Consider the following 57671-nt stretch of genomic DNA (forward strand, 5'->3'; position numbering starts at 1 on the left):
ATGATCGTTGACCTACTCCGCAATGATCTCTCTCGTGTCTGCAAACCAGGTTCCATTCACGTTCCACATCTCTGTGAAGTCGAAACGTACGAAACCGTACAACATCTTGTCTCAGAAGTGCGAGGACAACTCAAACCGGGTAAAACAGTCTGGGACTTACTGGCAGCTTCATTTCCCGGCGGTTCTATCACAGGCGCGCCAAAAGTACGATCAATGGAAATCATTGCGGAATTGGAACCGACTGTCCGTGGCCCTTATTGTGGCAGTCTGTTCTATGCCGGTTTGAATGGAGAATTCGACAGTAATATTCTGATTCGCACTTTTACTGTCAGAAATGGATGGATTCAATTTCCTGTGGGAGGGGGAATCATAGCACAAAGTCATCCAAGGCTGGAATATGAAGAAACCCTGCATAAAGCCGCAGGGATGATAGCCGCACTACAAAAATAACGTTAATTTTCAGAAGCAATTTCATGATCCTGATCATTGATAACTATGACAGCTTTGTCTTCAATCTGGCCCGCTATTTTGAAGAGTTAGGGCAACAGACCTTAGTCATCAGAAATGATCAAATGACTCTAGCACAGGCCGAACAAATCTCACCTGACGCACTTGTACTTTCTCCCGGCCCCTGTACTCCGAATGAGGCTGGTGTAAGCCAGGAACTAATAACACACTTTACTCATCGAGTCCCAATTTTGGGAGTCTGCCTGGGACATCAGACGATCGCTGCCAGCTTTGGTGGGAAAATCATCAAAGCACCGGAACCTGTTCATGGCCGGACTTCTTTAATCTATCATCAAAAATCCCGTTTATTGTCCAACCTGCCTAATCCATTCAAGGCAACGCGTTACCATTCCTTGATTATTGATGAAGCATCACTATCTTCTGATCTTGAGATCACAGCCAGGACGGAAGAGGGAATTCCGATGGCAATTGAGCACCAAACAGCCCCACTGTTTGGTGTTCAATTTCACCCCGAGTCAATTTTGACAGAAAGTGGCCGTTCATTACTGGAAAGCTTTCTCTCATTTCTTCCATCACTCCCCGAACAATCCAAAAACGCTCATTGCTAATTTCACAATACCGGTTAGTCAAACTGGCTCGAGTTTGCTTGCTAGTAAATAAACACCTCCGTTATGACCCTGCGTTTTTTTCATTTCCTTTTAATCCCATTCAATTCGTGTGTAATACTTCACAATAACCTCCCCAGGTCCAACCGATAATCAAGAAGATGCCAGAACAATAAAAAATCTGATATCCACTTTACTGAACGACATTCCGTTCGTATATCCAGAACGATTTGTGGAGGTACTTTCATGCAATCAACCAAATGGAATTCAAAGAAATGCTATTTATCGATAATAACAATCACGGTCACTTTGATTGCTATATCGATCAATCAATCTTTGGCCGGTGAGTGGTTGCATGATTTTAAAATAGCTCAAAAGATGTCAAAACAAAAAGACCTTCCTATTTTACTGCATTTCCACGCTTCCTGGTGCGGACCTTGCCGTCAGATGGATCAGAGTGTGTTAAACACTCAGGTTCTCACCAGTCAGTTTGGTAAACGTTTTATTGCCGTCAAAATTGACAGTGATCAAAACCAGCATCTGGTTGAGCGTTTTAACGTTCGTTCACTTCCCAGTGATATCCTTTTAACCCCCACTGGCACGATCATTACTCGTACAGAAGGCATGCAGGCCAAAAACACTTATTTAAGCTTCTTAGGTCGTGGCGCCTCTCGTTATGAAAATGATCGGCGAGTATATCTGGCTCAAAAAAGTAAGCAAGAACTCATGCAAAAACTAGAACAACAAGAAACAACCGAGTCTTTTGAAACAGAAGAAAATACTTATGTTGCCACTGAGCCTCCAAAGTTAGGTCTAGATGGATACAGTCCGGTCACTCTGACACGCGACCGAAAATGGGAAAAGGGCAAAGAAGAATTCAACTGGCCTTACCAGGGAATCACTTATCATCTGGCAAGTCAGACTGAGTTAGAAATTTTTAAAATTGATCCAGGACGTTATGCCCCACAGTTACTGGGCTGCGATCCTGTGATTCTCAACAAACAAGATCGTGCCATACCTGGAAACTTGAAATATGGTGCTTATTACGATCAAAACTTATATTTATTTGTTGATGTAGAATCACGCAATGAATTCAAAAAGAATCCTGATCGCTATAGCCGTACGATGCATGTCCTGAAAATCGAACAGCTTGAAACGGCAGTTCTACGCTAAGTCAACTTAATATTTATTTTGTATTCGCTGGCTTCTTTGCGGATTCTGATTTTTGAGTCTCCAAGGGCACCGTCTTAGTGGGATCTTTCCTGGAGGGTTTTTGGATTGCCTGTAACCGGGTACGATAACGCTCATACAATCGTGTTTGCTTACTTTCTGGCTGTAGTATTTTTCCACCAACACAAACTGCTTTGATATGCGAAGTATGCTGCAAAGGTGATCCGTCTGTAATGATCATATTTGCCAACTTGCCCTCCGTCAGAGAACCAATCTGATTGTCTACCCCCAATATTTCTGCGGCAGATAAAGTTACTGCTCGCAATGCGGCTTCTTCGGGTAAACCATAGGCGACTGCCATAGCGGCTTCAAATGGAGTGTTCCGTGAATTCCAGGCGCTATTGGAACGAATCGAGAATGTAACGCCCGCATCATAGAGATGTCCCGGATTGGCATAAGGTGCATCAAAAGGATCATGGCCTTCTGCAGGACGCTTCATAACCGGCCCTACAATCACCGACACGTTTCTGGATTTTAATTCATCTGATAGCTTCCAGGCATCAGTCCCCCCCGTAATGATGATGTCTAATTTTTCCTCTTCTGCAAAGAGCAGGGCACCAGCAATTTCCTTCTGTGAATTGGCTTCAATAAAAACAGGCCTCTTTTTATCAAGATAGGGAATCAATGCCTCGAAACGAGGATCGGTCACTGGAACTTTTGAGCCATTCTTTTCAGCCTGTCTTTTAATTCTTTGATAAAGCCGTGCCTGGCTGATGAAGTCTTTCAATTCCTGTTGACGCTCTTTTTTTGTACTCCAAATGATCTGTAAGCCCGCTTCAAGATTCATAACCATCTCCGGTGCCGTCCAACCTGCTGTCTGAACGATTGAAGCTTGCCCTGAAATCAAACCACTCTGAGGGCATACTAGAACTGTTGTAATCCCACCAGCGCGTGCCACTGGAAACAGTTCAGAATCGGGATTGATCGCTACGCCAGTTCGCAAATCTGGTTGTAGATCACCACTTTCTGCATAGTCTCGTGTTTCTCGAACTTTATCAATTTCCGTGAGCCCTAATGTAGAACCAGAGTCAATCAATCCCGGATAGACGTGTAGCCCCTTCGCGTTGATCACCTTCATCTTTTTCGGAAGCGGTTTCGCAGCGCCGACATAGTCGATTTTTTCCCCTCGAACGATGATAGTCCCATCGAAAATATCTGCTCCATCAATCGGGTGGAGTGTTGCCCCCTTAATTGCAAACTCTTTAACATCGTCTGACGGCAATGATAGCGGCTCCCCCTTACGCCAGGCAATTTCAACTTGAGGAGTAGCAGACCGTCGCTCTGCTAACTCGGACATCGCCGTGGGTTGTTTTTTCCGATCGAAATAAACCTCCCCCTCAATAATCGTCATTTCACAACGAGAAAATGCATTTAATGGATGACCACTAAAAATAGCAAAGTCAGCATCTTTCCCTATTTCAATCGATCCCATTCTCTGATCCAAACCCAGCTCTCGAGCGGGGTTAATCGTAATGGTTCGAAGAGCGTCATTAAAAGTCATGTTCCCGTAGCGTACTGTTTTAGCGGCTTCGAGATAAAGATGCCTGATCAGTTCCCAATCATCACTTTTAACAACCGTATTCACGCCAGCTTCATTGAGTAGTGCTGCATTATGAGGCACGGCATCAAACGCTTCAATTTTGTAAGCCCACCAATCCGAGAATGTACTACAACTGGCTCCATGTGTAAGAATTTCCGGAGCAATCTTATAACCTTCCAGCACATGTTGTAGCGACCAGACTCGGATACCAAGATTAGAAGCAACTCGGAGCAGCATCAGGATCTCATCTGCCCGATAGCAGTGTGAATGAATAAATTTTTCATGATTGACGATATCAGCCAATGCTTCCAATCGTAGATCTCGGCGGGGAGGCAACCGTTTTTGTTTGATCTCGGATTTTTGAGCCTTCTCAAATTCCTGCCACTGGCGTCGATAATCCACAGCTTCCAGAAACGCTCGCTGCAATGTAGCTTCGACTCCCATTCTGGTATTAGGAAACCGCGACGTTCGGAATTTGACATTCTCACCCAGCGCAAATTTCACCCCTTGAGGTGCATCGTGCAGAATATGTTCTTGAGCCGGTTTCCCATGTTTTAATTTGACAACGCCATCCTGGCCTCCAATAACATTAGCCGAGCCATGGAAGAGTCGAGCCGTGGTCACACCACCTGCTAGCGCTCGATATTCTGATGGATCGGTCGTATTAACCACATCCTTAATACGTACCTCAGGTACAATTGACTGCGATGATTCATTGATCCCATCAGTGATCATAATATGGCTATGAGTATCGATAATTCCAGGCATGACATATAAACCTGTAATATCTATCACTGTCGTGTTAGCAGGGAATTTCAATTGTTTCCCGATATTCGAAATCTTACCATCTTTTACCAGAATCGATGTATTTTTCAGAATCTTGCCGGTGACTTTAATCACAATACCATTCTTCAATACAAGATTCCCATCCGTTTTCAGAACACGTCTGACTCGATCGGATTCTAATTCTGTTTTGAATTGATGGTAATTATTTTGTTTTGTCTCTGTTTCCTTCAGGTCTGGTTTTTTGGCGACAATTGCATCAGAAAATAAATCGTCTAATAATTCATTGCCTGCACCTTCAATAGATAATTGAATAGGATTTTTAGAAGTGGATTCAGATTTCGTTTTTTTACGGACAGCAGACCAACTGGTCTCTGTACCAAAGGCCGATTTTAATTTACCTGAAATACGTTCTGGCTTAGTCTCTTTTCCAAGCGCTCCGTTAAACTGAAGCTCAATTGCGTGTTCTCCGGCTCCAATCGCTACAGTAAATTGAAACTGACTTTTCTCAATCTTACCTGAGGTCACTTTGCCATCACCTTTTTCACTAGTAAAAGTGCCTCGCAAGTGCTCTTTTTCTTGAGAAATTTGTAGCTGTCCGATCACTTTTCCCTGTGCAGACTGAATTTCCACCCCCCAGACTCCCGCCAAATCGATATTCGCAGGCCGTTCTTTTTCAGGCGAGATCGTTCCTGGTGATTTTTCCTTGTCGACCTTAGATTTGTCTGAAAAATCCAGTTTGACCCCATCAACGAACAGATAGCGAACTTTCGTATCATCCTTCTCCCAAGGGCCCGACATAATTACCAGATGAGCCAGTTTCCCTTTTTCAATTGTCCCGAGCCTTTGGTTTATCTCCAGGATATTTGCAGCCCCCAGAGTCAAAAACCGGAGCGCCTTTTCTGCAGACAATCCTTCTTTCACTGCTATCCTTAATTGAGGTATCAAATCTGATTCACGATTCTTTAATGATTCGGAAGAAACGGAAACAGGCAAACCACTTTCAGCCAGCATCGTCAGACCATGAATCCGTTCTTTCCAAAGTCGGAGCTTCTCTTTTTGGACACGTAATGGTTCTGATATCTCTGTAGTGAGTTTTTTCGTTTCCGTCTTATCTTCAACCTTAGGTTTTTCTGGATAATTCAACTGGAAGATAATGCCTTGGGATTCTGTTTTTAATCGATCCAGACAAAGATGTGCTTCCGCTCCACCCCAGATAACCGGTTTGATTTTGAATTCACCACAAAAATCGAGCGTTCGTAAAATTTCATCGCGCGAATTTGCTGCAAATACAGGAACTTCCTTCGTATGTAGAACTTCTAGTAAAGCCACATACGTGGGATCTGTTGGAGGCCGTTTAATGAAAGCAGATTGATCCTGATACAAGTCCCAATGATGTTCGTAATGCTGAGTATCCAGGAATGTTTGTCTTAAATGAGCAACAGCCCCCATCAAGGTCTTTGGATAAACATTACCTTTAGGAGCGTATAATCTGAAAGAACTCATCGTGGATTTGATTAACGTAGATTCTCTCACGGGGTGCTCACTTGTTGAAACCAGAGTCCCGTGTCCACTGGCGATTTTCCCCTGAGGTAAGATATGAACTGAAGTGAAGCCCGCTTTCTGATAGTTCGTGAAACTGTTTTTTTTGTCTGTGACTGCCTGATTCACTTGAAAATCCGGGCTGAGATAATTGCGATTATCGGGGCGTGTCGCCGCCAGCGCATGCCGTCCGAAGTCTACTTTTCGTTCACTTGGCTTTGGAGGCTTAACTTCTTTGTTGATGAGGCTACTCGAGGCAGCATCGATGAATCCAGCATAAATATGCATCCCCTGGCAATCAATCACTTCTGCATCTGAGGGAATCTTAAGATCAGAACCGACCTTTTCGATCAAACCATTTCTAATCAGAATGGTCGTATTTTCCAATTCAGCTCCAGGTTTAGTGACTACTTTTGCATTTGTCAGTGCAAAGGCAGTTAACTCAAAACCGACATTTAGTTTGGCTTGCCCACTAACTTGAACAGGAACTGCAAGTGTGATAATCAAACATAATAGACCGAGAAAGCGGAAACAGTACATGCTAGTTCCATGTATTAAATAATGAGAATCGAGTTATAACCGAGAATCAATCAAAGGTTTGAGTATTTACTTTAGCAACCCTCTCAGGCAATGAGAACAGGTAAATGCATCAGAATGCTCTATCAGGAATTTGAAACCAATCATTATAAGCTTGTGATCAATACCGAACTATTTCGCCTGATCTTTAAATAGCGATTTTTCACGGCTTTGCTCGTATGACTTCGTATCCCAAACAGGACCTTCTTTTTGGACTTCCTTATATTTCTGATTCAATTTCTTTTTCAGGTGATTCAGCCGTTCCCGCTCCTGCCAGGCTAGATTGTGCTGCTCACTGATATCCTCTTTCAAGTTATAAAGCTCAAACTTAGTCAACTTCGCGTTTTTAATGTACTCTTGAGAAATGGAATTGACATTATTTCCCAAACGACGGATTCCTTCGGGGCCACTCCAATGTGCGACCACTTTCCAATCCCCTTCGCGCATCGCAACGCGAGGTGTGCTATTGGCTCGATAATAATTCCAAAACAGAGGTGTTGATCTTTGCAGGTCATTATTCCCTGCAAACAATGGTAGCAAACTCGTTCCATCTAACTCACGATTTTTCGGAAGTGAGATGTTAACCATTTCGCAGAACGTCGGTAGCATGTCCACACTTGAAACGGGAACGTTACTCTCTTGACCTGCCTCTATGCGCCCTGGCCACCGAATGATGCCAGGCACTCGGATTCCACCTTCATAAATGTGCAATTTCATCCCTCGGAGTACACCGGGAGTTCCCCATGATCGTCTTGAACCTTTACCATAACGGTTCAATGTCTCCGGCCCATTATCAGAAGTAAAAAAGACCAATGTGTTTTCGGTTAATTTCAACTCGTCCAAGGTTTTCATTAACTTTCCTACGGCCGCATCCATATTAGCAACATTCGCAAAATATTGTGCCTGATCTTCATATAAGGTTGTGTCGAGATACTGTTTGACAAGATCGGGTGGAGATGCCACTCGCTCGTGAGGTTCATGAAAGCAGACATGAAGAAAAAACGGTTTGTCAACGGCTCTCCATTCTTTCAACCAACGAATGCCCTCATCTGCCACTATCTGACAGGAAAAACCTTTTATCTCGCCGAGAGGCTTGCCATTGCGTACAAAGTTATTCGGATTTTGATGTGTGGGCAGGGCGTTATTCTGTGTGCTAAACCAGTGCTGAAATCCATGATCTCCAGGTTGCGGTTGCTTTTTAGAATTAAACAAACCATTACAGTGCCATTTTCCTACATGTGCTGTGTCATAATCTGCTTTCTGTAACAATTGAGCAATAGTAACTTCGTCTTGCTTCAAATGCATCGGATGACCTTCGGGAATCCAATCATAGACTCCTAATCGGTTAGGAGTTCTGCCAGTGAGTAGCCCGGCACGTGAAGGAGAACAAACAGGTGCACTCGCGTAGCAGTCAGTCAATCGCATTCCCTGTGAAGCCAAACGATCTATGTGAGGTGTTTTAATTTGAGGATGCCCATAACAGGCGAGGTCACCATAACCCAGATCGTCACACAAAATCACAAGAATATTCGGTTTTGAATCCGATTGTTTCTCAGCGGACCATAATCCTTGTTGTGGAAAAAGGAATAGCGTGATTAACAAAAAAGCATATCTAAAATTCATCATTAGATCTCATAGATTAGGGATAAGCAGGAAATGGAATATTCACTCTTTAAACCATGATGCATGATCATCTGACTTCTCGCAATTCCTATCCAGATGATTGTTAGCACGGATTCAATTAATTAACAAAGAAAAAGAAACTACAATATTCGACAAAATTCCAGCTAATAAGGAAGATTGACCGAGTTCCCATCAGGACTAGAATATTAAAAGATTACTCCGATTCCGCGTGAAGTAATACCTAATCTAAACAGTATTCGGATACACAAGGACTTCAGAATCATGCCACGATATATCCGTAGCACTCACGGCTCAAGGAATTCATCGTTGAAAATGCGCCTGGTGATTGCAGCAGGAATCGCACTGTTTGCTTTCATTTCCTATATGATGAAGAGCGACATCAATGAAATTACAGGGGAAAATCAAATCGTCGCACTCACAGAACAGCAAGAAATTGCACTGGGCCTGCAGGCGCTACCCACGATTATGAGTCGACACCATGGAGAACATCCAGACCAAATGGCACAAGCGAACGTCGATCGAGTTGGGAATCGTCTGCTTCAAAACTTAAATCAATCGCTACAAAAAGCAGGACGTCAGAATCCTTATCAGTTTGACTTCCACCTTCTGAATGATGACCAGGTTATTAATGCATTCGCTTTGCCAGGAGGTCAAATTTTTATCACAGCCGCTCTTTACCAACAGCTTGAATCGGAAGGGCAATTGGCAGGTGTACTCGGCCACGAAATCGGACACGTCCTGTCTAGACATGGAGCCCAACAAATGGCAAAACAGGAATTAACTCAGGGACTGGCAGGTGCCGCTGGTGTGGCTGGAGGTGATATTAACAGCGCCCGAATGGCTCAAATGGTTGGATCTTTAGTTAATATGAAATATGGAAGAAGTGATGAACTGGAATCCGACCGCTGGGGAGTCAAATTACTGGTAATGTCGGGCTACGATCCTTACGCAATGATTGGTGTAATGGATATTCTAAAGCGTTCAGCAGGAGCAGGTAGACAACCAGAAATATTCAGTACCCATCCTGATCCAGGGAATCGTATCGAACGCATCAAAGATTATATCCAACGTACTTTTCCCTCTGGCCTTCCTAATGATTTGGAGCCATAATTTGAAACTCATTTTTAACCTTTTATTTAGCTTATTGACTCAGTTATTGCTAAATTCCGTAGTAATTCAAATATTCTTTGATAATAGAGTAAAACACACGGCCTGAACAAAATATCTGATCGAATCATTTTAGTGAATTGACATCTTATAAATATAAGCTATTATAAAAGTACAACGTGCTTGAGCTATTATTAGTATTGACGCTATGAGATTGTTTTGATAAATATTACAAAATAAAGGATCTCTAGTGAGCCGTTTTTTCAAATGAGGATCTCACCCGCTTTTGAGATCATTTTCATTAACCAGTATTTAATATCACTGGTAACCAAATTGGCTTTTAAAGTAAGTTGAGTCGTTTCCAGCGGGGCATTTTTTCTCAACAGCATCACTCCTGAGAGCATTTAGGAGTCTGACATTCTTGAAATGATTTTCTCTTCTGTAAATACGCTAAGGGATATTCCAAAAGTTAAACAAATTGCGACCGATTGAGGTTGCATACTGCAATTTAACTTCACATTCGTAATAGTATATTGCTGGCTTGAAGTTTTGTGCGAATAAATAGTAAATATAGTGAATGTTATCTGTTCCCATTTATTAATTTCAGTTGGACCAGAGCTGATGATTAAATCATCAGGAAAGCCAAACCACTTATTAAATGAAAACATTTAAAAGTTCCTTATTTGCAACCATTTATTGGTTGACGGGACTTGATTGAAACGATTGAATTTCAAAGTATCTGTTTTTGACAACAATATTTTTTGCCTGAAAGGATATCGGCAAGACGATCACCTAATCAGCGGCATTCGTCAACACGCTTTTTAAAGCTCACTGTTCTCAATGCCGGGGCTAAATCTCTATGAAATTTCATAAGCGATTGTCCTAATTACAGGAATAAACAGGCCACGATGGTCGAGTCCAAATATCGGGCAACTTATTCCTCTGCGTGAATCTTTCTTCATGAGATCAAGACGAGGCCAATTTCGTTGTAAGGCCTTTGTCAGGTTTCCGCTGAGTTAAGAGACGGCTAATTCCGAAGTATGCCTAAAGCATTCAAGCATCATTGCAGATTCCATACTGACAATGACTTGAGTTTGGTTTTTTCATTGGTTGCTTCGTAATACTTTCATGCCGTAGTTGTGTCACTAATTACTTCGTTACTATTTTAGAATGATTTGGTTTTCTGTATGGCTGCTAAAAGTTCTGAAACTTCAGACAAACCCAAACGTCGAAGAACAACAAAGACACAAAAAAAAGAAGAGCACTCGGGAGAAGACACTCATCACCAAAATGAAACCGATGATCTGCAAGATGAATACCATCGTAAAGCAGAAGATAATTTCGAAATTGTCGAAAGCTATCGATCATCCAAGAGCGAAACAGAATCAGAAAATATGTCAGACACACCTGCTGAATCGATAGGCGACAATAACTCCGAAAAATCAGAGACTGACCAATCTGAAAAGACAGGTGGCAATCGAAGGAGAAGGCGAAGAAGAAGAAAATCAGATGGATCTGGCCAAGGCAACGGTCCCCAGGGTCAAGGTCGTCAAGGTGGACATAACAATCGAGGTCGCAACAATAGAGGGGGCCGATCACGTTCCGGCAATGGTGGAAGAAATCAATCCCGACGTCCTCGTTCTACCTCTTCTGCAGCCAATGAAAACATCTCAGGAACGATCGAAGGGGTTCTTGAACTGCACCCTAAAGCTTACGGTTTTATTCGAGACCCGAAGGCAAACTACAAAGCACAAGACTCAGATGCATTTGTTTCCAGCTCTCTTATTGAAAAACACAATCTGCGTGAAGGCATCTTGATTCGAGGAGAAGTTGGTCCAGGCACCAGAGGGCAAGGGCCACGTCTCAAAAGCATTGAATCAATTGATGGTCGAACCGTTGAACAGTATATGGAAATTAAGCCCTTCGATGAGTTGACCCCTATCAACCCCTTCGAGCAAATTAAACTTGAAACTGGTGCCATGCCAATTACGATGCGCGTCATGGACCTGCTTACGCCAATCGGAAAAGGGCAAAGGGCACTCGTTGTTGCTCCACCGCGAACCGGAAAAACGATGTTGTTACAAGACATCGCAGAGGCGGTCAGTAAAAACCATCCTGAAATCCGCTTGATGGTCTTATTGATCGACGAACGACCAGAAGAAGTCACAGAGATGGAACGCTCTATTAGAGGCGAGGTCATCTCATCTTCAATGGACCGAGACGTCGAAAGTCATGTTCGTACAAGCCAGCTTATTTTTGAGCGTGGTAAACGCCTGGCTGAAGCTGGAGAAGATGCATTCATCCTTCTGGATAGTATTACTCGAACAGCGCGGGCGTTCAATAAATGGGTCGGAAATACAGGCCGTACCATGAGCGGTGGTCTGGATGTCAAAGCGATGGACATTCCTAAAAAGATGTTCGGAACAGCACGACGATTTGATGAAGGTGGCTCTCTAACTGTTTTAGGAACAGCACTGATTGACACCGGTAGTCGCATGGATGAAGTAATTTTCCAGGAATTTAAAGGGACTGGCAATATGGAGATGGTTCTCAGTCGGGATCTCTCCGACCGTCGCATATTCCCTGCTATCGACATTACACTTTCGGGTACACGGCGTGAAGAAAAAATCCTCGATCCAGAGGTTATGGATGGTGTCACAATGCTTCGCCGAAGTTTAATTTCATTAAATCCTGTCGAAGCGATGGAACAGCTCAGTAGCACGCTCAAAAAATTCCCCACGAACAAAGAGTTTCTCGAAAAAATCCGAGCGATCCTGTAAAGAATTTCAATTACTTGGCCACTCTGGAAACCGTTTGAAAAGATAGACACAAGCGTCCTCTTTCTGATGTCTTCCATTTCTACTACCAAAGAGAAATTGAACGACATTCAATTTTTATTACGGTTACATAAGCCCTCACCCCCTTAATCAAAAACGAATTCTGCACTACTCGATTAAATTCAAGTATTTCACTCCGCTTCTGGCAAGCTCTGTTTTAGAAGTTGTGAAAACAATTCAGTTTTTTACTCGCAATTCGGTATCGAATAAATTCTGATAACGTTACCGTAGTAGATCACGCTCTATAAAAATTAGTTTTACCCTCTTTTCCAACTTTAGATTGCAGGAAGATGGAATTGAACTACCGAAATTTTTTTGGTGATCTTCATAACCACAACCAAGTAGGTTATGCACTGGGCTCTCTGGATCGCTCTTTTGAAATTGCTCGAAATCATTTGGATTTTTATGCATTCACGCCTCATTCTTACTGGCCTGATGTTGAAGAGTATGATGGAAAAATCACGCATAAGTGGAGAAACGGATTTCACATTGCTCGTTCTCGCTGGCCTGAAGTTGTCGAATTAGCAAAACAATTTGATCGCCCTGGAGAGTTCGTCACAATCCTGGGTTATGAGCGGCATGGAACTGAAGAAGGGGACTATCATATTCTCTATCCAGACATGGATGGTGACTATGAACTGATTGAAGATTTGGTGGAACTGCAAGCCTTCGCCAGACAAAGAGGCTGTCTACTGATTCCACATCATCCAGCCAATCGTCTTGGTCATAGAGGATTTGATGCCAGAAAATTGGCACCAGACGTTTCACCAGTTCTGGAAATCCATTCTGAATGGGGATGTGCTGAGCATGATCGTGCCCCTTTCCCATATAAACGACATACAGAGGGAGGTCGTTGGACAAAACACACATTGCAATATTATCTAAACCAGGGTTATCGATTAGGAGTGATTGCTAGCACTGACGATCACTTGGGACACCCAGGTGGTTACCGCGAAGGTCTTGCCGCAGTCAAAGCTACTGAATTGACCCGACCTGCAATCTTTGATGCAATACGTAACCGGCGCACCTATGCTGTCTCTGGAGATCGGATTGAACTCGACTTTTTTCTAAACGATCAAATAATGGGACAAGAGCTACCGTTTACAGATCAACGTCAACTCAAAGTCCATGTTCGTGGCTGGGACGTCATCGATCGAGTCGAAGTTCTCAAAAATGGACGTGTGATTCATCGTAATTTTCCAGTAGACAATGAACCAGACAACCACTCCTGGGAAAAGCCTGTTGTCTTGAGATTTGAATATGGCTGGGGGCCTTGGCCTGCTTTAGGCTGGGGAGGCACAGCTGATTGGAATTTCACGGTAAATGTTGACGGGGGAAGTATTGAACAAATTCAACCCTGTTTTACAACTGGCCCACTCGATGAATTTCGACGCGATCAAATCCTGGAACAATCGGCTCACAAGTTGAAAATTCAATCATTTACGGCGCTTAAGCAACAAGTGGATGACTGGTCTCAAAAAGCAGTTGTGATGCGCATCAAGGGAGATGCAAGCACAAAAGTCTCGATCTCCTGTATCGAACCGGGTGAATGCCAATTGTCACAGACTTTCGCCGATCTTGCTGTTAGCAATGAGATGTTATTTACTCGCCCGTTTCCCTGGGAATCAGCGATGCTGCATCGAATTGTATTTCATGATCAATGGGAAACTGAGTTTGAACTGGAAGATACTGGAGAGGGCAAACAGGACGATTGGTACTATGTCCGTGTAATTCAGTCAAATGGGGAAATGGCCTGGTCCAGCCCCATTTGGGTCAATAAAAAATGAATTTCGGATAATCTAAATGACAATGCCTCGCTTATCTCACCATTGTCACAATTTAAACGATCTGAATTGTATGAAGCGGTAATCAGAGAATTGATTCTTACATACAATTTGTTCTAAAATGTGCCTAAGAGTCTCAAATATATCTTTCAGTCTAAATGAAAGTATCCCACAGCAATGGTTGAACAAACCAGCCAGACGATCACTCAAAAAACTCCTTTATTGGCTGAGTTGAAAAAGGGAAGTTCTGATTTTTCCTCTCTGGTTCAACAGTTAACAGAAACTGTTGGTAAAGAGGGGGTCTTGTACGATGCACAAGAATTACTTGTCTATGAGTGCGATGGATATATCGTCGACAAAAATGCGCCTGACATCGTTGTTTTCCCCACTTCAACTGAACAGGTTTCGAAAATAGTCAAGCTATGCAATCAATACAATGTTCCATTCCTAGCAAGAGGTGCTGGAACCAGCCTTTCCGGAGGCTGCCTCCCAATTGGCGGAGGAGTCATGATTGTTTTGACTCGTATGAAGCAAATTCTGGAAATCAACCTGAGAGACCGTTACGCCATTGTTGAACCTGGAATGGTCAATTTGCATCTGACAAATGCACTTAAAGGAACGGGATATCACTATGCTCCAGATCCTTCCAGCCAGGGTGCCTGTACGATAGGCGGGAACATTGCCACCAATTCAGGCGGACCTCACACTTTAAAATATGGTGTCACGACAAATCATGTTCTTGGTCTGGAGGCAGTTTTACCAGATGGTTCTATCATTGAACTCGGTGGACCTACAGCAGAAGTTCCCGGTTATGATCTACATGGCCTCTACGTTGGGAATGAGGGTACATTTGGAATTTGTACCAAAGCGATCGTAAGGCTCACTCGTGATCCCGAATCGCACCGCACCATGTTGGCGGTGTTTCAAACAATTGCAGACGCGACACGTGCGATCTCCGAAATGATTGCAGCAGGCATTATCCCTTCTGCCTTGGAAATGATGGACCAGGGAATTATCGAAGCCGTGGAAGAGGCGTTCCACTTTGGCTTCCCCCTTGACGCAGGAGCCGTTTTACTTATTGAAGTTGATGGTCTCGAAATTGCGTTGGATGAAGAAGTACGACAAATATTGGACATCTGTAATGCCTGTAACGTTCGCGAAATTCAAAGAGCAGACACTCCCGAAGAACGGCTCCTCATCTGGAAAAGCCGTAAGCAGGCTTTTGGAGCCATTGGTCGTCTGAGTCCTAGCTACTGCACGCAAGATGGTGTTGTTCCACGAACACGACTTCCGGAAATTCTCGAATTTATTGAGGAAACCAGTAAACGCTATGGTTTAAAAATCGTCAATGTTTTTCATGCAGGAGATGGGAACGTGCATCCGATTCTCTTGTTCGATGAACGAGATCAAGAGCAAATCCAAAAAGTTCTAGAGGCAAGTGAAGAGATTCTGGAAAAGTGCCTGGAACTCGGCGGGAGTGTCACCGGAGAACATGGTATCGGTGTTGAAAAAATCAATTTTATGAGCCGTATCTTCAATCAAACAGATTTGGATGCAATGGAATCTGTGCGGAATATTTTTAATCCCCGACAAATTTGTAGTCGCGATAAAGTTCTACCACCAATTCAATCTGATGAAAAATCAACTGTGAAACAGTCTCACCCTGCTCGACATGCACCGCATTGAATTTAAAGCTAATTCTAGATTCAATTTGAACTGTAAAACGAATATTTATAAAAGGCTACTGAAAGCTGTTCTATGTCGTCCACACAATCTGACTCTCTCGAAGAGTTCATTCCCGCATCGCAAACTGAATTAAGCAGATTCATGACGGACAATGCGGCAACGTCTCAAAAACAGATTTTTCCTGTTGGCGGTCGTACCTCGCTATCAGTATGTTGTGCTTCCAGCCTGTCCGGCATTCAGGTGTGTACATCCCAATTGAATCGCGTTATTGATTATCCAGTACGAGATATGACAATTACCGTGGAAGCAGGTATGCGAATTGATCATCTCAATGAAATCGTCTCCGCAGAAGGACAGCGTCTCCCCGTTGATGTTCCTCAGTCCAACCGAGCCACACTGGGAGGGATCATCGCCACTAACACAAGTGGCCCTAAACGTTTTTCATACGGAACAATCCGCGACTACGTCATTGGCACATCAGCCGTCGATGGAACTGGAAATCTATTCAAATCAGGGGGCAGGGTAGTCAAAAATGTGGCCGGCTATGATCTGAAAAAAATGCTGGTCGGATCTCTCGGATCATTAGCCATCATCAGCCAGGTCTCTCTGAACTTGCGTCCCAAGCCGGAGACTCTCTCCATGGTCTGGTTTACTTTTGATTCCTACCAGAAAATTGATCGTGCTCTGGAAGCATTGACAACTTCAGGAACGCGCCCCACTGCAATCGAATATTGTAACAGTAAAGCAGCCAGACAAATCGCAGCAGAATCACGCTTTGAGCTTCCCTGTGAGAACGATGTCATTTGTATTAGTTACGAAGGTTCAAATAACGAAGTTCACTGGCAAACGAACAAAATCATCGAAGAGTGGAAAGAGTTCTCTCCCCTGAGCGCTCAAATTGTTGATTCGGACCATGCAACCAGACTCTATAATGCATTTGTAGAATACCAGACTTCATCAGACGACCCCGTAACTCTTAAGGCAGTAGTACTTCCTTCACAAATGCTGAAATTTGTGGAAGCGGCAACAGAGTTAAACATTGCTGTCCAAGCGCATGCGGCAGATGGCATTGTTTTCGGCCATTTACCAGACTCAGCCAGCTCACTAGAAGATGTAAAGCATATTTTAAACCGATTAAAAAAAGAACCTTCTCTCCAAACAGGGTATCTGACTATTTATCAATGTGAATCAGAATGGGCAGAGGCGCTTCCCTTGTTCTGTTCATCTCCTCCTGGATGGTCGATCATGCGGGAAATGAAAAATGCGTTTGACCCACATCAACTTTTAAATTCAAGACGATTCGCAGAACTGGTTGAAACGTGAGCAACAAAATAACACTGTCTAACTAAAAATTATTTCATCGAACGAATCATCTCATACGAGTTAATCAATGACACCCGATACTTCTCTAGTGAATTCGACCGCGACTTCGAAAGATTCAGAACAAGTTCCAGGTTCTGAAATACCATATGAAAAATTTCTGGACTGTATTCATTGTGGATTATGTACCGCTGCCTGTCCTACTTATTTAGAAACGGGAAATGAAAACGACAGCCCTCGCGGGCGTATTTATCTAATGCGGGCCGTGGTAGATCAACGCATTGAACTTACTGATTCCGTACGAGGGCATCTTGATTTATGTCTGGACTGTCGTAGTTGTGAGACAGCTTGCCCCTCAGGTGTGCAATACGGTCGTTTGATCGAACCATTTCGAGTCGATATTCATAAAATGGAATCAGCTGCAGGAACAGGCCCGGAAAGCGACTGGTTTCACCGTTGGATTCTCTATCGGCTTTTTCCTTATCCCAATCGCATTCGCTGGGCGTTATTACCTGCGCGCATCATGCAATTTTTGATGGTCGATAAATTGATCGATTCTTTAAAATTGACTTATTTGTTACCTCAAAAATTACGTCGCATGCACAATCTTTTGCCTCGACTCCAACCTGTTGAAGCTGCCTTACCAGAAATATTACCCGCAAAAGGTACCCAACGAGCTCGTGTCGCTTTCTTTACAGGCTGCGTTTCGGAGGGAATGTATAGCCATGTGAATCGCGCCACAGTCCGTGTCTTACAAGAAAATGGCTGTGAAGTTCTTGTTCCCCGAAATCAAACTTGTTGCGGTGCCATCCATTATCACAGTGGATCAGATCAGGCAGCTCTCAAATTTGCTTTACAGAATCTTGCGGCGTTTGACTTAGATGCATTAGATGCCATCATTGTCAATGTAGCCGGCTGTGGTGCGATGCTCAAAGATTACGGACATATCGTTGATGAAATCGAAGGTGTCCCCCAAGAGCAGGTTGAAAAACTCAAACAATTGGCCACAAAATTCCGGGATGTTTCAGAGTTTTTGTTTGAATTAGGACCAGTTCCTCCTCAAGGCGAAATACCAATCCGAGCCACCTATCACGATGCATGCCATCTGGTACATGCACAGAAAGTACAAAATCAACCAAGAAAACTGCTTGAATTAGTTCCAGGATTAACACTGGCTCCTCTAAATGAATCAACCATCTGTTGTGGTGCGGCGGGAAGCTATAACCTGACACAACCTGAAATGGCAGATCAACTTGGCCAACGAAAATTGAAAAACATTCTTGATACGAAGGCTGATGTTGTGATCAGCGGTAATGTAGGCTGCACGCTCCAAATTGATTCACAACTGCGTCAGGCTCACAAACCACTCTGGGTTGCGCACCCCATGGAAATCCTGGATCTCAGTTATCGAAATCAAAAACCTCCAATTTGATTTACTTAGTTGATCCCCATTCGTTGAAAGACTATTCTACTTCCAGAAATAGTACAGTCTTATTGTTTTTTTAAAGAGTTACAATATGTCTCATACAGTACCCATCCAGGCTGTTGCCTTTGATCTGGACGGATTAATGTTTAATACAGAGCATGTTTTTTTTCTATCGGGAGATGCGTTACTACAGCGTCGCGGTAAAAAAATGACTTCTGAGATCTTGCATGGCATGATGGGACGCCGCGCATTGGAAGGGTTCCAACATCTTTCCAGTCATTTGAATGAACCAGAGGATCCCCATGAGCTTTGGGTAGAAAGTCAGGAAATATTTTATTCACTTCTGGATCAGCACTTGAAACCGATGCAGGGACTGTTTGAATTACTAGATTATCTCGATGAGTTGGATATCCCCAAAGGAGTGGCAACATCTTCACCACGTCAGCATCTAGAGACATTACTCACGCAATTTGACTTGATGCATCGCTTTCAAATTACTTTAACTGCTGAAGATGTGACTCATGGAAAACCTCATCCTGAAATTTACCTGACGACGGCTCAGAAATTAGGGGTGGGGCCAGAGCGAATGTTAGTACTGGAAGATAGCGAAACCGGCACGAAATCTGGTGTGAGTGCAGGCGCTCATGTTGTATCAATACCACATGAACACAGCGATTACGGTGACTTTAGTTCTGCAAATTATATTGCCAGCAGTCTTACAGATGACAAGTTATTAGAATTACTTTCAGCAAGCAGAACGTGAGTTTTCACCTTGAAATATCATCGCATCATTTTTTAGATGATTAATATTAAAAAAGCGGTGCACTCAGGTGCCATTTTAAACTGCCTAGTCCAATACCGATCATTGTATCAAATTTAATACAAGCGACATTTCCAGGCTTAAATATAATCGAACCACCCCCGATTAAATCAGCAGTACATCGAGCCACATCCGGCATATGAGCGATAATTGCAATTCTCTCAAATTCGGAAGACCGGACGAATGAAATCAATGATTCCAAGTTCAATCCAAACCCCAGCCAGTTTTGTGGATAACACAATTCATCATTCAACTCCACAACATCTTGTAAAATCTGTGCAGTCTGAGTTGTTCTTACTAAAGGACTGTGCAGAATCAACTCAGGAGCACTCTGATGTTCGCCAATCCAATGAGCCACTTTTCTAAACTGTTGGCTGCCGTATTCTGATAATGGTCTTGCCGCATCACCTCCGGGAACAACACCTGCATTTTCAGCTTTTCCATGCCTGATAATTAGTAGTTCCATCTAACTCCTCTTTTCGAATGACGACTCAAGTAGCTCTGAATGTTGTAGTGATAATAAACGCAGCGTTATGGAATTACCAGTGTTGTTTTCGTGACTGATCTTGGTTTCAAATGTGTATCCATCCAACCATACATCAATTCTCTTGATTCATGAGCAACCGAGTGTCCTTTTCCATGTACGTAAAATGCAAAGTTCTGTGGGGCCTTTTCCAGTTCATAAACATCCATGACTTTTAACAACATCAGCACTCGCTGTCTTTGAGTCAGAGGATCTCCATCATTTAATCCGGAAAGATCGAGAAAGGCGCGTGGAGCAATTAATGCCATGATTTCATGAAAGTCAATAGGAGGCAATTCTCCTTCTAATAAACCCGGCCGAATATGTTTAAAATAAACATACCACCGATCGCGAGACCACGCCTCAACCTTTGAATTTTGGCGAAAAAAAGAAGCACTACAGTTGCCGGCTGCCGCTTGAACCCGTTCATCATAAGCGGCTAAGAACATCGTACCATGACCACCCAATGAATGACCAAGTGCACCAATTTTATCGGGATTCACTTCTTTCAAAGATTCCAAAACATCAATCGCAATTGAGTGCTCATAAGTGAATTTTCCCACAGCCGTCCACTGGGGATGTTTTTTGTAAAAAGCAGTCGTATCATAAGGTCCCTCTTGGGGGATTCGATGGCCGGCGACAAAATGATCTGGTGCGATAACGACATAGCCTCTGCGACATAAATGATCCAGATATGCTTTATCGGGATTATCAATCAACCCGGCTGCTCGTTTTTTTCCATAAGCATAGGTACCGTGTAAAGCCACAATCGCAGGTGCTGGTCCCCGGAGGTTCAAGGGTACTCCCAAAAAGGCGTGTGCTCGTTCATCCTTTTCAACCTGATAACTAATCAGCTGTCTACGATAGACTCCATCGACAATCACCGTATCATGAAATTGTAATTCTAAAGCAGGCTTTTTAGGTTTGAACTCGTCACGGATTAGCTTTAAATACTGTTTCCTGATTTCCTTTTTATGTTCTATCCACTCTTCGGGAGAATTGATTCCTGCAAGCAGATCATCCCACGGCGAATCAATTTTGCTGGGGTCAGAACGTTTTCTTACAACCTTTTCTTCAGCACCTAGCTCAATACTGAGAGTAAGAATTATCAGCGAATAAATAAGCACATTCAAAGATTGAAACCGCATAAGCAAACCTATTAATAAATTGGAAATTAGAATGCATTATCACCTAATACTGATATCATTAACAACAGCTTAATACTATTTTTTGAGGTTTTTCCCGCTGCCTCTCACAAGAGTTCATTATGAAACATATACTACCACTTTCGTTATTAAGTATTCTCATGTTTTCTATAGCTCAATTCTCCAGCTTATCAGCAAATGAGCTCAAACAACCTCAAAACAACGTCACGGATATCATTCATCCCAAAATCCGTTCCATAACCAAATCAGAACAGATTAGCGAGGTGATTGCTCCTGAAAAAATTACAGCCGATCAAGGATTTAGTTATATTGCCCGCTTGTCGATCCCTCGTGCGGCAGACCGAAAATCTTCTTCAAAATGTATTTTGTTAGAAGATGGAATGCCATTACCGCATCCACATGCACGTCACAAACTGATTCGGGAACAGGGCAGGGGACACTATAGTCATTGGACATCCAACACTTTGTATTTTTCAACCAGTGATTCTTCTGATCCTCGTACCAATGGTAAAAAATATGAGCTAATCAGTACAGAATCTTATAATCAAAAACAATCCTCGTTTAATCTTACAGAGTCTCAATCAGAAATCAGATTTCCTTCCATTTCTCAAAGAAGACCACAACCTATCAAAATCGTCTGGAAAAACCAGGACAGTCAAACCAGGGTTTCACCGTCCTGGAAACGCAAAGGATCGCCCGACCTGACCAGCCAAGAAACGATGTTAGCTAGTATTTTGAAGCCTGGTATGAGCTCGGAAGAGAAATCACTCGCTATATGGAAATTTTTGGTCGATTGGCGATACCACCATACACCAGCAGAGTCAGGAGATGAATTACACGATCCTGTAAAATTTCTGAATGTTTACGGCTACGGCTTCTGTGACGATTGTGCAACAAATTTCTCGGTGTTAGCCAACAAAGCGGGTTTGCAATCACGTGTATGGGGTCTTGGAGGCCACGTTGTGGGAGAAACATTTTATGATGGCCGTTGGCATATGTTTGATCCAGATCACCAGGTGTTCTATCGAAATCAACAGGGAGTGATTGCTGGCGTCGAAGAACTTTCACAACACCCGGAGTTAATTACAAAAACACCTCAAGATCCAATTGGGAGCCCATCAGCCCTCATTGCCCAGCTCTATACCTCAACAGGCAACAATCGCGTTTATAAAAAACGACCTCAAATCAAAAATACCGTCGTAGCTCCTTCTCTGGAACCTCTTGATCAAGTTGAATTTCGATATACAAACGCTGAATTCATTCATCAAAAAGGCTCTGCTGGTGTTCCTAAGGCTCCTATCGTTGGTAATGGAACTTTAAAACGAACAGTTAGAGTAGTCCGAAATCTGAAACAGACAAGTCCAGAGCATCGCCAGTGGCATCTCAAATGGCCCTATGTTTTTTTGAAAGGTTCACTGAATTTAAAATTGGAATCGCCAGTGCCAGTTCCCACAGTTTATGTCTCTCATCATCTGAAATCCTGGGAGAAACTTGATGGTGTCATGGACAAAAACAATCTCCATGTTTCGCTCGATGAATGGATTCAAAAACAACCAACAGCAGTATATGAGTGCTATTTTCGACTGGAAAACCCAAGCAAAACAGATCCGGCAAATTTGATTCAACAAGTGAATACGGAAGTAATCTTTCAGTTTGCTCCAAGAGCTCTCGCACATATGGAAAAAATGAATAACACGTTTCAAATGAAATTGACTTCAGATCAAGTACTTCCCCGCGCAAACAAACAGGCAGGGATTAAAGTGCAATTAGTCTGGAATGAGCTTGAATAGGCGATATCTCAATCACGATATTTCTGATGGCAACGTTTGCACTGTGATTTCAGTGACTTCAATCTGGAAACGATCTGTTCCTGGTCTCCTTTTCGAATTTCTGTTCCCAGCCTTTTAAAATGTGCTTCAGATTCATTCAACCATTTTTTAAAGGTTTCGTCATAATCACTGGCATACTTCCGTGATGTTTCATGGAACCCTTCCTGCAAGAGTAAGATGATTTGCAATGTTTCTTTTTCATCTGGAGACTCACTTGCACTCAGTAATTCCAACTGCTCAAACTGGTAGTTGATATTGACCATCGCCGTCACCATCGGATCAACTTTCGCACTCGCAACTAATTTAGGTAGTTTTATATTGGGAGCAGGAACTTGAAATCCCCCGATATCTCTCCAGAGACCGGCATACGCTTTACTGGTTCCTGCTTGCTCCAAAAAGAGAAAAGCTTGCTTCTTATCAAAGCTGCCTCGACAGAGCCCGACTATCGCAGCCGCAGCAGGACCTCGATGACGTCCATGATGGCAATGAATATAGATCGAGCCTTGAAGATCTCTGGACACCCGAGCAAACGCTAATCCAGCTTCATGAGAAATTCCATCATAGCCTATGGGAATATGAACATAGTTGATCCCAGTCTCTTTTGCCAATTTTAATTTTGGTGTTACTCCATCTACACTGACGATCGTCTTGATCCCCATTTTCTTCAAAACCTCAAACCCTTTTTTACCTTTAGGAGCGCTCCCAGAGTAAATCCGATCATCAATTTGGAACACATTCTGTAAACCAGGTCGGCTGAGTGATTGAAACGTCTTTTGAACATTGACATTCTCTGATACGATCCCCATATCAGAATCTATCGGGTTCTGACTAAATAAAACAGCAGAACTCACACTTATCTCTAATAGACATATGCCGCTAATGACTCTTAACCAAAACATGCTTTGCAAAACTTTCTTATTTTCAAATGCTGAATGAACACTCTTATTAGAATATCAAATCTAGTTGATTTGTTCAGAATTTCTAAGAAAATAAATACAATTTAGATATTTCACTGATTGCCTGGGCTAGCAGTCGCTACGCGTTAAATGGCTGATCTTCAAAAGGCCTTAGCTTGGAATTCATCCGTCTGATGACTACCCTACAAGCTCAGGAAAAGCTACTTTTTAGAGTTGTGGCTGAAATGACATCTCTTTTTGTACTGGTTCTACGATGGCTTATGACGAAGCACTCGCCCAACGCGTTCACCAATTACTGAAACGCCGAAAAGGGTTTTCCCAACGAAAGATGTTTGGTGGTATGTGTTTTATGCTGCATGGAAATATGTGTTGTGGTATCACACATAAGGAATTGATGCTGCGATTGGGCGAAAAAAATGCTGCGAAAGCGTTAGAAGAGTCTTTCACTCGTGAAATGGATTTTACCGGAAAGCCGATAAAGAGCATGATCTATGTCGAGCGCCCTGGCTTTGAAGATGATGCTGACCTGAAATATTGGGTGAATCAGGCTGTCAAGTTTGTACAATCTCTTCCCCCAAAGAGTTAATCACTTGTTTGGCATCTGAAACTGTGGCGAGTTGGGGAGTACTCTTTTCACCAAATTTTAAATCAAGTTCTGATTCCTGTAGAAATATCCAATTACTTAATTGTTTCTCTAAGGCCCGTACCAATAACCGTAAAAGAAACGAGATGGATTATAGAAGAAATTAGGGGCAGGTTGCATTACTTCTACCGTTGACGGAAACAGGCTATTGCTAACGTTAGGTCGGCTCAATGAAATTCCCATCGCCTTGCGTGTATTGATTCTCCGAAGGCGTTGTTCAGCGCGAGCAAGCGCTCTTTGATGAATTAATTTTTGGCTTGCTGTCATCCTCTGATCGACTTTCTTAAGACTATTTCTGGACGAACTAGCGGTTGATTTTTCTGAAATCGTAAGCTGTTTGTTTTTCTTCGCCTGAAAACCAGAAGTCGATTTCTGCTCTTGGCCGAAAATTGGCGCTGACAGAAAAAATAAAGACAGAACCATCAGAATAAAAACAGAAGAGCGCATCGTTAGCCTCTCTCTTCATAAGATTGATTTTACAAGACGACGACAAAGTAGAACAAATAGCACTGCGCAGACTTCGCCTATGAATCGGAAACGTTACTCATGATTCATCGGTTCAAAAATCAAAAGATCTGAGCAATTTCAATTAAAATAGCAAATAAGTAACTATTTCTTTCAAGAAACTGCGGTCTAGGGAACTTTTACTATCTCAACCCAAGAAGGAGATTTTCCCACATCATAGGTCGCAAACCGTTTCAATTTTCCTGTTTTAGGCGAAATTCGATAAGCGGCAAGCTTGCCATTCTTCTGACCAGCGGCGTAGAGGTATCTACCCGACGGATCAATATTAAACGAACGAGGAGTATCTTCCGTTGGCTCCTGCCCTAAAGACTTCAATCGCCCTGACTTCAGATCTACCTCGTAACAGGCAATGCTGTTATGACCTCGATTGGAGGCATACAAATACTTGCCTGAAGGTGAAAGCTCGATGTCCGCACAAGTGTTTTTCCCCTCATATCCTTTCGGTAGAGTAGAAATGGTTTGAAAGGGAGTGAGAGTTCCCTTTTTTGAATCCAGCCTATAGGCTGATACAGAGCTTCCCTTTTCATTATCAAAATAGATAAATCGATTATCCTTTGAGACAGCAAGATGTCTTGGCTCTAATCCTTCTGCCGCTTGAACCAGTGGCTTTTTATTCGCCTTCAACATACCCGTCTTTTCATTGAGTATGAATTGGTATATGGCATTCGGACCAGTATGAGGCACGAAAACAAATTGATTCGATTGGTCTGGTAAGATCGCGTGAGCTTTTTTGTCAGTTGGAATCGTCTGCAGAATTTCAGTAGAAATTTCACCGTTTTTAGACAATTGATGAACGGCAACTTTACCTTCGCCATAATAAGCAGAAAACAGGTAGTCCCCATTTCTGTCACTCGCGATGTAGGCTGCATTCCCCCCCGCTGGAACGGATGAAATTTTCTTGAGCTTACCATTTTGGGGATTTATAGAATAACTGTTAAATTTCTTTGCCGATCTCACTGAGGCAAACAAATATTTCTTTTCAGGATCTACCTCCAGACAACCTGGAGCACCTTCAAGCTTCACATCTTCAATATGAGTTAAATCGCCATCCTTTTCATCCATTTGATAAACTGCGATTTTCTTTTCTCCACCGAGAGAAATATAAACGAAACTCGCAGCAAGACAGGGAGTATGTGACAAAACGAACAGACCCACGATTGATAGACAGAACCGAAGCAGAAGATGCATGATAGCCCCTTTGAATATGAAACCAACTACGAATAACACATGCTTGTTTGTATTAGTAGAACTGGTTCCGAGGGAAATATCAAGCAGAAGCGGCTTGTAAAGCTCGTCCCAAAGCTTCCAATTCACGTGCGCCACCAAAAACAATGCAGATATAAACCTGATCGTCTTCAATCCATTTTACTGTCGCATAATTTCCTTTTTTGAGCTGAGAGTACTCGACATTTCCAGGATCAAAATAAGTATGCGAAGGCAACGGAGTCACTCGCCTGGCGGGCACCTGCAGTATTGCCCCATAAACAGGCTGGGCTTTCCCAGTATTAAGTGTGAAAAAACGAACCACAGTGTCATGGACCGGTGATTTGGGTTCATGAGCCGATGATTGATCTACAAAAACGCCATAAGAATTGGGGGTAAAGTTTAAACGACCTTTGAAACGCCAACCTCCTTGAGTCGGCAGACGCTCAGAAAAATTATTATCAAATCGAGACAAAAAACGACGATCCAGATTTAACTTCGGACTGAACTCAGATAAATCAATGACCGGCCCTTGAGCAACAAAAAAAGAAACCAGCATTGCCGCAAATACCAAACAAGCTGAAAGTCCAGCAAGGACACCCGGCTTTTTAAGAAACGATTTCCGTGGGGAAATGGCAGGCTGATCACTTATCAAAACATTTTCATTAGATTGAACAAGTGAATCCAGAATAGAATCTTTTAACCCATCAGGAACTTCAACGTCAAGAAGTACAGATTTGAGCTGGTCGTGAAAAGCCGCATCGCCCGGCTGTTCCCCTTGATCAGAATGTTCTGATGATTTAGATGGCTCTGAAAAATTCATAATCGTTCCATATAACCACGTAAGAAGAAAACCGCAAATAATTCTATGAATGGATTGTTGTCTCTTCTTTAGAAAGCGATGAAAAGCGCTCTTGTAAAAATGATTTCGCCCTCGCAAGACGGCTCATGACCGTTCCAAGTGGAATCGAGAGTTCAGTGGCGATTTCTTTGTAAGTCTTCTCTTCAAAATAAAACATCAATAACGGAACTCGAAAATCTTCTGGCAAATTTTTAAGAGCACATTGTAACTCCGTTGAAGTTAATTCGGGCATCATTTTTTCTTCAGAAGGAAGATCAAACGTCTGGCTAAGTGCTACTGGAGTAATTTTTTTTGTGATCTTTTTCAAAAATAAATTTCGCAAAATTGTGCAAAGCCAAGAGCGGGCTAAACTCATATCACGAAGTTGAGACAGTTTTTTCTGAGCTACCAAATAGGTCTGTTGGGTAAGGTCTTCTGCATCTGCTCTATCACCCGATAAACGATATGCATATCGGAAGAGCAGCTGGTAGTATTGATCCACCAACAGGGCAAGTTCTTCGGAGGTAGTATGGTTCTGTAAGGACATAACCTAACTCTCTATGTAGTAAAGATGCTGAAAAACACCTTGTTATTCCCCAATAAAGCTAATTTATTGAAATTTTTTCTTAATTCTGATTTCATAAGCATCATTCAGTTGAATTCTTCATATTTTTAACTGAATTTTCTAAACAAGTGACCCCTTCGTTCTGCTGGAGATTACCTCCTAGGATTTGATCACTTTCCGCTGAATCGTCAGGGACTCTAATCGCCTTAAATCGGGATCAGGCAATTGCTCAAACGCTTCGACACCGGGAATTTCTCCAGCCATGTTTGACAACCTCAATGGAAATTCGGCAAGCTCTTCATGGTAATATTTTTCACTGGGAAAAATGTCTGCGGGATAAGTGAAATTATCCAACATCGCCAACGCAGTACAATGGGAAGCGCCAGTTGCACTTTCCAGCATCCCACCCACCCAACAAGGAATATCTGCTTCTTGACATAAATCATGGATTTTCACCGCATTCGTAAGCCCCCCAACACGCCCGGGCTTGATATTAACATAACGACAACTTTTCAATGTGACTGCCTGCTGAGCACGACGAGGGTGAGTAATGCTTTCGTCCAGACAAACGGGGGTTTTGATGATTTTCTGAAGCTGAGCATGATCCGTTAGATCATCGTGCTGTAAAGGTTGCTCAATCATTGCCAGTTCAAATTCATCGATCGCTTGAAATAACGCGGTATCTTGAATTCGATATCCACTATTACAATCGATGTGAAACGTTGCATCTGGAAAAGAAGAGCGAACTGCTTTGAGCATGGGAATATCCCATCCGGGACGAAACTTAAGTTTAATCCGCGGAAAGTTTTGTTCTACGGCAGTTCCGACTTCTTCGATCAAATCATCCAGATGATCCATGACTCCGAAATCAGCTCCTACCGGGACTTCGTTTCTCGTGGCGCCTAACGCAACATGTAGCGGAACATCTTTCTTTCGACTATGCAAACTCCACCAGGCATTATCCAAAGCTGCTTTGGCAAATGGATTTCCTTTATAGAGAGACAATTTTTTCTGCAAATCTTCGCCACTGTCGATCTCTTGGCCAATCACTGCTGGTGCCAGCCATTCAGAAACCGTATGAAAGACACCACCGGCCCATTCAGGGCTATAACAAGGCGCAGCCAAAGGTGTACTTTCTCCCCAACCTTCTACTGATCCACTCGTCATATGACATAATACTGAATGAATCGCTGCATCTTCACCATACGCAGTTCGCCAGGGATAGATGAGCGGCATGGCAACATGAAATAACTCAATCCGTTCAATTTTCATCTAGAGTTTAAATCCTAAATATATTGCAGAGAATTCATCGTAGAAGCAATAATGTGTTTTAAGCATCCTCTAACAAGTCCCAAAATTCGCTCTCCGCTGCATCTAATTGACTAGTCGGCTTCGGTTGAGACTTCGATTTTTTTTGCCTTTGAGAACTTGCTTGAGTCTTACTCGATCTTTTTGATGAAGCTTGTTGTGTCTGGTTCAATGAGGAGGAACTGCGTTGTCCTTTTTTGGGGACTTGTTTCTTGCTTTTTTTCTTTTTCAGTTTGGGAGTTGTTCGCGAAGACAATAAACCTTGAGAATGTTTTTCAGGAGCAGAACAATTAGATCCTGGCGGTCCCTGCTGAGGATCGCCACATTGATTACATAACGCAACGGGTCGCTCCGAGCTATCAAGTCCACGAGCCACCTGTTGATTCTTTTTGGAAACAACAGGTGTATCGGGCAACTCTCTTTTATTCTCAGTCTGTTTTACCACTGGTTCAGCCTGATCCAGAATTCCTTCCAGCATATTACTTTGCTCAAGCTGCACTTCATCTTGAGTTTCAGTAATTTGTTGACTGTTCTCTGACGTTGTCTGTAATATGTTCTGTTCACGAGTAATTTCTATCTCAGCCGCTTTCCCACTGGCAAGATCTCTCGCGGAAACATGAACGCGGGCTTCTGCATCGTATTCCATTAAAACTTCGATTTTCGAATCAACGGGTAAATCGGCAGGCAAACCTTCGATTACGCAATTTCCTAATACGACAAATGGCTCATCCTGAGAAGCACCGCTTTCAATTAATTTCAGGTGAACTCGTCTCTGGTTTGCTGATACTGTTCCATAAGTATGCTTCACTGATGCAGGCAGCTTTGAATTTGCCGGGAGGAGATAATGAGGTATGCGTTGCTGTCCCTGCTGGTCTCGCACGAGAAAACCTAATGACCGGGCATTCACACTGTGTTGTTTGATCTTTGCCAGACGACTGGCAGCTTCAGTCGTCAATATGGACTCGGCATATTCACGATTGCTCAACAACATTCCCGCATAATAAGCCGCACCATGCGCGATCGATTGGTCTGGGGGCAGCGAAAGGTTGCGAGTTGTTCCACTCGATTTTTTGAGGGCATCTCGAATCATGGGCATGCGAGATGAACCACCAGTCGTCAGGACCACATCGACATGAGCCCACCCCATGCCATTATCTTTTAACAGTGCTTTGGTAATCGCAGTCGTTCGACTAACTAATTCTTTGGTGAGTAGTTCAAATTGAGACTGGGTAATCTGATAAGTTTTCCGCTTTGATCCAACCTGACAGGCCAAAGTTGTTTTAGGCCTGACTGTAAGACTCCGTTTCGCCTGTTCGACTTCATTCGCGAGATACTGGAGACTTTCAGGATCATTAGAGGGGTTCACTCCAAATTCATTCACGAATTGTTCTGCGATTGTTGCCTGTAATTTGCTGTTCCAGTCAATTCCCCCTAATTTTAAATCACCACCACTGGCAATGACATTCACTTCATCTTTTTGGTACTTTACCAAAGAAAGATCGAATGTACCGCCTCCCAAATCGTAAACAAGAATCCGCTGTTCTTCAGCAAGCTCTGCAAACCACATCCCTTCAGATCCCAAAACATAGCATAAAGAAGCTGCCACTGGTTCATTAATCAAATCAACTTGTTTTAGCCCTGCTTGTAAGGCTGCGTTAATTGTTTCTTGACGCTGCACATCACTGAATTGAGCGGGAACGGTAATGACTGCTGATTCAACAGACCCAAGACGTTCGTTCGCTGCCGCAAGTAGCTTTTTTAAAATAAAGGCAGAGATATCTTTTGGAGTAAAATACCGACCGTCGATCTCCCATTGAAAATCCGGTTTACCAAGAAAACGTTTCGCATGTTGTACGACATTGAGGGGATTTACGATCGCATGTCGGAGTGCCTCTGTTCCAACGATCACCTCAGCACCATCAAACATAGCCACAGAGGGAGTAGATAATTCCCCTTCCTGGTTGGGAATCGTAACCGGTTCACCATGCTCATTCAGATGAGCGATGCAGGAATAAGTTGTTCCCAAATCGATTCCGACAGCCTGTATTTTCTGCATAAAGCAATAACTCTCTTTAGATCTACATTTTCACATACTTGAAAGATAAAGTATTACGGGAAAGGACGCTTCTCATATGTTATCATGGACACCAGCAACACTCCAGCACTTGATTCGTGTTTTCCTGCTATAAAAATGGCTAGATCGCTATTAAAACTGAAAGATCTGTTTTGTGAAAATGTACCGACAACATCGAAATTGGTGGTTTTTGTTTTTACTGCTCCTTTTTTCCAGTGGAATTGGACCAATTAGATCAATAATCGCCATGACTTCATTGGAAAACTCAAATGCCAGCCTGAATCGAGAGGCACCGAATTACTTAACCAATCGTAACTTTCGAAAGGGTTTGACCAAGACTTTTTCGGCATCCTGGTCGAACGTTGAAATTCGCTCGATAATCCAGCGCATACGTAGCACACAAAACATCTCAATCATCCTTGACCGGAGAATTGATCCGTCTTTGAAGTTGAAACTGGATATACAAAATCTGACTTTGGAGCAGGGGCTGAAAAATTTAGCGTCTCAGGCTCATGCAAAAACAGTGCTCGTTGGCAGTAATGTTTATATTGGTCCTGAAAAAGCAGTCTCGAATTTAAAAACTCTGCTCGAGATAAGAAAACAAGAACTCGTTGATCTTACTGAATCTCATCCCCGCTTAAAAAGACGTTTTCTTTTGCTCTCCCAAAGAAAAACGTTCCACTACCAGGACCTCGATCAACCTTCTGAAATTCTGGAACAAATCACAGAAGCATATCAGATAACAGCTAAAAACCAGGATCTGATCCCCCATGATCTGTGGAGTCACAGCACCTTTACGTCGGTCAATGTAACTGAAGGACTATCACTACTACTAATCCAGCTTAATTTGACATATCGATGGAACGGGCAGGAAACACAAATTGAACTCATTCCCATTCCTGCTTCTGTCACGATTACAAAATCATATACACCACGCGCAAAATCAGTAGCCATTTTAATCAATCAACTGAAAGAACGTTTCCCAGACATTGAGATCAGAAGGGCCGAAAAGACAGTATCTATCAGAACTACGGCAGAAGTTCATGAAGAGATTGAGCAACATTTAAATCCAAGGGCTGCAATCAACAAAACAAAACCTCAAACAATCAATGCCGTTCCCATTCAACGACGAAAATTTACCCTACGCGTCAAAAAGGCCCCCATTCTGGCTATCATGAACAAACTGGAAGCATCTGGAATCGAATTTCATTACAACGCGAAACAGCTGCAAGAAGCAAGCATTGATCTCAACCAGCTGATTGATATCTCTGTTAAGGATGCTAGCGCAGGGACATTTTTTGACTCACTTTTTAGGACTCTCAATGTATCATATGCTATTGAGGGGACCAAAATTGTTCTCACGCCGAAATAAGTCCTGCCTAGTCAGGCAGGCTTAGGTTCCAATGCTAAAACTTTCCCAGAACTTTCTTTATTGGTGATACGACGATACTTTGAATTCAAGCACGGAATCGGGTAATATTCCGACTGTGTGAGTTAAAACCAGTCTTTGTGAGTCCATATTACTATATCGCCCACATTGGACAAAAGCGATTGCCTGCCTGCTCAGGCAACGATAGTGTTGTGTATAAACTATTTGTAAATAACACTTTATCAACAAGAGCTTTCTAATAACCACCTTCAAACCTTGTGGGAAGCGTTCGTAAAAGCCTAGATTGATTCGTCAGCAGCTAAAGATTTTTGAACGAATGTAACTTGGCTACTGACCACAGATGCATGAATGATAAATTTGTAACGATCATTGCTAAATTCAAACAACCTAATAAAGACAGGAAATGTTCTGCTGAAAAAACGGCAGGAACATTCCAAATATAGAACAGCAGAGTGAGGAGAAAACGTGGCAAGTCCTAAAAATATGATTGTGGCACAATCCGGAGGTCCCTCTCCGGTGATCAATAATAGCCTGCGGGGATTAGTAGAAACCGCACGTGATCTACCAGAAATAGGAACGATTTATGCGGGTTGGCATGGAATTGAAGGGGTCCTGAAAGAAGAATTACTCAATTTGAGTGGACAATCACCTGAAGAAATTGCACTTTTAAGAGTCACTCCCGCAGCAGGTTCTGTAGGAACATGCCGTTATAAATTAAAAGAACATCAAAACGAGGACTTTGATCGCATTATTGAAGTTTTCAAAGCTCATAATGTGGGTTACTTCTGTTACATCGGTGGAAATGACTCGATGGATACAGCAAATAAAGTGGCTCAAATGGCTACAGAGAGAGGTGTTGATGTCGTCGGCATTGGTGTCCCCAAAACAATTGACAATGATGTAGGAGACAGTGAGTTCAAACTCATCGACCACACTCCCGGATATGGTAGTACCGCCCGGTACTGGCTGAGTATGGTTCAAATGGCAAACGAAGAAAATCGGGGAAGCTGTCCTGCCGATCCTGTTCTGGTTTTACAGGCTATGGGTCGTAAAATTGGCTTTATCCCGGCAGCCGCTCGTCTGGCAGACCCGCAGCGAAAAATTCCGATGCAAATTTATCTTGCTGAAAACCCTGTCAGTATCGAACAGATTCATACTCAAATTAACGATCAGCTAAAAAAAGATGGACGACTGATTGTAGTCGTCAGTGAAGGACTGTCGCTGGGAGACATCGGCGAAACAAAAGATTCCTTCGGACATACTCAGTTCAGTTCCAGTCAGATGACAGTGGCCCAATTACTGGTAAATGAACTGAATCAGAGAGGCTTAGCAGTGAAGGGTGCTGCCCGGGCAAATGTTCCAGGCACAGATCAACGACACAATATTGCCTACGCCTCTACAGTTGACTTAGACGAAGCCTACGGAGCGGGACAAAAGGCAGCACTATTGGCAGCCGCTGGCGAATCGGGATACATGTCGACCATTCTTCGTAATGAGGGACCAGGTTACAATGTGCGTTATGATAAAGTTCCATTACCAGAAGTAGCGAACAGCGAGCGAACATTTCCCAAAAACTGGATTTCTGCTGATGGCATGGACGTCACCGATGACTTTATCAAGTATTGCCAACCTCTGGTTGGTAACGACTGGCCCAGTATTCCTTTAATTAATGGGCGTATGAGATTAGCTCAACTGCAACCATTATTTGGAGATCAAAAGCTACCTAAGTACGTTCCCCAGGCAGATAGGTCAGAATAAACCAAACTGACGTACTTTTGTACGAAGTGAATTAGATAAAACATTTTTTAGCATGAGGATGGGAGAGAACTGTGGCGGATAATCCATTGGATACCAACTTTCAAAAGAAAAACGACTTTTTGATCGGTATAGATTCGGATGGTTGTGCCTTTGATTCGATGGAAATCAAACATAAAGAGTGCTTCATTCCTAATTTTATCAACTATTTTGGTTTACAGCCCATCTCAAAGTATGCCCGCGAAGCTGCTGAATTTACGAACTTGTACTCTAAGTGGCGTGGCGCCAATCGCTTTATTTCATACACACTCGCATTAGATCTGCTTGAAGAACGCTCAGAAGTCAAATCGCGAAATGTCGACATCCCTAAGCTCCAAGGCATTAGAGACTGGATCGAACGTGAGACAAAATTGGGAAATCCCACATTGGCCGCTGAGGTGGAAAAAACTCACGATCCCGATCTCGAACTCGGATTAAAATGGTCCTTGGCCGTGAATGAAATGATCGCTGATATGGTTCATGATGTTCCCCCATATCCCAATGTGAGAGAAAGCCTGATTAAACTGGATCCGGTAGCCGACATGATTGTTTGCTCTGCCACTCCGAATGAGGCACTCAATAAAGAATGGGAAGAACATGATATCGCCCAATATGTGGACGCCATTTGTGGACAAGAAGCAGGCAGTAAAAAAGAAACCCTGGGACAAGCCAAAGATTGTGGATACGAATCAAACAAAGTCTTAATGATTGGCGATGCACCTGGTGACATGAAAGCGGCTCAAGCCGTGGGTGCACTCTTTTACCCCATTAATCCCGGTGCCGAAGAGGCGAGTTGGGAACGTTTTATCAATGAAGCTTGTGATAAATTCCTAAACGGTGAGTATGCTGGAGAATATCAGCAAAAAGTAATTGATGAGTTTGATAGTTATCTGCCAGAGCAACCTCCCTGGAAAGTATAATCTTACAGAACAATTGCATTAAATCACAACGGATCAAATTCAACATAGTTTCTATTAACAAATCATTAAAAACAAACGAGAGTTTTCAATGTCAAAACACGATATCGGCCTGGTAGGTCTGGCAGTCATGGGACAAAATCTGGTACTGAATATGGCCAATCATGGCTACTCGGTCGGTGTTTTCAATCGCACTACGAGCGTAACCGATGATTTCGTTGCCAGTAAAACCGATGAGCAAAACATTACGGGATATCATAGTCTCAAAGAACTAGTTGAAAATCTGGCAACACCACGGAAGGTGATGCTCATGGTCAAGGCGGGTCCTGCTGTTGATAACATTATTGAAGACCTTAAAGGCTTATTAAGCCCTGGCGATATCATCATCGATGGAGGTAACACACACTTTGATGACACGAATCGTCGTACTAAAGAAGTAGAAGATGCAGGTCTCCTCTTTATCGGCACAGGCGTTTCTGGTGGAGAAGAGGGGGCGCTCAAAGGCCCCAGTATTATGCCTGGGGGGTCACCCGACGGTTGGCCACACGTAAAATCCATTTTACAAGATATCTCAGCCAAAGTGGGCGAAAATAATGATATCCCCTGCTGCGAATGGGTAGGAGAAGCAGGTGCAGGACATTATGTCAAAATGGTACATAATGGAATTGAGTATGGTGATATGCAGCTGATCTGCGAATCATACTATATCCTCAAGCATACGTTGGGGCTCACTAATGACGAACTTTATAAGGTATTTGATGACTGGAATCGTGGTGAACTGGAAAGTTACCTGATTGAAATCACCCGCGACATATTCACAGTGCTCGATGGAGAATCAGATGACTATCTGGTTGATAAAATCCTGGATACTGCCAAACAAAAGGGAACAGGCAAGTGGATGAGTCAACACGCATTAGACTTGGGTGTTCCCACAACCCTGATCACAGAAGCCGTCTATGCCCGTTGTCTTTCAGCTCAAAAAGAAGCGCGCGTTCGTGCATCCAAAATCCTGAGTGGTCCTGAGAAAAAATTTGACGGAGATCGAGATCAATTTATTGAAGATGTAAGACAGGCCCTTTATGCTTCCAAATTATGCAGCTACGCACAAGGCTATGTTCAATTGAATGCCGCTGCGGAACACTTTGGCTGGAAGCTGAATAACGGAGATATTGCCCTCTTGTGGCGAGGTGGCTGTATCATTCGCTCTACGTTCTTGCAAGACATTAAAGCGGCCTTTGATAAAAATCCTCAACTTGAAAATCTTCTCTTAGATGATTTCTTCCGTAATGCTGTTGATAACGCACAATCAAGCTGGAGACGCGTTGTGGCAACCGCGGTTGAGCTAGGATTGCCTGTTCCCAGCTTCACCGCAGCCTTAAGTTATTATGATGGATATCGCCAGGAACGTTTGCCAGCAAATCTGCTTCAGGCACAACGTGACTATTTTGGAGCTCATACATATCAACGAATCGATAAAGAAGGTACCTTCCATACAGATTGGATTCGTGAACGCCGGCTGGATTCGTAAGCACACTTCAGATGGTTTCATATTCATAACCAATCTAATTTTGCTGTAGCCAGCCTATGCATTTGACCGTTAATAGAGATATGAGCTTTATTAACGGACAAATCCGTGATTAGTGGGGAATGGAGCAATGCGAATCGTATTGTTGGGGACCGGTGGTTATCACCCAAATGAACGTCGACATACCGCTTGCTTAATGATCCCTGAATTAGGGATCATTTTTGATGCGGGAACCAGCTTTTTCCGCGTTCCCCACCATCTTCAAACACGGAATTTACAGATTTTCATGACGCATGCTCACCTGGATCATATTGTCGGCCTCTCTTTCTTTCTGGTTCCGATGCTGTCAGATCAGGTTGACTCCGTCAAGGTTTATGGTGAAGAATCAAAACTCGCTGCGATTCAAACTCATCTGTTTTCTGATGAAATCTTCCCCGTTCTTCCAGACTACGAGTTCATATCGCTACCAGAAACAGTCGAAGTCGCTGGCGGCGGAACTCTTCGACACTTACCGTTAGAACACCCAGGAGGCTCTATAGGCTATCGAGTCGATTGGCCAGACCACTCGATGGCATATATCACCGACACAGCTCATCCGGAACAGCATCTCGAATTTGTTCAAGGTGTTGATCTCTTGATTCACGAATGTTACTTTCCAGATGAGATGTCAGAGTGGGCAGATAAAACCGGACACAGCCACACAACACCTGTTGCTGAACTTGCCAGGGATGCCCATGTTGGAAAATTGATTTTGACGCACATCGATCCTCAATGTGCAGGCGATGATCCAATCGGAATCAAAGTTGCCCAAAAGGTCTTTCCTAATACAATATTGGGAGAAGATCTAATGGAAATTGATTTTTAGTACTAAGAAATACATCGAATCCTTCCGCCTGTTTCAATAGTAAGTTTTCGCGTACCATGACGAAAGAAGCATCAACAAAACCATTTCTTTCTCAGATGCTTCTTGAAACATTGAGAAATCCAGAAAATCGTCTCCCACTGGAATTCGACAATAAGCATCAGCTTTTAGTCGATCAGCAAACCAACCAATCTTATCCTGTTGTAACTGGAATCCCACGTTTTGTAGAACAAGAACATCTTTCGAGCTTTGGTCTGCAATGGAATAAGTACGAAGTTGCGCATGCTGATGAAGATCGAGCGACGTTTACAGCCAAAACAGGCTTGCCATTAAGTGAATTAAAAGGACTCAAAATCCTGGATGCTGGCTGTGGAGGAGGCCGCTATAGTAAGGTGGCTGCGGAAGCAGGAGGGATTGTATTTGGTGCAGACCATACAACAGCCGTTGAGAAGGCTGAACAATTATGCAATCATCTTGAAAACGTCCATCTCGTCCAGGCTGATCTCAAGCACCTCCCTTTTGAACCTTCCTCATTTGATTTTGTATTTTCTATAGGCGTTATGCACCATGATAAAGACACGCGTGCTGTATTCAATGCAGTAGCCGATATGGTTAAACCTGGGGGCCGCTACTCTGTTTGGCTCTACCGCAAAAACCAGTGGTGGCAAGAATGGATCAACTCCGCTTTGCGGAGAACAACGACCCAGATGGCTCCTGAAAGACTGGAATCCTGGTGCCGCCTGGGTGCTTGGTTCGGTGGCATTCCGGTTATCAATAAAGTTCTGAATAAACTTGTCAACTTCAGTAACCATCCCAATTGGGAAAATCGAGTTTGTGACACATTTGACTGGTATGCTCCTGCCTATCAATACCACCATACGATTGAAGAGCTCAAATTGTGGTTTGAACAAGCCGGTTTCGAGAATCTAAAAATCCTCCCCCCGGAAAAGTCAGGGGCCTTTTATCGTTGGAGCTACAAGCATAATCTGCTGATTGGCAGTGGAGTGAATATCCAGGGAACAAAATCTGTATGATCCCTACCATAGCCTCATTCCAAAAACTCTCTCGTTTTAGACAACTAAATTTGATTACTTTCAGCTAGATATGTCAAAAACAAGACCCATTATGATAAGCTCATCTTCATTGTAAGAATCAAAATTTCTTTGATATTTAAGAGAGTGTTATTAAACGCACGATATGACTTGACAATCTGACCTAAAAAAGTGATAGAGGAAAGAATATTCTAAAGAAATTTGCGTAAATAAGATCAATGAACCCCACCTTTAATTTATTAATTCAAGCTGGAAACTGATCAAAGGAACCACAACTTTCTAGTTTGAATATCACTTATTTTCACAATCCAATATTGAACAAACCACCTCAATCTGTGGTCAAGAGCACAACAGGGAGAGACATGAATTCATCGAATACTCCGAGCGGAGAATCGACTCCTGAAATTGAAGAGTTACGCAGTAAACATTATAACGCAACGATCGAAGATCTGCGTATGCCTCACGAGCATTTGATGATTGTCCGAGTCAAGCCTGATCAAGAAATTCCTGTTTTTTCAGGCGGGCAATATACAACTTTAGGCTTGGGTTCCTGGGAACCGCGCGTCGATAATGGTGTGTTGGCAGAACTGCCCAAACCCAAATTGATCCGTCGTGCCTATTCGATCTCTTGTCCTATGGTGGACTCGCAAGGCAAACTACTTTCAAATGATCAGATCGATTATCTGGAATTTTATATTACTCTTGTTCTACGCCCTGATTCAGATGATCCCCCACTCACACCGCGCCTCTTTCGATTAAAAGTTGGCGATCGCCTGCACCTTGGCAAAAAACCAGTTGGCACCTATACGCTAAAACCTATTCAATCGAATGACAATGTCATTTTTGCGGGCACAGGTACCGGAGAAGCCCCTCATAATTCCATGGCCGTTGAATTGCTCAAGCGAGGTCACTCAGGACAAATTGCCTCGATGACCTGTGTACGTTATCGAGGAGACCTCGGGTATCTTGCACAACAAGAGGAGCTACAAAAACAATACTCGAATTACCGTTATGCCGCTTTCACGACGCGAGAGCCGGAGAATATTGATCACAGTCATCCACAGTATGTAGGTAAGCAATATTTACAGGACATGATCTTACCTGATAAATTTCAGGAAGTCTTTGGTTGGGCCGCCGTGCCTGAACAAACTCATATTTTTCTCTGCGGCAATCCATCGATGATCGGCCTGCCTGAAAAAAATGAAACGGGAGAACTCGAATTTCCTGAGTCGAAAGGCATGGTAGAGCTACTCACAAAGCAGGGCTATCAACTCTCAAGTCCCAAAGTTCCAGGAAATATTCATTTCGAGAAATACTGGTAAGACAATCGTGCTTCAGTATTCAATTTCCCGATGACCGGATCGGAAGCCATCAGAACGGCGCAAGTTTTTTACTACCACAAAAGACACGAAAAACAGTGATGCTGCCGAGATCACTGGGTTGAATTTTAAAGATAACCGGAACCTGATATTGCCCAACGAATATCACATTCGTAGGGGGCGCCCCATGTGTCGACCCCTACGTGTAATCAAAGATCATTCTGGTTCGTCAAGTCTGTTACCAGTCGCACCCAGTGAACTGTCGCTGATGGGGTTTCGTGAGTTTCGTGTAGTTCGTGGTAGCACTGATTTCTTTTGTTTAGTCGAAAACTCTTTTAATGTGCTTTGTGCAGTTCTTCATTTTCAGCTAGTGGTGGTGGGCGCTATTCGGTATGGTGTGGTTCGCTCTTGCTCGTTGGCTTCTTTCAGCAGGCTCTGGTAGGCGGCTTCCAGTTCTTCGTCGGACATGTTCTGGATGTCGTCTGGGGTCAGATTGAGTTGCCAGACGTTGCCGCGGGATTGGATCGGTTTATCGAGGCCTAACAGCTTATCGATGCGTTCGCGGGCGCGGAGGCGTTCGCGTTGGGTGGACTTGGCATCGTTGATCACACTGACATAGAAGAAAAACGATTCAGCACGTAACTGTTCAATCGGAACTTCCAGACGTTCTACCATTTCGCGGCGGGCACGGGTGATATAACGATCAATCGAACGTGTGGAAAGACTGAATTCCAGAGTGACCGCACGTTTGATTTCCAAAGGATGTTTTCCGAGGCTGAGTAAATGTTTTACAAGGTGCACTAATTGAATTTGCTGTTCTCTAGTGAGCTTTGTTTTTCCTTGAGAGGTGAGATTGATCATGTTCGTCATTCCTTTATTTAAGCGCGAGCTTGCTTTGTTAAGTGGGTCTCATCATGCCCAACGGCACACACGGGTCAACAGAGAGATTTGCGCAGTTTTGTCTGAGATGTGGTACGAAATCGCGGTTTGGTTTCGGTTATGGTTTCGGAAAACGTGTTCAAAAGGAGTGACTCGATACGAGACATGGAGAACCGGTTCTGGTGCTTTAGGTGAAAATGTGGAAAAAACGATGCTTTTTCGCATGCACAAACTGAGGTGGTGCGCGGTGAGCAGTGCTCAGAAAAACGTGCCTCGCGCGCGCGACGCAGAATCAGGGAGTTTCGAGAACGGCGCGTTGGTGTCAAGTGCGAAATTGACAACTGGTTTCAGAGCGAATCACTCGGCGGAAAGATTCCCGAGAATATCAATAGGATCTTTTTTGAGGAAGAATTTTGGTAATCGTAGCGAACTGATTAAACCTGTTCAGGTCTTGACGCGACAATAAAAAAAGGGCTTAAAAAAGCCCCTTTAAAATCACGTATCACAATAAATTAAGTGAAAACCTCAAATCACCGCAATGGAATTGGCTCATGATTCATTTTTACAAAGCAGCGCAGATTCTAGCCTTTACGGTGTCTGATCTTAGCTCGAGCACGTCGTTTTTTACGACCAATTTTTCGGCGACCTTTACCTGTCTTCTTGGTTCCCATTCGAAGAAATGCCTTTCGTATCTGCTTCTAAAAAGATGGACTTTAATTAAAAGTTATTACTCAATACACAATTGTTTAACAATGAAGTACGTATGTGAGCAATATTTGAAAATTAAACTGGTAATTCAAATTATTACTTTAACAGGCTTTGATAAATTCTTCAACCACATATGTTAAAGGAATTTAAGGTCCCTTGAGAATTCGGACATAAAACCCGAAGATAGAGAGCATCATTTTCAAGGCCAACATACACCAGAGAATTCAGCAGGATTTACAATTATGGATTACCGTAACTTAGGAAAAGCTGGCGTTCGAGTCTCACCGATTTGCCTGGGCACAATGATGTTTGGAGGGCCCACCAATGAGGCAGATTCTATCTCCATCATGCATAAAGCGATTGATCTCGGGATTAACTTCTTCGACACCGCAAATATGTATAGTACCGGTGGTTCAGAATCTGTTGTCGGGAAAGCTCTGAAAGATCGTCGTGACAAAGTGATTTTAGCCACAAAAGGACGCGCGCCTATGGGCGATGGACCCAATGATGCGGGTGCCAGCAGAGTCCACCTCATGCGTGAACTGGACCGCAGCCTGCAGCGTCTAGGTACTGATTATGTCGACATCTACTATGTGCATACTCCGGACTACCAGACTCCGATCGAAGAAACGCTTCGCACTCTGGACGATATGGTTCGATCTGGTAAGGTGCACTATATTGCTTGCTCCAACTTCCGTGCGTGGCGTTTAATGGAGGCACTTGGAACCAGTGATATTCGAAATCTACATGCTTTCAGTTGCGTACAGCCTTTATACAACATCATGAACCGGGACATCGAGGTAGAACTGTTACCACTTTGTCAGGAAAAGGGGATTGGCGTTGTCAGCTATAGTCCCCTTGCCAGAGGAATTTTGACAGGCAAATATCGAAAAGATCAGCCATTTCCGGAAGGTAGCCGTGCTTCTCGAAATGATAAACGCATGAATGAAGCAGAACTTCGTGATGTCAGTATCGAACTTTCACAGGAAATTGCGACTTACTGTGATCAAAAAGGGGTTTCAATGACAAACTTTGCGCTGGCTTGGTGCCTGGCGAATCCGACTCTCACTTCAATCATCATCGGCCCTCGAACAATGGAACAGTTCGACGATAATTTGGGTTGCCTGGATGTCAAAATTACAGATGAAGACGAGGCCTTTATCGACTCACTTGTTCCTCCAGGCGAACACAGTGGCAAAGGATTTCAGGATCCCCAATATCCGGTAACAGGTCGAGGAAAATAGGATGTCTTAATGCGGCAGACCTCCCATCTGGCGAACGGCTTCATACATCACAGCTGTTGCAGTACTCGCCAGATTCAGACTACGAACCTGTTCCCGCATTGGTAGTTTCAGATTGCTATTGGGTGACTCCTCCAAGATTCGGGGGGGAAGCCCATTGCTTTCGCTTCCAAACAGCAAAACATGGCCCGATTCTAACTTTGCATCCCATACATAGCGGGTTGCGAACTTTGTCAGCTTCCACCATGTCCTGTCAGAGAGTCGTGATTGAACTTCCTCCAGACTATCGACGGCTTCCCAATCCAGATGTTGCCAGTAATCCATACCAGCACGCCGCAGATGCTTTTCATCCAGCTTAAAACCGAGTGGTCTGACTAACCACAATTTGGCACCGATGGCGACGCAGGTACGACCGATATTTCCTGTGTTTTGGGGAATATCTGGTTGGTAAAGTACAATATGCAGTAAAGGTTCAGAAGATGATGACATTCAGACTCTCAATTTGTTAAAATTCTCTTAAAACAGTTATAAATAGGAATTTATAGCTCTCGTAAGCAAGCTCAATCTATGTAATACTTAACGCATTCTGGTTATTATACTTCTCGTAAATACCAGTCAATCAGAGCGTACCATTTCACGAACGGAAACGGTACAGACAGCAAGTCCTGAAGAAGGACTATTTTCTCATTCTTCAAACCATCACGACTCAATAAGATTTACCGATGTTTCAAAAAGTAACTGACGCCAGCTTCATTGAAGGTGAACACGATGTCCTCAAATTCTGGGAAGACAATCGGATTTTTGACCAGCTTCGCCAGAAAAACAAAGGAAAACCCAAATGGAGTTTTATTGATGGTCCCATGACTGCCAATAACCCGATGGGAGTTCACCATGCGTGGGGCAGGGCATACAAAGACGCCTACCAACGCTATTACGCGATGACAGGACACGAACTCCGTTTTCAAAATGGATTTGATTGCCAGGGTCTCTGGGTGGAAGTGGAAGTGGAAAAAGAGCTTGGCTATGGAACCAAGCAGGAAGTCGTCGAAGACGGTATTGACAAGTTCGTGAATGAGTGTAAAAAGCGAGTGTTGCGTTTTGCAGCCCGACAGACCGAGCAGTCGGTTCGCCTGGGTTACTGGATGGACTGGGATGACCCTGAACAGCTACGAGCGTTAGCCGAATTCGTTGGTACGGACGCAGATTTCAATTTCACAGCTCCCAGTGGTCAGCAGGTTACAGATACCGCTGATATGTTGGTCTCACGTCTGGGAAACGCCGAATGGGGTGGAAGTTACTTTACATTCTCCACCGAAAATAATGAAACAATCTGGACTTTTCTCAAAAAGTGTTTTGAACGGGGTAAGGTTTATCGTGGTTATGATGTGATGCCCTGGTCCGGACGGGGAGGCAGTGCTTACAGTCAGATGGAAGTCGCTGACGGACGAAAGCTTTCTGTCCATCGTTCAGTTTTCGTCAGGTTCCCGCTGAAAGATCGTGAGAATGAATATCTGCTGATCTGGACGACCACTCCCTGGACTCTGACCAGTAATGTCGCCGCTGCCATTAATCCAGAATTGGACTATGTTAAATTACGCGCCAAGAAAGATGATGCAGTCTATTATTTTGCAAAAGATAACCTGGAATATCAAAGATTAAGCAAAGAATACAAAGAAGGTTTTGGTCGACCGGAATGGTCGTGGCCTAAGGATGTACCCAAGCTGAAAACACTGGCGCAAATCTTCAAAGAGCAGGGGGGTTACGAAATTCTCGACACGATCAAAGGAGCCGAGATGGTGGGTTGGGAATATACAGGCCCTTTTGATGATCTTCCTGCTCAGCAATCGCCAGGTGGCTATCCCAGTGATGAAACACTACTGGATAAAACAGGAATCACCTGTCATCAAGTCGTTGATGGCGGCCGCGATTTTAAGGGCAATCCACATGTTGTTGCAGGTGAGGGAACGGGTATCGTACATACAGCTCCTGGCTGCGGCGATGTCGATCATCAGTTGGGGAAACAACTAGGACTCGTCGCAATCGCTCCTTTAGGCGAGGACGGGCGATTTGGAGAAGGGTTTGGGGAATTCACTGATGTAGAAGCCATTGATCCAGCAACACCTGATTTAGTCTTTGAATTGTTGAAACAAAAAGGCCTTCTGGTTTCAGTCGAACAATATCCACACATTTATCCGCACTGTTGGCGAACTGGTGATGAATTGATCTTCCGACTTGTTGATGAATGGTTTATCAACATGGACTGGCGAGAAGAAATCAAAGATGTGACCAGACAGATTGACTGGGTTCCCTCAAGCATTGATGGTGAACAGCATGAACTGGAATGGCTCACCAATATGCGAGACTGGATGGTATCCAAAAAGCGATTCTGGGGCTTAGCGCTCCCGATTTGGGTTGATGAAGAAACGGAGGATTTCGAGGTCATTGGATCTCTGGCTGAGTTAAAAGAACGCGCCGTGGAAGGCTGGGAAGCACTCGAAGGGCATACCCCCCACCGTCCCTGGATCGACGAAGTAAAACTCCGTAATCCCAAAACCGGCAACCTGATGTCACGCATCCCCGATGTGGGTAATCCCTGGCTGGACGCGGGCATTGTTCCTTTCTCAACCATGCAATACAACACAAATCCAGAAGAGTGGAAAAAATGGTATCCAGCAGATCTTGTTTCTGAGTGCTTCCCCGGTCAATTCCGAAACTGGTTCTATGCATTGCTCTCGATGGCAACCATGATGGATGGGACACCTCCCTTTAAAACCCTACTAGGCTATCGTCTGGTTTTGAATGAAGAAGGGAAGCCAATGCATAAATCGGATGGAACCGCGATCTGGTTTGAAGAAGCTGCTGAACAGTTGGGTGTCGACACCATGCGCTGGATGTATCTGGCACATAATCCGGCATCTGATCTGCGTTTTGGTATGCGACACCCGGATCAGGAAGTAACGCTAGTCACACCGGAAGGTCCAATCAATCAAACAAAAGAAGGTGCTCCCACCTGTCTGGTTGAAAGTAAGCCAGCGGATGAAATTCGACGTCAGGTGCTCATTCCACTCTGGAATTCTTATGCTTTCTTTGTCAACTATGCACGACTTGATGAATTTGACCCATCACTGGAAAGTGTTCCTGTCGCAGAACGGCCTGAAATCGATCGCTGGATTTTATCGAACCTGCAGTCATTACTGGCTACTGCGAAAACAGAAATTGCAGCTTATAACTATGCCGCTTTCTTGAAAAAAGCGACTGCGTTTATCGATGATCTATCGAATTGGTATATCAGGCGCAATCGGCGTCGTTTTTGGCGTTCTCAGGATGCAAATGATACGGATAAGCTCGCCGCTTATCAAACATTATTCGAAGTTCTGGTGACACTCTCGAAGGCATTAGCCCCCAGTATTCCATTCCTAACGGAAAGAATCTATCAGAATCTGGTGACTAGCTGGGACCAGACTGCTCCACCGAGCGTACACCTTTGCGATTATCCGCAATGCGATTCGACTCTCTTAGACGAAGAGCTCAATTTCCATGCTTCACAAGCGCAAATTGTAGTTAAATTAGGTCATAAACTACGAGATGAATCCAATCAACGCGTGCGGCAGCCTCTGGCAGAATTGAGATTCGCCTGCCAGACTCCAAAGCAGATGGACGCAATCGAAAGTCTCGCAAATACGATCGAAGAAGAATTAAATATTAAAAAAGTGACCCGCTGTGAAAACCTGGATGAACTTGTGAGCTATACCTACAAGCCAAATCTGAAAACGCTCGGCCCTAAATATGGGAAACTACTGGGCATGCTGCGCCAACAACTTCCTGAATTGGGCGATGCTGTGCTTGGACCACTCAGACGCGGTGAATCTGTCTCTCTCGAATTATCTGAAAACCAAATCGATCTGCAACCAGAAGATGTTTTGGTCGGAACAGAGCAAGCTGCCGACTGGGTCTGTGCTGACGATCAGGGAATTCAAATCGCCATCTCAACGAAATTGACACCTGAATTAGAAGAGGAAGGGATGGCCCGTGACTTTGTGCGGCAGGTACAACAACTTCGCAAAGAAGCCGATCTGGAAATTGAAGATCGCATCAATATCTATTTTAACTCCAATGGAGCAACAGAAGTCGAAAAATCTGTGACAGGCTGGTCTGAATACATTCTGGGAGAAACACTGGGTGACACTCTCAATCAATCAGACGACACTGATGACACAAAAGAGGTCACAATTGGTAGCTCCAAAGTATCAATTCGAATTGAAAAATCGTAAGAAACTCAATGCGGAACAGCTAATGCGAAATACAATTCCGTTCTGACATGCTTAAGCAATTTATTCATGTTCACAATGAAGAATCACTATGGCTTCTTGAGATTCGTGGGTGTTTCTTTTTCCTCAATTCTTTCAATCAGTCGTGACACGTATGATTGCAATCTTCGATTCAGGTTTGGATTCTTACGAGGTAGCTGTGTAATTTTCTCTTTGACTGGCGCAACCTTTTCGTCCAGTTTTTCGAGTCCATTCAATGCCAAGATAGCAACGTAAAGCCCATCCTGATTCTGATTTGAAAGCGAAAATAATGTATTAACAGCATTCCGCACATCTTTTTTATTACCAAATTTTCCGAGAGCTTCTGCAGCAATACACCGCACTGATTTTGAAGAATCTTTTAATGACTCTCGTAATTCGTGGCGACCTTGTTGAACTGCATCTCTACCGCTAATCAAGAGGCCCATCGCAGCCCAATAACGAACCGCTGAATTAGAATCCTTCAATCCTGTTATTAGTTGATCCTGGGTATCAGAATTGTTGGATGATGCCAATTCCGCCATCGCCAGAATTTTGGACAAAGGGTAAAGCTCTGTATTTTTCCCGCTGAGGTAGGGAGCCCCACCATCAGAAAGACTGTGAATTTCCGCTTCAGGTAGAAAACCCAAGTCTCGAACTTCTAACAGCTTCTTCTGTTGAGCCTCACGAAGCTTGGCTAAAATGTCCTGGTGATCTCGTGAGGACGCTAGATTATTCACTTCGTCTCGATCTGCCTCCAGATCGTACAATTCCTCTGCTGGTTTCGTCTCCCAGAAATAGGTTTGAGGCGGTTTCAGCTGCCCTGCGTCGTACATTTTCTTCCAGACCTGAGTTGTCGGGGTCTGAAACATATAGTTTAAATACTGACCATACTTTTTATGAGGCATATAATTTCTGATATAGAGATAACGCTTATTTCTGACAGATCGCACCAGATCGTACCGCTCGTCCATGCGACCTCGAAACCCAAATTGATACTGCTGAGCGGGTGCCTCATATTTTCCCATAAACGCATTTCCCTGCATGTGCTCTGGAGGTTTAATCCCAGTCAAGCTTAACAGAGTGGGTGCAAAATCAACAAAGCCAACCAATCGGTCTGACTTACCTTGAGCCTGGTAATCTGCTGGCGCTAAATTTCGAAATTTGGGTGGAATATAAACAACTAACGGAACCTGCAAACCAGAATTGTAAGGCCATCGTTTGCTGCGAGGCATACCTGATCCGTGATCTCCATAATAGAAGACAATCGTATCATCGGCTAATCCTGCGTCTGCCAACTCTTTGAGATTTTTTCCTACCAATGCATCCATTTCAGTAATACGATCGTAGTATTGTGCCCAGTCATGACGTACTTCCGGCGTATCAGGGTGATAAGCGGGAATTCGGACTTTAGCAGGGTCATGTACTAGTTTGTGTGGCCGATTGCGTATCTTACTTTCATGACTAATCGTATGATTAAATACAGCAAAGAAGGGTTGTTCTGGCTTTCTATTCTTCCAATGCGCTTTTCTGCTGGATTCATCCCACACAGTACCTGGTTTGGCTACGTTATAATCCTCTTTACTGTTATTCGTGCAATAGTAACCTGCTTGTCTGAGATACTGAGGATACATCAAAACGCCATCAGGTAGTTTCACCATACTCCGCATATGCTCGGCTCCCAGACAAGTAGGATACATGCCTGTAATTAAAGTCGTTCGTGCGGGAGCACAAACAGGAGCAGTCGACCAGCAGTTAAGGTAGATCATTCCTTGAGATGCCAACTTATCGATATGAGGGGTATCTGCATACTGATCCCCATAACATCCAAGATGAGGCCCATTATCTTCGCTGGTAATCCATAGAATATTGGGACGTCCGACCTCTGAATCCGCTGCAAAAAGCATCAGGTTGAAATTCAATACCACAGCAATGATCAAAGCAAACTGAATCCAACCCATATGATTTCTCAAAGAAGTTCTACACTGCATTTTATTTTCTTTCAGTTCTGATCTTTTAAAAGCGTTGAGATTTTGTTGTTTTTGAATATGAATATCTGACGTTTTTTAATTCACACCATTATTTACTACGTAAGTCATAACATAAAAGTGAATCCTGATCACGTAAAAATAATTTCCCATCGGCTACAACAGGATGAGGCCAAGCGGGCTTTCCACTCCGTTGAGGTTGGTTGAACCGCCCTTTTTCTACATACGCTTTGGGATTGAGCTCAACTAAGGCAATAGGGCCTGCTTCACTCCGCATATAGATATGACCATCAGCACAAGTAAGTGCCCCTTTACCAACAGATCGATTCTGCCAGACTGTTTCTCCATTTGATAAATTGATACAAGTAAGCACACCTGGATCGCTTGACCCATAAACGAACCCATCTACTACCACCATACCACCATGGTGGTTTTTCATATCTTGGGTGAAGAACCCTAGCTGAGCAGTCGCACGATTTTGTGAAGCAGATAATTTAAGCAGAGCACCACCGGTTCCATAGCCTGAGGCATAAAAAATTGCGTTGTTACGAGCGGAGAAAAGTGGGGCAGAGCAGTTCGCTGTTTTATTTGCTGCACGATTATTTCCCCATAAAGGTATTCCAGTTTTGGCGTTAACTCCCATGATTCCATCATGGGTAAAGTTGACATATTGTTTGACACCTCCAACATTCACAATGATGGCAGATGAGTATGCAGCTTTAGGATTACCGGGAACAGCCGCTTTCCAAATCATAGCACCATTCTGCTTATTTAGTGCCACCATAGCTGCTCCCTGACCGCCGGGAGAACAAATCAATTTTTCGCCATCAATTAACGGAGATTCACTAATACCCCACACGATATTACTCGCATTGAATTCTTGAAGGATATTTTTGGTCCATTCCACGTTCCCGTCTCTGGTTGTCATGCAGGAGAGATCTCCATTTGCCCCTAGCGCATATAAAACGTTACCATCAATGGTTGGAGTCGAGCGGGGGCCATTTCCCTGTCCATCTTTAAAAATAGAACCATTTGACTGAGACCAGACTATTTCTCCCGTATTTACGTCAAGGGCAATGACCACTTCTTCATTTGACTTGGTTCCCATAGTAAATAACAGATTTCCACTGAGTGAAACGGAAGAGTACCCTTCTCCTAAACCACGGGCAGTCCACAGTAATTTGGGTGGAGCCTGATTCCAGTCTTTTAACAAGCCTGTCTCTGCAGAAATGTTTGCTCGCCCCGGGCCTCGAAACTGAGTCCATGCTTGAGTTGCATTCCCTTGATTGGCAGATCCAAACTGATCTTTCATCTGCACTTCTTTTTTGCGTTTACTCACACGAGGCTTCGGTTTTGATTTTGTAGCACTACGATTCGTGCTATTCCTTACTGAAAATCGAGTAATTGTTCCAGAGGCTGAAGTAAAAACCGTCGCTCTTTGCCCCACCTTAAATTGATCAAATTTTGTTTTTTTGCCGTTGAACGTTGTGGGAATTGTATCTGGGATTAAAAAGCTTTTTTCTTTACCTTGAGATGATTTGATAACCACTCGTTTTTGGTCTTCCGAAATCGATTGAATAATTCCACTAAAAATAGCAGCATCAATCTGAGACAACCCAAATCCTGAAATCAGACAAAACACCAGACAAAAGAGACGAATCGACCGCATAAGAAGCCCCTCATTTTCGAGATACGAGCCATAATTCCCCAGTATTGCCGCTACCAGGATTGGATTATGTAGACTTGAATTATACTCTAGCACAGACACCGGATGAAGCAGGAAACGTAAATTGATCCATTTTTACGATCTTTTGTAATCTGTTCATTACCCGTTCAGATTTGACAGACAACGAATCAGTTTTGTTTGAATTACCTCAGAAAGACTTCGGTCAACACAGGACGATGGTCAGATACCCAAGTCCATCTATTTTCGCAATGACTGACACCAATCTGATCGTTCACCCAAATACTGTCGAGGTCGAGAACTGGCAGAGGTAAAGGCCAAGTTGCCATATAGCCATCTCCAGCGACTTCAAAAGAATTTTTTAAGTACCTTCTTAAAGGTTGAAAGTGAACTGAATCACTGGGAGTATTAAAATCCCCCAAGACTAAAGCAGGTTGATCGTTTGTTTCAGAAACTAATTTCGCCAATGCGACTAGTGCTTCCTTTCTTGATTTCAATACATTGCTCTTAATGTCTACAAGATAAACCGATAATTCGGCTTTTGCCCTCTGATCTGGCTTCAAACTCAATCGTTCATACTTCCCCATCTCGCTAAGTGTACCTGAACTATGATGTGTAATGGGCACTCTGGATAAGCACACAAAGCCATTCTTTACAACTTGATGAGGATGATCGGGAAATGAATTCAGCCAAAACTGTTTCATTTCAGCTGAACCAGGTCCTGCTTCCACTAGACCGATGAGATCAGCATCCAAATTTCTTAACTCATCTAAAACCGCATCCATGCCCCACAGTCGATCTCCAATATTCCAAAAAGCAATCCGTCTTATTGAACGATTTACCTCTTTTAATTCTAACTGAGAGTTGTTGCGCTGAAATTGAGTGTTCGCACACCAAATCCCCGTAATAATAGATAGCACGAGCCAGACGAAAGCAATTCGATGCCAACCAGCGCGCCAGGATAAAACAAAAAGTATCGCCGCTCCAAAACTTAGTAAAATCAGTGGTGTCATGTAATAAATTAATGTTGATATTACACCTCCGGAATCACGAATCGTTAACCGAATCATTAACGCCAAAACTAAAAACGTAGAGAGGCTGAGAATGAAAATTCTAGACAGCCAGAATCGTGGCCCCTTCATGAATATTAGTAAATTCTGATCTGAGATTTTATTCTCAAAGTTTGTCTTATTCTCAGATTTTTGGAGACTCATATTGACCGTTTTCACTTAAATAGATTTCTCTACTCTGAATTAATTTTGGCTAATTCCATATGTCTATATGTGGTAGATCTCTTCCAAGCTATGTTATGATTTAAGAGTTTTAGTATCAAAGCTGAATTTTCGAAACTCTAACTTCTATTATTCAAGGGAATTCAATTCACAATGAGCCAAACTCCGGAAGAACGCATACAGGAACTGGGACATTCCTTACCATCTCCACCGCAAGCTGTTGGATCATATATTCCGGCTACACAGTTTGGAAATGTGATTGTGACGAGTGGTCAGCTACCTTTTATTGGTTCCGAACTAATGTTTAAAGGAAAAATCGGTGACCAACTTCATGAAGATGATGGTTCCAATGCAGCCAGCTTGTGCCTTTTGAATGCCTTAGCTCAAGTTAAATCTGTTACCGGTGAGCTGTCAAAGATTAATAAAGTGATTCGATTAGAGGGATATGTACATTCTGCTCCTGGATTTGATCGACAACCCTATATCCTGAATGCTGCATCTCAGCTTTTGACAGACATATTTGGCGATATAGGAAAACACACTCGTGTGGCTTTAGGGATTTCAGAAATGCCATTGAATGCTGCCGTTCAATTAGCCCTCTGGGTCGAAATCAAGGAATAGCTAGAGAATTCCAAGCATTAGAAACGTGAATCATTTCGGTATTTCTTTTTAATGGATTCAGAAAGATGCCTTCTCCAGAAATCTTATTTAACTGGATGTACTTTTTTAGTTCACATGCATTTCAAATGAGAATGACCTGTATTTGCCTTGCCTTAATAGTAAACTTGGGTCTTGCAAACGGTCAACTTCCTAAGGTCACTCCTGGCAGTTCTAAATCAAATACAATAGTACCCACGGAAGAACCTGAGGAAAAAGCAACACAGTCTCTACAGAAAGGAACCTGGACTTCCTTTCTTGGGAATCACCGTAATGGAATTTCAGACGAAACCGGGCACAATTTAAACTGGAATCGGCATCGTCCTACCGTTCTCTGGAGGGTCCCCCTGGGAGGCGGTTTTTCTTCGATCGTGGTCGCCGAGGGTCGTATTTGGACTATGGCGACACATCTAAATAATGATTATGTCGTTTGTTTTGATGCGCACACAGGAAAAAAACTATGGTCTACCTTGGCCGCTCCGACTTACCTTGATAGACAAAGACAAGCACGTGGACCACGATCAACGCCAACATATCAAGCAGGCAAATTATACTGTCTCTTACCAGCGGGTGATTTGCTATGCCTCGATAGCGCTTCTGGAAAAGTCACATGGCGAGTGAATATTTTCCAGCTCAGTGGTGCCCAAAGACAAGAACAGAAAACAATTTATTACTGGGGCATGTCAGCTTCACCTCTCATCGAAGGAGATCTAGTGATTCTCCAACCAGGCGGATCCAAAAACAACTCCGTGATTGCCGTTAATAAAAATACCGGAAAATTGGTTTGGGCTGCTGGAAGTGATTCCCCTGGCTATGGCTCTCCGATCGTGATTGAAGCTGAAGATCAAAGACAACTCATCGTCCCTACCGGCCAATCTGTTCTCTCACTTACGCCTGACAAGGGAGATCTGCTCTGGAGAATTGTCTGGGGAAATAAATATAACTGTAACTGCGCCACACCGATCTGGAATGAAGACTCGCTATTTATTTCCTCTGCGTATGGAACTGGTTGTATGCGATTTGCGTTAACTACGCAGAATGAACAAATTCGCCCTATTTCACGCTGGAAAAACCTTGCACTTCAAAATCAATTTGCCACAAGTATTATCAAGGATGGATATATTTATGGTCCACATGGAGACTTGGCTTCAGTCACATATCGCTGCCTTGATATGCAACGCGGTAAAGTGCAATGGATCTCCAGGCGAGTAGGAAAGTGCACACAAATCGCTGTGCAAGACCACATAATTTGTCTCACAGAGCAGGGAACACTGATTTTAATTGAAGCGAATCCAACTGAGTATCGTGAAAAAGGAAAACTCACTGGACTACTCAGCTTTAAAGCTTGGGCGCATCCAGCAATTGCAAACAAAAGGCTTTATATTCGAGACGAAAAAAGGCTCATCTGCATCGACCTTAAACAAAAATAGCCGCGGAAAGGGACCAACCAAACCACGGCTTATACTAAAAATGCTGATGACTATTATTCAGTGGGAGCGGAAATCAATTCTTTTTCTAGACTTTTCAGTTTTTGTTGTTGCTCCTTAACTAACTTTTTTTGTGCCTCAATCTCTTTCTTTAAAGTCTGTTGATCCTTTTTTCCCTCTACTTTTTTTCGCTGAGGAAATACCCTTCTTGGTGGATTCCTTAACTTTGCCAACGCTTTTTTATTTTCCGCTTTGACACGTGCCAGAATTTGATCAGATTGAAAAATTGTCCTGCGTGCTTCTTGAAGCACAGAACGCTTCTTGCCATCTGAGCCTTTGACTTCCTCGTCTTCGATATCATTTTCGACATCAGAAAGAGCGTCATAAAAAGCACGACCAAGTTTTGTTTTTAAATCATCTCGATCATATTTAGAAAAATCCTGCTCTTCTTTTTTAGTTTGTTTCTGAGAAACAAGCGTCTCTGACTTGGCTTCTTTTTCTTTTTGTTGAGCAGAACTCATGCTGATCATAGTGATGTAAAATAAGCCCATCACCACAGCTAATGCCAATAGTCGCTTCATCGATCTGCCTCACTCAATGACTAAAAGTACAATATGCTTTTACGCTACTTATTCTTCGGATCTATTATATTCATACCATTCAACTTATTCCAACCCTTTTAACGCAAAAAGGCTAACCCGGTTTTCTCATAAGCCTTTATTTTGTTTAGAGGCCATCAAAACCTAAATCGGCTTATCCGGGAATGGTAAAAAAGGTCTTTTACACAGAAGCAAATAAAAAAGCCTGTGTATAATACACAGGCGATGGGATATCATCAAAAAGTATACATAATACCAATATTTCAGGAATTGATTGCATTGATTGCGTTTGCTAAATCCATTAATTCATTGATCAATGCACTACGTAATGTAGTGAGACCAGCAATCGCACCAATTCCAATGATAGTAAGCAGCAGCAGATATTCAACAAATACAGCACCGCGGACTTTTTGCTTCCACTTTTGTGATTGTGTCCGGATTTTGTTTAACACAGGTCGCCCTTTCAAGTAGTCCAGATAGAAAATCCTCTTAACGAATATTAAGCACAACCTGTACCAATCTTTCGAAATATTGGAGTTCTACAAGTTTCGAAACTATATTACTAGAAAAGAGCAGTCATTTCAGCTGTTATCTAACATTTACCACACTAGATGCCCATAAACACACGTTCCTATTGGATAAAGGAAAGTAACAAAAACGAGTAAACTGTTAGCAAAGTGTAAACAATCAGATACATTCTATATATTATAGAGTCCAAGAAGATACATTTCTCAAGAGATGAGGAGAAATAAGAAAGATGTACAGAGTGATGTGATTAAAGCATTTTGTTACGAGTTCAATGCTTTAATAGCTTCATCTCTATTCGCATAGGTTTCCCAGAGCTTATCAAGATGGGTTACCTGCAAAACTTCTGTACAATATTCGCTGAGGCCACAAATACAAAATCGTCCGCCATCTCGGTGATTGAGGCGATTCCACATTCTAAAGATGACTTCAATAAAGGCAGACCCAAAAAATAATGTATGAGAAAGGTCTAGCACAACTACTGGAGGTGATGCGGTTTCAGCAACTTGTAGTAGTACCTCTGTCAACGCATCGAGTCTTGGTTCATCCAGATTCTCGTACTCTGGCCCCAAGGCCACTACAGTGACTTGACCCTCTTTGACTATTTCTGGTGGATAATCGGCAGGCATAATAGAACTGTCAACAAGATCGTCGTTTGTAAAGACCCAGCTTATACTAAAAGAAGGGATATCAAAGGAACCTACACATAGTAATCCATATCAACAAAGTGTCAACCAAGAAACCTAATCTCATCTCTAAGATATATCAGCGTAAGTCCATTAAAATCGATTATTTAACGACACTAAGGTTGCTTAAAATACCATCGAGTCTCAAGTCGATTAGCCACAACTGAAGTGTGAGAACTAAAAAACAGATGTTATTGTTCGTTTTTCCACTCTTGTAATTTCGTTGACAACTTGATTTTTTGATTATTTCGCAAAACGATTAGAGTCACTTCATCACCAACCTTATGTGCTTCTAAGGCATCCAATAAATCATTCGCATCAGAAATTGGCATTTGATCCACCTGCATAATTAAGTCGCCGAGCACCAAATTCCCTTTATTATCTAATCTGATTGCCTCCAGACCAGCTAAATCAGCGGCTCCTCCCGGAATCACATTTCTTACCATGACTCCATGCGAATCTCTCGGTAATAGATTATTTAGCCTAAGCCTTCGAGTCAAAAAATCATCAACCCCGGTAAAGTTCAAACTGGGAATCTGAATTACTCCGTAACGTATCAACTGAGGAACAAATCGACTCACCAGATCGACGGGCACTGCGTATCCTATTCCTGCATAAACATGAGAAGAACTATAGATAGCGGTATTCATCCCTATTAAAAGACCGGAACTATCAAGTAACGGGCCACCTGAATTTCCAGGATTGATTGCAGCATCAGTTTGAATGACATTTCTAATAGACCTACCTGTGACTGAGATAATTTCTCGCCCCAAGCCACTAATAATGCCGATTGTTAGTGTTTGATCTAGACCAAAAGGGTTACCGATAGCCAGAACTGTTTGGCCCACCTGAAGATCTGTGGAAGCCCCTACTTTAATTGGTCTTAATTGCTCACTGGGTGCGTTAATCTTTAAAACCGCCAGATCTTTAGAGGGCGCGAATCCCACATAAGTTGCCTTCCAGGTGCTATTGTCTGCCAACGTAACTGATACTTCATCCGCTTTCTGTATTACGTGGAAGTTCGTTACAATGTGCCCCTTACGATCCCAGATAAACCCACTTCCTGAACCCTGTGGGGTTTTTTGAAGGTTCATACTGAGTGGACCTGCCTCAAGAGCAATTTCTGAAGTACGAATATGTACAACTGATGGCGAAGACTCACGGAATAACTCAATGGTTCTTAACTCGGATTGAGTAAGATCCGTTCGCTCAGGGATTCGAAAATCAGGCTGCCTCAATTTTCTGCTGACTAATTCATATGTCATTACAGTAATCAGGACAAATAGAATTATTATCAGCCATTTCTGAGAAATTGATGATTTTCTTGCAGGAGAGTCAAACCGAAGTAATTGTTGCTCTGGAGTCATTTCCTAAGAATTTCACAGAAAAAGAAAGGTCGAGGCATCCAGTACGAAATATTTATTTTTAGCACACCTAATTAAAAATCGCAATTTTATAAAGGGAAACCGAGTGATTCTGGAAATTACTGAAGTTTTGCTGCGACGGAATTGAGATCACTTACCGCTTTGATAAATCGTTTTTTCAACTTTGGTGAAAGCTCTGAAAATGCTGATTGAACTTCTGGAGTCAACATCTTGTAGCTGCGTTCTACTGCAGAGCAAATGCGTTTAATTGCCTGCTCAGGAGAAATTTCCGGTTTTGCAACCACAGACACTTCTGATCCCGAATCTTTTGGGGCAGGGGCAGCTGCACCGGATCGGAACGGGCTATAATCATTTCCTGAACCGCCTACATCGCGAGCATGACCACCAACTGTAGCAGGTGAGTCCGACTGCTCGCGCGAACCAGTACCACTCCGTTCAGATTGTTCATAATCGAGAGGATCTTTTACGGAAATTGGTTCATCGGAAATAAATGTGACTTCAGAATCAACAGAATATTCTTCAAATGGCTCTGAAATTGAAAGATCTTCACCAT

At 43.1% G+C, this 57671-nt stretch carries 44 protein-coding genes (2 of these 44 running past the window's edge); 23 read left to right on the forward strand and 21 right to left on the reverse strand.

Features of this window, described 5'->3' with window-relative positions:
- The 3 genes from pabB to V144x_RS17335 form a co-directional block, all read left to right on the forward strand.
- Window positions 1–450 carry the 3' portion of an aminodeoxychorismate synthase component I gene (pabB, locus tag V144x_RS17325; protein ID WP_144986492.1) on the forward strand. Its footprint begins 1050 nt before the window's first position, so only the last 450 of its 1500 coding nucleotides appear in the window; the start codon falls outside the window, past its left edge; its stop codon occupies window positions 448–450.
- 23 nt (window positions 451–473) lie between these two features.
- Complete coding sequence (locus V144x_RS17330; RefSeq protein WP_144986494.1) at window positions 474–1076, forward strand: anthranilate synthase component II; 603 nt, start codon at window positions 474–476, stop codon at window positions 1074–1076.
- 243 nt (window positions 1077–1319) lie between these two features.
- The gene (locus tag V144x_RS17335) at window positions 1320–2246 is read left to right on the forward strand and encodes a thioredoxin domain-containing protein (protein WP_144986496.1); all 927 of its coding nucleotides are present in this window, start codon (window positions 1320–1322) and stop codon (window positions 2244–2246) included.
- A gap of 13 nt (window positions 2247–2259) precedes the next feature.
- On the opposite strand, the gene V144x_RS17340 is transcribed toward V144x_RS17335, so the two are convergent.
- The gene (locus V144x_RS17340) at window positions 2260–6708 is read right to left on the reverse strand and encodes an amidohydrolase family protein (RefSeq protein ID WP_144986498.1); all 4449 of its coding nucleotides are present in this window, start codon (window positions 6706–6708) and stop codon (window positions 2260–2262) included.
- Between the two features lie 168 nt (window positions 6709–6876).
- Window positions 6877–8370 carry a sulfatase gene (locus V144x_RS17345; RefSeq protein WP_144986501.1) on the reverse strand — a complete coding sequence of 498 codons (1494 nt, stop codon included), beginning with the start codon at window positions 8368–8370 and terminating at the stop codon, window positions 6877–6879.
- 330 nt (window positions 8371–8700) lie between these two features.
- On the opposite strand from V144x_RS17345, the gene V144x_RS17350 reads away from it, so the two are divergent.
- From V144x_RS17350 to V144x_RS17380, 7 genes are all read left to right on the forward strand, one after another.
- Window positions 8701–9498 (forward strand): M48 family metalloprotease, encoded by a 798-nt coding sequence (locus tag V144x_RS17350; RefSeq protein ID WP_232102842.1) that lies wholly within the window; start codon window positions 8701–8703, stop codon window positions 9496–9498.
- 1184 nt (window positions 9499–10682) lie between these two features.
- Window positions 10683–12275, forward strand: coding sequence for a transcription termination factor Rho (gene rho, locus V144x_RS17355; RefSeq protein ID WP_144986505.1), 1593 nt, complete (start codon window positions 10683–10685; stop codon window positions 12273–12275).
- Between the two features lie 353 nt (window positions 12276–12628).
- A complete protein-coding gene (locus V144x_RS17360) occupies window positions 12629–14119 on the forward strand; it encodes a DUF3604 domain-containing protein (RefSeq protein WP_197998483.1) in 1491 nt (496 codons plus the stop codon).
- 174 nt (window positions 14120–14293) lie between these two features.
- Window positions 14294–15802, forward strand: coding sequence for an FAD-binding oxidoreductase (locus V144x_RS17365; RefSeq protein WP_144986509.1), 1509 nt, complete (start codon window positions 14294–14296; stop codon window positions 15800–15802).
- Window positions 15803–15874: 72 nt separating this feature from the next.
- Complete coding sequence (locus V144x_RS17370) at window positions 15875–17125, forward strand: FAD-binding oxidoreductase (RefSeq protein WP_144986511.1); 1251 nt, start codon at window positions 15875–15877, stop codon at window positions 17123–17125.
- 67 nt (window positions 17126–17192) lie between these two features.
- Window positions 17193–18554 (forward strand): (Fe-S)-binding protein, encoded by a 1362-nt coding sequence (locus V144x_RS17375; protein WP_144986513.1) that lies wholly within the window; start codon window positions 17193–17195, stop codon window positions 18552–18554.
- Between the two features lie 85 nt (window positions 18555–18639).
- Window positions 18640–19311 (forward strand): HAD family hydrolase, encoded by a 672-nt coding sequence (locus tag V144x_RS17380; RefSeq protein ID WP_144986515.1) that lies wholly within the window; start codon window positions 18640–18642, stop codon window positions 19309–19311.
- 46 nt (window positions 19312–19357) lie between these two features.
- Here V144x_RS17380 and sixA read toward each other — a convergent pair whose 3' ends face one another.
- Window positions 19358–19834, reverse strand: coding sequence for a phosphohistidine phosphatase SixA (gene sixA, locus V144x_RS17385; protein WP_144986517.1), 477 nt, complete (start codon window positions 19832–19834; stop codon window positions 19358–19360).
- 65 nt (window positions 19835–19899) lie between these two features.
- A complete protein-coding gene (locus V144x_RS17390) occupies window positions 19900–21039 on the reverse strand; it encodes a dienelactone hydrolase family protein (RefSeq protein ID WP_144986519.1) in 1140 nt (379 codons plus the stop codon).
- A gap of 119 nt (window positions 21040–21158) precedes the next feature.
- Here V144x_RS17390 and V144x_RS17395 point away from each other — a divergent pair, with 119 nt between their 5' ends.
- Window positions 21159–22847, forward strand: a complete 1689-nt coding sequence (locus V144x_RS17395; RefSeq protein WP_144986522.1) for a transglutaminase domain-containing protein — start codon at window positions 21159–21161, stop codon at window positions 22845–22847.
- Window positions 22848–22855: 8 nt separating this feature from the next.
- On the opposite strand, the gene V144x_RS17400 is transcribed toward V144x_RS17395, so the two are convergent.
- Window positions 22856–23737, reverse strand: a complete 882-nt coding sequence (locus tag V144x_RS17400) for a cytochrome c (RefSeq protein WP_197998484.1) — start codon at window positions 23735–23737, stop codon at window positions 22856–22858.
- Between the two features lie 319 nt (window positions 23738–24056).
- On the opposite strand from V144x_RS17400, the gene V144x_RS17405 reads away from it, so the two are divergent.
- The gene (locus tag V144x_RS17405; protein ID WP_144986526.1) at window positions 24057–24389 is read left to right on the forward strand and encodes a TfoX/Sxy family protein; all 333 of its coding nucleotides are present in this window, start codon (window positions 24057–24059) and stop codon (window positions 24387–24389) included.
- 108 nt (window positions 24390–24497) lie between these two features.
- On the opposite strand, the gene V144x_RS17410 is transcribed toward V144x_RS17405, so the two are convergent.
- From V144x_RS17410 to V144x_RS17435, 6 genes are all read right to left on the reverse strand, one after another.
- Window positions 24498–24893 (reverse strand): hypothetical protein, encoded by a 396-nt coding sequence (locus V144x_RS17410; RefSeq protein ID WP_144986528.1) that lies wholly within the window; start codon window positions 24891–24893, stop codon window positions 24498–24500.
- Between the two features lie 186 nt (window positions 24894–25079).
- Window positions 25080–26285, reverse strand: coding sequence for a lactonase family protein (locus V144x_RS17415; RefSeq protein ID WP_144986530.1), 1206 nt, complete (start codon window positions 26283–26285; stop codon window positions 25080–25082).
- Window positions 26239–26997 (reverse strand): DUF3379 domain-containing protein, encoded by a 759-nt coding sequence (locus V144x_RS17420; RefSeq protein WP_144986531.1) that lies wholly within the window; start codon window positions 26995–26997, stop codon window positions 26239–26241. Before V144x_RS17420 ends, V144x_RS17415 begins: the two co-directional genes overlap by 47 nt.
- A gap of 43 nt (window positions 26998–27040) precedes the next feature.
- Complete coding sequence (locus V144x_RS17425; RefSeq protein ID WP_144986533.1) at window positions 27041–27562, reverse strand: RNA polymerase sigma factor; 522 nt, start codon at window positions 27560–27562, stop codon at window positions 27041–27043.
- Window positions 27563–27739: 177 nt separating this feature from the next.
- Complete coding sequence (menC, locus tag V144x_RS17430; protein WP_144986535.1) at window positions 27740–28852, reverse strand: o-succinylbenzoate synthase; 1113 nt, start codon at window positions 28850–28852, stop codon at window positions 27740–27742.
- 58 nt (window positions 28853–28910) lie between these two features.
- Window positions 28911–30944, reverse strand: a complete 2034-nt coding sequence (locus V144x_RS17435; RefSeq protein WP_144986537.1) for an Hsp70 family protein — start codon at window positions 30942–30944, stop codon at window positions 28911–28913.
- Between the two features lie 265 nt (window positions 30945–31209).
- Between V144x_RS17435 and V144x_RS17440 the strand changes: the two genes are divergently transcribed.
- The 7 genes from V144x_RS17440 (at window position 31210) to V144x_RS17470 (ending at window position 39824) form a co-directional block, all read left to right on the forward strand.
- Window positions 31210–32334, forward strand: a complete 1125-nt coding sequence (locus V144x_RS17440; RefSeq protein ID WP_144986539.1) for a hypothetical protein — start codon at window positions 31210–31212, stop codon at window positions 32332–32334.
- Between the two features lie 483 nt (window positions 32335–32817).
- The gene (locus V144x_RS17445) at window positions 32818–34110 is read left to right on the forward strand and encodes a diphosphate--fructose-6-phosphate 1-phosphotransferase (protein ID WP_232102562.1); all 1293 of its coding nucleotides are present in this window, start codon (window positions 32818–32820) and stop codon (window positions 34108–34110) included.
- A 71-nt stretch (window positions 34111–34181) separates the two neighbouring features.
- A complete protein-coding gene (locus tag V144x_RS17450) occupies window positions 34182–35066 on the forward strand; it encodes an HAD family hydrolase (protein WP_144986541.1) in 885 nt (294 codons plus the stop codon).
- Window positions 35067–35154: 88 nt separating this feature from the next.
- Window positions 35155–36591: a decarboxylating NADP(+)-dependent phosphogluconate dehydrogenase gene (gnd, locus tag V144x_RS17455; protein ID WP_144986543.1), complete on the forward strand. Its 1437-nt coding sequence runs from the start codon at window positions 35155–35157 to the stop codon at window positions 36589–36591.
- Between the two features lie 127 nt (window positions 36592–36718).
- The gene (locus tag V144x_RS17460; protein WP_144986545.1) at window positions 36719–37453 is read left to right on the forward strand and encodes an MBL fold metallo-hydrolase; all 735 of its coding nucleotides are present in this window, start codon (window positions 36719–36721) and stop codon (window positions 37451–37453) included.
- Between the two features lie 56 nt (window positions 37454–37509).
- Window positions 37510–38484 (forward strand): methyltransferase domain-containing protein, encoded by a 975-nt coding sequence (locus V144x_RS17465; protein WP_144986548.1) that lies wholly within the window; start codon window positions 37510–37512, stop codon window positions 38482–38484.
- Window positions 38485–38864: 380 nt separating this feature from the next.
- Window positions 38865–39824, forward strand: a complete 960-nt coding sequence (locus tag V144x_RS17470) for a ferredoxin--NADP reductase (protein WP_144986550.1) — start codon at window positions 38865–38867, stop codon at window positions 39822–39824.
- A 360-nt stretch (window positions 39825–40184) separates the two neighbouring features.
- Here V144x_RS17470 and V144x_RS17475 read toward each other — a convergent pair whose 3' ends face one another.
- Window positions 40185–40682 carry a hypothetical protein gene (locus tag V144x_RS17475; RefSeq protein WP_144986552.1) on the reverse strand — a complete coding sequence of 166 codons (498 nt, stop codon included), beginning with the start codon at window positions 40680–40682 and terminating at the stop codon, window positions 40185–40187.
- 968 nt (window positions 40683–41650) lie between these two features.
- Between V144x_RS17475 and V144x_RS17480 the strand changes: the two genes are divergently transcribed.
- Window positions 41651–42652, forward strand: a complete 1002-nt coding sequence (locus tag V144x_RS17480; RefSeq protein WP_144986554.1) for an aldo/keto reductase — start codon at window positions 41651–41653, stop codon at window positions 42650–42652.
- Between the two features lie 6 nt (window positions 42653–42658).
- Here V144x_RS17480 and V144x_RS17485 read toward each other — a convergent pair whose 3' ends face one another.
- Window positions 42659–43138 (reverse strand): tRNA (cytidine(34)-2'-O)-methyltransferase, encoded by a 480-nt coding sequence (locus V144x_RS17485; RefSeq protein WP_144986556.1) that lies wholly within the window; start codon window positions 43136–43138, stop codon window positions 42659–42661.
- A gap of 233 nt (window positions 43139–43371) precedes the next feature.
- Here V144x_RS17485 and V144x_RS17490 point away from each other — a divergent pair, with 233 nt between their 5' ends.
- Window positions 43372–46920, forward strand: coding sequence for a class I tRNA ligase family protein (locus tag V144x_RS17490; RefSeq protein ID WP_144986558.1), 3549 nt, complete (start codon window positions 43372–43374; stop codon window positions 46918–46920).
- 86 nt (window positions 46921–47006) lie between these two features.
- Here the strand turns inward: V144x_RS17490 and V144x_RS17495 are convergent, their stop codons facing one another.
- The 3 genes from V144x_RS17495 to V144x_RS17505 all read right to left on the reverse strand — a co-directional run bounded on the left by V144x_RS17495 (window position 47007) and on the right by V144x_RS17505 (window position 51749).
- Window positions 47007–48926 (reverse strand): sulfatase-like hydrolase/transferase, encoded by a 1920-nt coding sequence (locus V144x_RS17495; RefSeq protein ID WP_144986560.1) that lies wholly within the window; start codon window positions 48924–48926, stop codon window positions 47007–47009.
- An 88-nt stretch (window positions 48927–49014) separates the two neighbouring features.
- Entirely contained in the window at window positions 49015–50592 is a 1578-nt protein-coding gene (locus V144x_RS17500; protein ID WP_144986562.1) for a PQQ-binding-like beta-propeller repeat protein, read from the reverse strand.
- Between the two features lie 200 nt (window positions 50593–50792).
- On the reverse strand, window positions 50793–51749 hold the full coding sequence (locus V144x_RS17505) for an endonuclease/exonuclease/phosphatase family protein (RefSeq protein ID WP_197998486.1): 957 nt from the start codon (window positions 51747–51749) through the stop codon (window positions 50793–50795).
- 243 nt (window positions 51750–51992) lie between these two features.
- Here V144x_RS17505 and V144x_RS17510 point away from each other — a divergent pair, with 243 nt between their 5' ends.
- Window positions 51993–52460: a RidA family protein gene (locus V144x_RS17510; RefSeq protein WP_144986566.1), complete on the forward strand. Its 468-nt coding sequence runs from the start codon at window positions 51993–51995 to the stop codon at window positions 52458–52460.
- Window positions 52461–52525: 65 nt separating this feature from the next.
- Window positions 52526–53926 (forward strand): PQQ-binding-like beta-propeller repeat protein, encoded by a 1401-nt coding sequence (locus V144x_RS17515; RefSeq protein ID WP_144986568.1) that lies wholly within the window; start codon window positions 52526–52528, stop codon window positions 53924–53926.
- A 53-nt stretch (window positions 53927–53979) separates the two neighbouring features.
- On the opposite strand, the gene V144x_RS17520 is transcribed toward V144x_RS17515, so the two are convergent.
- The 5 genes from V144x_RS17520 to V144x_RS17540 all read right to left on the reverse strand — a co-directional run.
- Window positions 53980–54504, reverse strand: coding sequence for a hypothetical protein (locus V144x_RS17520; protein WP_197998487.1), 525 nt, complete (start codon window positions 54502–54504; stop codon window positions 53980–53982).
- A gap of 281 nt (window positions 54505–54785) precedes the next feature.
- Window positions 54786–54974, reverse strand: a complete 189-nt coding sequence (locus tag V144x_RS17525; RefSeq protein WP_144986572.1) for a Flp family type IVb pilin — start codon at window positions 54972–54974, stop codon at window positions 54786–54788.
- 336 nt (window positions 54975–55310) lie between these two features.
- Window positions 55311–55676: an STAS domain-containing protein gene (locus V144x_RS17530; RefSeq protein WP_144986573.1), complete on the reverse strand. Its 366-nt coding sequence runs from the start codon at window positions 55674–55676 to the stop codon at window positions 55311–55313.
- 248 nt (window positions 55677–55924) lie between these two features.
- Window positions 55925–56827 (reverse strand): S1C family serine protease, encoded by a 903-nt coding sequence (locus V144x_RS17535; protein ID WP_232102563.1) that lies wholly within the window; start codon window positions 56825–56827, stop codon window positions 55925–55927.
- Between the two features lie 389 nt (window positions 56828–57216).
- Window positions 57217–57671 carry the 3' portion of a hypothetical protein gene (locus V144x_RS17540; RefSeq protein ID WP_144986577.1) on the reverse strand. 361 nt of this gene lie beyond the right edge of the window, so the window shows 455 of its 816 coding nt (coding positions 362–816); its start codon lies beyond the right edge, outside the window; the stop codon is at window positions 57217–57219.

Origin of the sequence: Gimesia aquarii (assembly GCF_007748195.1) — a bacterium.
Classification (GTDB): domain Bacteria; phylum Planctomycetota; class Planctomycetia; order Planctomycetales; family Planctomycetaceae; genus Gimesia; species Gimesia aquarii.

What these genes read in the sequence shown, in the direction of transcription:
- V144x_RS17330 (WP_144986494.1), top strand. Translation starts at nt 474, where the DNA reads ATGATCCTGATCATTGATAACTATGACAGCTTTGTCTTCAATCTGGCC.
- V144x_RS17335 (WP_144986496.1), top strand. Translation starts at nt 1,320, where the DNA reads ATGCAATCAACCAAATGGAATTCAAAGAAATGCTATTTATCGATAATA.
- V144x_RS17340 (WP_144986498.1), bottom strand. Translation starts at nt 6,708, where the DNA reads ATGTACTGTTTCCGCTTTCTCGGTCTATTATGTTTGATTATCACACTT.
- V144x_RS17345 (WP_144986501.1), bottom strand. Translation starts at nt 8,370, where the DNA reads ATGATGAATTTTAGATATGCTTTTTTGTTAATCACGCTATTCCTTTTT.
- V144x_RS17350 (WP_232102842.1), top strand. Translation starts at nt 8,701, where the DNA reads ATGCGCCTGGTGATTGCAGCAGGAATCGCACTGTTTGCTTTCATTTCC.
- rho (WP_144986505.1), top strand. Translation starts at nt 10,683, where the DNA reads ATGGCTGCTAAAAGTTCTGAAACTTCAGACAAACCCAAACGTCGAAGA.
- V144x_RS17365 (WP_144986509.1), top strand. Translation starts at nt 14,294, where the DNA reads ATGGTTGAACAAACCAGCCAGACGATCACTCAAAAAACTCCTTTATTG.
- V144x_RS17370 (WP_144986511.1), top strand. Translation starts at nt 15,875, where the DNA reads ATGTCGTCCACACAATCTGACTCTCTCGAAGAGTTCATTCCCGCATCG.
- V144x_RS17375 (WP_144986513.1), top strand. Translation starts at nt 17,193, where the DNA reads ATGACACCCGATACTTCTCTAGTGAATTCGACCGCGACTTCGAAAGAT.
- V144x_RS17380 (WP_144986515.1), top strand. Translation starts at nt 18,640, where the DNA reads ATGTCTCATACAGTACCCATCCAGGCTGTTGCCTTTGATCTGGACGGA.
- sixA (WP_144986517.1), bottom strand. Translation starts at nt 19,834, where the DNA reads ATGGAACTACTAATTATCAGGCATGGAAAAGCTGAAAATGCAGGTGTT.
- V144x_RS17390 (WP_144986519.1), bottom strand. Translation starts at nt 21,039, where the DNA reads ATGCGGTTTCAATCTTTGAATGTGCTTATTTATTCGCTGATAATTCTT.
- V144x_RS17395 (WP_144986522.1), top strand. Translation starts at nt 21,159, where the DNA reads ATGAAACATATACTACCACTTTCGTTATTAAGTATTCTCATGTTTTCT.
- V144x_RS17405 (WP_144986526.1), top strand. Translation starts at nt 24,057, where the DNA reads ATGGCTTATGACGAAGCACTCGCCCAACGCGTTCACCAATTACTGAAA.
- V144x_RS17410 (WP_144986528.1), bottom strand. Translation starts at nt 24,893, where the DNA reads ATGCGCTCTTCTGTTTTTATTCTGATGGTTCTGTCTTTATTTTTTCTG.
- V144x_RS17420 (WP_144986531.1), bottom strand. Translation starts at nt 26,997, where the DNA reads ATGAATTTTTCAGAGCCATCTAAATCATCAGAACATTCTGATCAAGGG.
- V144x_RS17425 (WP_144986533.1), bottom strand. Translation starts at nt 27,562, where the DNA reads ATGTCCTTACAGAACCATACTACCTCCGAAGAACTTGCCCTGTTGGTG.
- menC (WP_144986535.1), bottom strand. Translation starts at nt 28,852, where the DNA reads ATGAAAATTGAACGGATTGAGTTATTTCATGTTGCCATGCCGCTCATC.
- V144x_RS17435 (WP_144986537.1), bottom strand. Translation starts at nt 30,944, where the DNA reads ATGCAGAAAATACAGGCTGTCGGAATCGATTTGGGAACAACTTATTCC.
- V144x_RS17440 (WP_144986539.1), top strand. Translation starts at nt 31,210, where the DNA reads ATGACTTCATTGGAAAACTCAAATGCCAGCCTGAATCGAGAGGCACCG.
- gnd (WP_144986543.1), top strand. Translation starts at nt 35,155, where the DNA reads ATGTCAAAACACGATATCGGCCTGGTAGGTCTGGCAGTCATGGGACAA.
- V144x_RS17460 (WP_144986545.1), top strand. Translation starts at nt 36,719, where the DNA reads ATGCGAATCGTATTGTTGGGGACCGGTGGTTATCACCCAAATGAACGT.
- V144x_RS17465 (WP_144986548.1), top strand. Translation starts at nt 37,510, where the DNA reads ATGACGAAAGAAGCATCAACAAAACCATTTCTTTCTCAGATGCTTCTT.
- V144x_RS17470 (WP_144986550.1), top strand. Translation starts at nt 38,865, where the DNA reads ATGAATTCATCGAATACTCCGAGCGGAGAATCGACTCCTGAAATTGAA.
- V144x_RS17475 (WP_144986552.1), bottom strand. Translation starts at nt 40,682, where the DNA reads ATGATCAATCTCACCTCTCAAGGAAAAACAAAGCTCACTAGAGAACAG.
- V144x_RS17480 (WP_144986554.1), top strand. Translation starts at nt 41,651, where the DNA reads ATGGATTACCGTAACTTAGGAAAAGCTGGCGTTCGAGTCTCACCGATT.
- V144x_RS17485 (WP_144986556.1), bottom strand. Translation starts at nt 43,138, where the DNA reads ATGTCATCATCTTCTGAACCTTTACTGCATATTGTACTTTACCAACCA.
- V144x_RS17490 (WP_144986558.1), top strand. Translation starts at nt 43,372, where the DNA reads ATGTTTCAAAAAGTAACTGACGCCAGCTTCATTGAAGGTGAACACGAT.
- V144x_RS17495 (WP_144986560.1), bottom strand. Translation starts at nt 48,926, where the DNA reads ATGCAGTGTAGAACTTCTTTGAGAAATCATATGGGTTGGATTCAGTTT.
- V144x_RS17500 (WP_144986562.1), bottom strand. Translation starts at nt 50,592, where the DNA reads ATGCGGTCGATTCGTCTCTTTTGTCTGGTGTTTTGTCTGATTTCAGGA.
- V144x_RS17505 (WP_197998486.1), bottom strand. Translation starts at nt 51,749, where the DNA reads ATGAAGGGGCCACGATTCTGGCTGTCTAGAATTTTCATTCTCAGCCTC.
- V144x_RS17510 (WP_144986566.1), top strand. Translation starts at nt 51,993, where the DNA reads ATGAGCCAAACTCCGGAAGAACGCATACAGGAACTGGGACATTCCTTA.
- V144x_RS17515 (WP_144986568.1), top strand. Translation starts at nt 52,526, where the DNA reads ATGCCTTCTCCAGAAATCTTATTTAACTGGATGTACTTTTTTAGTTCA.
- V144x_RS17520 (WP_197998487.1), bottom strand. Translation starts at nt 54,504, where the DNA reads ATGAAGCGACTATTGGCATTAGCTGTGGTGATGGGCTTATTTTACATC.
- V144x_RS17530 (WP_144986573.1), bottom strand. Translation starts at nt 55,676, where the DNA reads ATGCCTGCCGATTATCCACCAGAAATAGTCAAAGAGGGTCAAGTCACT.
- V144x_RS17535 (WP_232102563.1), bottom strand. Translation starts at nt 56,827, where the DNA reads ATGAACCTTCAAAAAACCCCACAGGGTTCAGGAAGTGGGTTTATCTGG.